Here is a 55721-nt window from a genome sequence, read left to right on the forward strand (position 1 = left end):
GTGTCGCCGCGGCGCTGGCCCCGGCCCTGGCTGCGGCGGGTGCCGCGGCCGTCGTCGCCGCCGAGGGTGCCGATGTCGCTGAGCGCCTCATCCTGCCGCAGGTCGACGCCCTGCAGACCCTCGCCGCCACCACCCCGGGCCCGATCGTCCTGCTCGCCGACGCCACCGGCAACGAGATCGCCGGTCGCCTCGCCGCCCGCCTGGCCTCCGGCGTGCTCTGCGATGTCGTGGGCATCAACGCCGACCGCACCGCGGCGCAGTCCGTCTTCGGCGACCAGCTGCAGGTCTCCGCCGCCGTCGGCGGGGCCTGCCCGATCTACACCGTGCGCCCCGGTGCGGTCGAGGCCGCCCCGGTCGCCGCCGCCGGCACCCTGAGCGCGTTGGCGCTGCCCGCCGCCACCGCCAAGGACGTCACCGTCACCGGCTTCACCCCGGCCGTGCGCGGCGACCGCCCGGAGCTGGCGGCGGCCTCGGTGGTCGTCGCCGCCGGGCGCGGGATCGGCTCCCGCGAGGGCATGGCCCTGGCCGAGGAGCTGGCGGACGCCCTCGGCGGGGCCGTCGGCGTCACCCGCGACATCGTCGACCTCGACTACTACGACGGCGCGTACCAGATCGGCCAGACCGGTGTCACCGTCTCCCCGGACCTCTACATCGGGCTCGGCGTCTCCGGCGCCATCCAGCACACCTCCGGCATGCAGACCGCGAAGAAGATCGTGGTGGTCAACAACGACGAGGACGCCCCCCTCTTCCAGATCGCCGACCTCGGTGTCGTAGGTGACCTCTTCGAGGTCGTCCCCGCGCTCATCGCCGAGATCAACGCCCGGAAGTAAGTGCGTCACTTCCTCGACCACGCGGCCACCTCGCCCATGCGGCAGGTGCCCGTCGACGCCTGGGTGGAGCACGCCGGGATGCTCAACCCGGGGGGTCAGTACGCCTCCGGCCGCGCGGCGCGCCGCGTGCTCGACGACGCCCGGGAGCTCATCGCGACGCTTCTCGACGCCGACCCGGTCGAGGTCATCTTCACCGCCTCCGGCACCGAGGCCGACAACCTCGCGGTGACCGGCCTGTACCGCGCCGCCGGGGGCGGGCGCGTCGTGGCCTCCCCGGTGGAGCACCCCGCGGTGCTCGAGCCACTCAAGGCCCTGAAGGCACTGGGGGCGGAGATCGAGTGGCTGCCGGTCACGGAGGGGCGCGTCACCGGCCTCGCGGCGCTGGACGCGCCGGCCGCCCTGGCCACGTGCATGTGGGCGAACAACGAGACCGGAATACTGCAGCCGGTGGAGGACATCGTGGCGCGGGCGGAAGCGGCGGGCACCCCGGTGCACATCGACGCCGTCCAGGTCGTCGGCCACCGGCCCGTCTCCTTCCGGGGATTGGGAGCCACCACCTTGGCAGCCAGCGCCCACAAGTTCGGCGGGCCGCGCAGCGGCGGGCTGCTGCTGGCGCGCCGTTCCCCGGCCCCCGCCCCGGTCCTGCACGGCGGGGGACAGGAGCGCGGGATCCGCCCGGGGACCCTGGACGTGGCCACCGCGGCCGCGACGGCGGCGGCGCTGCAGGAGGCCGTCGCCGAGATGGCCGCCGAGGAGACCCGTCTGGCCGGCCTGCGTGAGCGGCTCCGGGAGGGCATCCTCGCCCGGGTGGACGACGTCCTCGTGCACACCCGCGGCCCCGCGCTGGCGGGGCACCTCCACGTTTCCTTCCCGGGGGCGGAGGGCGACAGCCTCATCATGTTGCTCGACACCGCCGGCATCGAGGCCTCCACCGGTTCCGCCTGCGCGAGCGGGGTCAACCGGGCCAGCCACGTGCTGCTGGCCATGGGGGTGAGTGAGGCGGACACCCGCGGGGCCGTGCGTTTCACGCTGGGGCGGACGTCGACGGAGGAGGACGTCGACGCGGTGCTGGCGATCATCGAGGAGACGGTGGCGCGGGCGCGGCTCGCGGGCATGGCCGGCTGAGGCGCATGTTATTTGTGTGAATGATGTGACGGGTGGGGTCTGGTGGGTTATGTTGAGAGCCATGCGTGCCCTCACCCGCCTCAGCTCCCTGCTCACGGCCACCGCACTGGCCTGCACCCTCGTGGCCTCCCCGGCCGCCGCGTTCTCCTCGACCGCGCCCTCCGGCGTCGACGTCTCCGGGCACCAGCGCGACGCCGGGGCCATCCGCTGGCCCGAGGTCGCCGCCTCCGGGCAGAAGTTCGCCTTCGTCAAGGCCACCGAGGGGGAGGGCTGGGTGAACCAGCACTACCTCGAGGACGTGCAGGCCGCGCACCAGGCCGGCCTCCTCGTGGGTACCTACCACTACGCGCGCCCCGCCGGGGACGCCCGCCGCCAGGCGGCCCACTACGCAGCCACCCTGGCCACGGCCCCCCAGCATTCGCTGCCCCCGGTTCTCGACATCGAGGTCGCCGAGGACCGCGACCCGGCGCAGCTGCAGGCCTGGGTCCGTGACTTCCTCGACGAGACGCAGCGCCTCACCGGCCGGACCCCCATGGTGTACACCTACCGCTACTTCTGGCGCGAGCACCTCGCTGACACCCGGGAGTTCTCCCAGTTCCCGCTGTGGCTGGCGGCCTACCAGAACCAGCGCCCCGACCCCGTCGGCGGCTGGGACGCCCTGACCTTCTGGCAGCGCTCCGACACCGGGCGCGTCCCCGGTATCGAGGGACACGTGGACCTCAACCTCTTCAATGGCACGGAGGCCCAGCTCGGTGACTTCGTCGCCGGACGCGCCGTCGACCTCGGCACCACCGGCCCGCTGGTGGCGCCGGACCACGAGATCCTCGAAACCCTCGGCGGGGACAACGCCGCGCTGGCCGGTCTCATCCTCGCCGCCCAGAGCGGGATCCTCCCGCCGGGTGCCCTCGAGCAGGCCGCCGCGCAGCTGGGCATCGAACCCGTGCTGGTCAACGAGATCAGCGGCCGCGTCGGGGAGCTCATGGCCACCGGCCAGCTGCCCGTTGAGGACCTGCAGGTCATGGTGGACAACCCCGACTACAGCATCGGCGACCTGCTCATTCTCCTGGCGAACGCTGGCTGAGCGACCACACCCGCGCGGGGGGTGATCATGGGCGGGTCCCCGGACGGAGGGCGTCAGATTGGGTGAGTGCCACCCGGTACCCGAGGACATTGAGGACATCGAGGACCCGGAGCAGAGTGTCTAGCCGGAGGCTAGGATTGCCCCGTTTCGATGTCCCTGAAGAGCCGTTCGGACACCTCGCAGACAGCGAAGAGGTCGCGCTGTCGCAGGCCGGGTTCCTCTCGTCGCGTGCGCGCAGCTGTTCCGCTGTCCTCCGGTGTCATGCCCACTCCTCTTGGGTCCGGCACGATCGTGCCGCTGGTGCTCCGGCCGGCCCGCCCGCCGGGCTGACCTCAACGATCGGGAACAGCTGCGTCCTGGGGAAACGCGGAACCGACGTCAGCCCGGCGGGAGGTCGGGGCCGGGGGCGGGGTCGGAGAGGGTGCGGGGCGGGGTGGCGTCGATAAGCGCGCGGGTCCAGCGCTCGTCCTTGTACTGGGCGGGCACGGCCCCGCCGAGCAGCACCCGGGCCAGCTGGGCAGCCTCGCGGGACCCCTCGGCGGGCAGCTCGGTGTCGGAGCCGATGAGGATCATGTTGCCGTAACGACGCCCCTTGAGCATCGGGGGATCGGCGATGACCGCGACATGCCGGAACACCTGCGTCATGCCCGCCAACTCCGTCTTCGAACCCAGCAGGCTGGAGTAGTCGCCGCAGTTGGACACGTACAACCCGCCCGGGGTGAGGGCGGAGTGGACGGCGCGGAAGAACTCCGGGGTCGTCAGGTCGAGGGGGGTGCGGTTGCCGGAGAAGACATCGCGGATGATGATCTCCCGGCTGCAGGGGTAGAAACCCCGGGTGACCTCGCCAGCCTCGCCGACGCGGATCTTCACCGTCGGGGCGCGCGGGATGTCGAACCAGTCGCGGACGTAGCCGGCGAGCTTGGCGTCGAGTTCCACGACCGTGTGGCGGGACTGCGGCCACAGGTGGGCGAAGTAGCGGGCCAGGGAGCAGGCCGCGCCGCCGAGGTGCGTCACCCGGAGTGTGGCGGGATCGAAACGGGCCGCTGTCTGCTGCTCGACGATGGCGGCGATCCAGCGCATGTACTCGAATTCGAGGACGTCCGGGCGGCCGATCTGCACGTGGGAGCTGGGCACCCCGTTGATCATGAGGGTCCAGGCGTCCGGCAGAAACGTGTCGGGGACGAGTTCGGCGGTGCCGGTGGAGATCTCGTAGGTGCCGGGTGCGGCGGCGGTGGTGCTCTGGGGTGTCCTGCGTGATCGGGCCATGTCTGGACATGGTAGCCGCTGGGGTCAGAGGCGGACGATGACCGCCCCCAGCGCATCGAAGGCGTAGCAGGAGGAGGCGCGCAGCGGATCGAGGGTGGAGCAGTTGACGGCCTCGAGGGTCCCCACCGCCGCCTCCCGCGCGCGCAGGAACCCGACCCAGGCGGCGTGCTCCTCGGTCAGCTTGAAGCCGCTGGAACCGACATCGTCGCCGAAGACGCTGTGCGGCGTGTGCACGAAGTCCTGGGCGTGCGCGGTGGGGGCGACGGTGAGGGCGGCAACCAGGACGGCGGGCAGGAGGCGTCGAAAAGCGTTCATGGGGGCCAGCCTAGTTTCGGGAATAGCCGCGCGGGCGATTACGCTGCACCTCTGAGAGAGGGAGGACACATGCGCGTACTGGCAGCGATGAGTGGCGGCGTCGATTCGGCGGTCGCCGCCGCGCGGATGGTGGAGGCGGGCCATGACGTCGTCGGGGTCCACCTGGCGCTGTCGCGTGACCCGCAGACGGTGCGTGAGTCCTCCCGCGGCTGCTGCTCGCTGGAGGATTCGGCCGATGCGCGTCGGGTGTGCGACGCCTTGGGCATCCCCTTCTATGTGTGGGATTTCTCGGATCGCTTCCAGGCGGATGTCATCGATGATTTCGTCGATTCCTACGCGCGGGGCGAGACCCCCAACCCCTGCCTGCGCTGCAACGAGAAGATCAAGTTCGCCGCGCTGCTCGACCGCGCCGTGGCGCTCGGTTTCGACGCCGTGGCCACCGGCCATTACGCGCTCATCGACGATTCCGGTCACCTGCGCCGCAGTGTCGATCCCGCGAAGGACCAGTCCTATGTCCTCGGCGTGCTCACCCGCGCCGAGCTCGACCGCTGCCTGTTCCCGGTGGGGGACACGGAGAAGCCGGAGATCCGCGCGGAGGCCGCCCGCCACGGTTTCTCGGTGGCGAAGAAGCCCGACTCCTATGACATCTGCTTCATCCCGGACGGCAACACCCAGGCGTTCCTGGGCGCGCGGATCGGGTTGCGCCCCGGGATGGTGGTCGACACCTCTGGCCGGGAGTTGCGCGCGCACGACGGTGCCTGGAACTTCACCATCGGCCAGCGCAAGGGGCTGGACCTGCGCGACCCCGCCGCCGACGGCCGCCCCCGCTATGTCACGGACATCGACGCCGGTACCGGCACCGTCACCGTCGGACCCCGCGCGGCGCTGTCCGTCGGGGTCATCCACGCCGACCGCCTCAAGGTGCTGCACCCGGACATGACGGGGGAGTTCGACGCGCACGTGCAGGTCCGCGCCCACGGCGGGGTGGTGGCCTGCCGCGCGGTCGTCACGGGCGATGCCATGACGCTCACGCTGGCCGAGCCGTTGCAGGGTGTGGCCCGTGGGCAGGCCGCCGTGCTCTACCTGCCGGACCCGGACGGGCAGGGCGATGTCGTGCTCGGCTCGGGCACGATCTGCGGAACGGAGTCACTGTGACCGCCTACGGCCTCGGCCCCCTGCCGGGCACCTCGCTTCTCGACGCCGCCGACGTCGTCCTCTCCGAGACCGGCGACCTCCCGCACGTCCCCGACCTGCCCGCCCGCGGCCTCGGCGCCGACGGGGTGGGCCGCACCGCCGCGCTCCTGGAGGCCGTGAGCGTCGACCGCGGGCCGCGCTCGTGGATCATGACGGATCGCCCGCAGCTGCTCACCCGCCGCACCCGGGATCTGCTCGAGCGCGATCTCGACACCCTGGAGGAGGCGTGGGGCACCCGCGTGCCGGAACTGAAGGTGCAGGTCACCGGACCGTGGACCCTGGCGGCCTCGATTGAGCTGGCCAGCGGGCATCGCGTCATCACCGATTCCGGGGCGCTGCGCGATCTCAGCGAGGCCCTCGTCGCAGGCGTCAACGCCCACGCGGCGGAACTGGCGCGCCGCTTCGCCGCGGACGTCATCGTCCAGCTCGACGAACCCCTGCTGCCCGACATCGCCGCCGGCCTGCCGGGCGTCACCCGCTTCAACCCCATCCGTCCGGTCCACCCGAAGGACCTCGGCGACAGGCTCGCCGGAGTGGTCGCGGGTCTCGACGTCGAGCGGGTCCTGCTCAACCAGACCGGCTACGCGCCGCTGTGGGAGGTGGCCCGCAGCAGCGGAGCCGATACCGTGCTGGTGACCCTCGACCAGGTGCAGGGGACCGCCCACTTCGACGGTCTCGGCCACACCGTCAGCGCGGGCGTGCGCCTCGGCCTCGGGGTCACCGGGCCGGGGGATGTGGTCGATGAGCTGCGGCAACGCCCCCGCGAACGGGCGGTGGCCGTGGCGCGCTTCTGGGAGCAGCTCGGCCTCGATCCGCAGTGGCTCAGCGAGCGGGTCGACATCCATCCCCGCGCCGGGTTCCCCACCGGGCCGCTTCTCGACGCCGCCGGCGCCTACGCCATGGCCCGCGTCGTCGACCACATGCTGCGCACGGACGCCGGCGATCTCTAACCCAGGTCGCCGGTGAGGTGGTGCTGGAGTACCGGTCCCAGGATGCCCACCAGCTGCGCGCTCGCCACCGCGGACATCCGCGGGGCGGGGAGGAACTTGCGCATCGTCACCGCCCCGATGAGGCAGGACAGGGCCAGTTCGACGCGGAGCTCCGGCTCGTCCACCCCTTCGTCCGCCAGGCGGGCGCGGACGTGGCGCCAGATGGCGGAATCGATGAGCGGCAGCATCCGGTCGGGGGTGTCGTCGAGGACCGAGCGCAGCTGGGCGAGCATGCCCGCACCCTCCGGGGTGTCCCAGGCGTGGACGAAGGTCCGGGCGACGGCGGAGCCGAGACGCTCGAGGGGGGCGTCGCGAAGCGGGGCGAGCAGGGCCTCGGGAGGGAGGGGGAGGTCCGTCGCGGCGTCGAAAAGCCCCTGCTTGTTGCCGAAGTAGTGGGGGATGAGCGCCACATCGCAGCCGGCCTCCGCGGCCACGGCGCGCAGGGTCGTGCCGTTGAAGCCGTGGAGCGCGAAGAGGGTGCGGGCGGCGGTGAGGATCCGCTGGCGCGAGGCCGGGTTGTCGCTCATCGGGTTCTCCGGGGCATGGTGGTGGCGGCCACGGCGAGGAATCCGAGCGCGAAGGCGAGGCAGGTGGCGGCGTCGCGGGCGACGGCGGCCTCGACGCCCGAGCGGGCCGCCGCCGTGACGGCGTCGACGGCGTAGGACAGAGGCATGGCGTGGGAGATCCACCGCAGCACGTCGGGGAGTCCGTCGCGGGGGATGAGCAGCCCGCACAGGAGGATCTGCGGGATGATGAGCACCGGCATGAGCTGCACCGCCTGGAATTCCGAGCGGGCGAAGGCGGAGCCGAGCAGGCCCAGCGACAGCCCCGTCACCCCGGTGATCCCCGCGATGAGCGTGATCGCCCAGCCGGGGGCCTCGGTCTGCACGTCCATGAAGACGACCATGACCGTGACGAGGATGACCGACTGCACCACCGCCAGCAGCCCGAACGCCAGCGCGTAGCCGCCGATGAGGTCCCCGCGGTGCAGGCGCGTCGTCCACAGGCGCTCGAGGGTGCCGTTGGCGCGTTCGCGCTGCATGGTCACCGAGGAGACGATGAACATCAGCGACATCGGCAGGATGACCGTCATCACCACCGCGACGAAGGAGAACAGCCGCGGGTTGCCCTCGTAGATGAAGTAGAAGAGGGTGAGCAGCAGCGGGGGCACGACGAGCAGCATCGCCAGGGAGCGGGGATCGGCGCGCAGCTGCCGCAGGACGCGGGCGGTGGTGGACAACAGCAGGGAGGGGTTCATCGGGGGCTCCGCTCTTGGTGCTCAGGGTGCTCGGGGTGCTCATGCTGCTCGATGATGGCGAGGAAAGCGTCCTCGTAGCTGCGCGTGCCGGTGCCCGCGAGCAGATCGGCGGGGGCGCCCTCCCACAGGAGGCGGCCGGCGCGCAGGAGGATGAGGTGGTCGCAGTGCCCGGCCTCCTCCATGACGTGGCTGGAGACGAGCAGCGTGCGCCCGGCGGCGGCGAGGCCGCGGAAGGTCTCCCACAGTTGGGCGCGGATGACGGGGTCGAGGCCGACGGTGGGTTCGTCCATGATGAGCAGCTCGGGGTCGCCGACCAGGGCGGCGCCGAGGGAGGCCCGGCCGCGTTGGCCGCCGGAGAGGTCGGCGACCCGGTTCTCGTGGACCGCCGCCAGGCCGAGGGTGTCCAGGAGCCCGGGATCCACCCGTCCGCCGGCCAGCCGGGCGAAGTAGGCGAGGTTCTCATCGATGCTGAGCTCGGGGTAGAGGCTGGGGGACTGGGTGACGTAACCGAGCCGCCCGCGTAGCGCCGGGCTGCCGGCGGGGGAGTCGAGGACGCGCAGATCGCCGCTGTGGTGTTGGAGTCCGGCGATGCAGCGCATGAGGGTTGTCTTGCCGCAGCCGGAGGGGCCGAAGAGTCCGGTGATGGATCCGGTGGCAATGTGCAGGTCGAGCCCCTGCAGCACCTCGACGCGGCGGCGTCGGGAGCCGAGGCTCACCCGCAGGTCACGGGATTCAACAGCTGTTGAATGGGGCATGGCTCCAGTACACACCCACCCCGCCGCGCTGTCAACAGGGGGCGGGGATAGCATGGGGCGAAATGAGCACTCGACCACCCGCCGGCCCCGCCTGGGCCGGTTCCCTCATGGGCACCTCCATCGCGGCGACCCTCTCGCTCGCGCACGGGCTCGTCTGGCCCGGGCGTGCCCTCCTGGTCGTGGCCACCGCGCTGCTGCTCACCTTCCTCCTCGGCTGGCTGCGCCACCGCAACCCCGGCTTCGGACAGAAGTTCATGGCCCCCTGGGGCATGGTGTCGATGGGGATCATGGCGCTGGGCACCGCCTGGACCACCGCCACCGGCAACGTCGCCCCGCAGCTGCTCGCCTGGCTGGTCGGCATGCCGCTCGGGGTGGTCACGTGCCTGTGGCAGATGCGGCGTTTCACCGGCGCCCCCACCTTCCTCTGGGGGCTCGGACCCGTCGCCCCCATGGTCGCCGCCACCTCCGGCGGGCAACTCGCGTCACTGCTCCCGGAGCCCTGGGGGCCGCCTGTCGAGGCCGTGGCGCTGGGCTGCTTCCTCCTCAGCCTGCTCACCGGCGTGCCCGTGTTCATCCGCGTCTTCGCCGCCCGCCCCCGCCTCCCCGCCGCCTTCGCCGGCACCGCCTGGATTCCGTTGGGCATCATCGGCCAGGCCACCGCCGCGGCCCACCTGCTTCTCGACGCCCCCCTCGCCCGCACCTTCGGCCTCACCGCCTTCGCGGTGGGCATCCCCCTGCTGCTCTTTGCCGCGGGTCACTTCTGGGGTCGCGCCGTGCGCCGCTGGGCGGACTACGTCCCGGCCTGGTGGGGCTCGACCTTCCCGGCCGGCACCCTGTCGCTGGGTGCCGCCGCCCTCGGCTGGCCGCAGCTGAGCGCGGCTTTCCTCGGGCTGCTGCTCGTGCACTGGGTGTTGTGCGTGGCCCGCTTCGCCACCCGCTAGCCCTACCTCTTAGCCCTGCATCGGCCAGGCGGTGCTGACGTCGGAGGCGTCCTTGCCCTGCCCCTGCAGGTACTTCGCCAGCTCCACCTGCCGATCGTGGTGGCCCACGGCCTGGAACTCCATGAGCTCGCCCACGTCCATCCGCGTCAGCTCGGGCCACTGCCGGGCCTGCTTCCAGGCGATCCGCGCGGCGGCGAGCGCATCGGAGGTGGCCTCGTGGGCGTTGCTCAATTCGACCCCGTAATGCGCGGACATGGCGCCGAGGTTGCGCTTGCCGCGGCGGTAGGGGTCCTTCACCCGGTCGACCACGTAGGGGTCGAACACCGGCCCGGTGACCACGAAATCGCCGGTGAGCTGGCGCAACACGGTGAGGTCATAGCAGGCGTTGTACACCACGAGGGTGAGCCCGTCCGCCCAGGCCTGCTGGATGGCGGCCACGGTGTCGGCGAGCACCTCATCATGCGGGCGCCCCTCCGCGCGGGCCTTCTCCGTGGTGATGCCGTGGATGCGCGCGGCCTCCGCGGGAATCTCCACCCCCGGGTCCGCCAGGTGCTCGACGGCGTCGACCTGGCGGCCGTCGATCCGCACGAGCGCCGAGGTGACGATGCGTGCCTCCTGCGGGAAGCGGGAGGTGGTCTCGAGGTCGAAGGAGAGCATGCGGGCGGCATCAAATCCGGTCATGGCTAACACCCTAGACCGCCCACCTGACATGACTCACTCGCGCCGGGGAAACACCTGGTGGGCCCCGGTTCCGGCGCGGATCCGGACGCGCCCGCACAGCAGGGCTAGAATCGGCCCGGTGACTGAGCCTGTTTCTGAGCCTGTGATTGACCCGGATCTGCGTCGCCAGTGGAACGACCTGGCCGAGGAGGTCCGCCGCCACCGCGACCTCTACTACAACGAACAGCCGGAGATCCCCGACGCCGACTTCGACGCGCTCTTCCGGCAGCTCCAGCAGCTGGAGGAGGAGCACCCGGAGCTGGCCGTCCCGGACAGCCCCACCATGGAGGTCGGCGCCCCCGCGCTGGCCGGATCCACCTTCGACAACGTCGCGCACCTCGAGCGCATGATGAGCCTCGACAACGTCTTCGACGAAGACGAGCTGCGCGACTGGCTCGCCCGCACGCCGTCGGAGACCTACCTCACCGAGCTGAAGATCGACGGACTGTCGCTCTCCCTCGTTTACCGCGACGGCGTGCTGGAACGCGCCGCCACCCGCGGGGACGGGCGCGTCGGCGAGGACGTCACCGCGAATGCGCGGGTCATCGGGGACATCCCGCACGAGCTCAGCGGCACCGACATCCCCGCGCTCCTGGAGGTCCGCGGCGAGGTGTTCATCGCCCTCGAGGACTTCGCCGAGGTCAATGAGTTACGCCAGGCCGAGGGAGGCAAACCCTTCGCCAACCCCCGCAACGCCGCCGCCGGCTCCCTGCGGCAGAAGAACCCGGATGACGTGCGCAAGCGCCGCCTGCGGATGATCGCCCACGGCATCGGCGCGCGCGAGGGTTTCTCCCCCGCCACCCAGCACGAGGCCTATGCGGCTCTCGCGGCCTGGGGTCTGCCCGTCAGCCCTTATACCGCCCAGGTCCATTCGGCGGACGAGGTGGTGGCCAAGGTCCGCCACTGGGCCGAGCACCGCCACGACGCCGCCCACGAGATGGACGGTCTGGTGATCAAGGTCGACTCCTACGCGGAGCAGCGCGCCCTCGGCGCCACCTCCCGCGCGCCGCGCTGGGCGATCGCCTTCAAGTACCCGCCGGAGGAGGTCACCACCACGCTCGTCGACATCCAGGTCGGCGTCGGCCGCACCGGGCGCGTCACCCCCTTCGCCATCATGGAGCCCGTGTTCGTCGCCGGCTCGACCGTGTCCATGGCCACCCTGCACAACCAGACCGAGGTCAAGCGCAAGGGCGTGCTCATCGGTGACACCGTGGTCATCCGCAAGGCCGGGGAGATCATCCCGGAGGTGCTGGGCCCGGTCGTCGAGAAGCGCGACGGCAGCGAGCGCGAATTCCTCTTCCCCACGTTGTGCCCCTCCTGCGGCACGCGGCTGGCGCCGCAGAAGGAGGGCGACGCCGACTGGCGCTGCCCCAACACCCGCTCCTGCCCGGCGCAGCTCTCCTCCCGCCTCACCTACCTCGCCGGGCGCGGCGCCTTCGACATCGAGGCGCTGGGGGAGAAGGGGGCCCAGGACCTCATCCGGACCGGGATCCTGCAGGACGAATCCGGGCTTTTCGATCTCAGCGCCGCCGACCTCGCGGCATCCCAGGTCTACACCACCAAGGCCGGCAAGGTGAACGCCTCCGGCGAGAAACTGCTGGCCAACCTCGCCACTGCCCGGCACACCGACCTGTGGCGCGTTCTCGTCGCGCTGTCGATCCGGCACGTCGGCCCCACCGCCGCCCGCGCCCTGGCCGGCCGCTACCGCTCCCTGCCCGCGCTTATCGACGCCCCCGTCGAGCACATCGCCGAGACCGACGGCGTCGGCCTCATCATCGCCGAGTCCTTCAAGAACTGGTTCGAGGTGGACTGGCACCGGGAGCTCGTGGAGAAGTGGGCCGCCGCCGGGGTGACGATGGAGGAGTCCGGCGACGACCGGGCCGAGCAGACCCTCGAGGGCCTGACCATCGTGGTCACCGGCTCGCTGGAGGGCTTCACCCGCGACGGGGCGAAGGAGGCCATCCTCTCCCGCGGCGGGAAGGCCTCCGGCTCGGTGTCGAAGAAGACCTCCTATGTGGTCGTCGGCGAGAATGCCGGTTCCAAGGAGACGAAGGCCCGGGAGCTGGGGCTGCCCATCCTCGACGAGGCCGGGTTCGTGCGCCTGCTGGAGACCGGCGAGGTGTAGGTGGTCCCAGGTCACCGTCTCGTCGGCAGGAGGGCCGCCACCAGGTAGACCAGGCCCGCTATCGGCGGCAACAGGACGCCGATGATGTTGATGGCGCCGTCGCTGCGGCTCGGGTCCAGGGCCCACAGCACCAGCCAGGATCCCCAGCCGAGGAGGCCGATGAGGCCGGCCGCGGTGGCCACCCACACCGTTGCGATAGGCCCGTTGCGGACGAGGACCACACCGCCGACCGCGAGAGCCGCGAGCACCCCGAGAACCGCAAGCAGCATGACGTCGACGCGAGAGGTCAGCAGCAGGACGGCGAAGAGGGCGGCGTGAAAAGCAGCAGCCAGGAAGAGGAGGGTACGCACGGGGGAGTCCTTTCTTCGGCAACAATATCGAGGCTACCCCGCCCCGCGTGCTACCGCATTTATGTGATGTGCATTACATTGGGAGTATGAAACCCCTATTCCGCACCCGCGCCCGGGGGGTGACGGCCGCGCTGGGAGCTGCGGCACTCGTCCTCACCGCCTGCGCCGAGGACGCCCCCGAGACCACTTCCGAGACGCCGACCACTACGACCACCACAACCACCACCTCCGCCGCGCATGCCGCCAGCGAGGTCACCACCATCACCTCCAGCAACTGCGAATTCGACGCGGCCCCGGCGGGGGAGGCGACCGGGGAGACCTCCGGAGGCAGTGACCGCGACATCACCACCAACCCCGAGATCGCCACCGGTTACCGCGCCGGGATGCAGGCCGTGGAGACGCAGAACTTCGCCGTCGCCACGGCCAATCCCGTCGCCACGCAGGCGGCCTGCGATGTGCTGCTCGCGGGTGGCTCCGCGGCCGATGCCGTCGTCACCGCGCAGTTCGTCCTGGGCCTGACCGAACCGCAGTCCTCCGGCCTCGGCGGCGGCGGATACATCCTCTACTACGACGCCGCCACGGGTGAGACCATCGCCATCGACGGCCGCGAGGTCGCACCTCTGGCCGCCGACGAAAACTACCTGCGCCACATTTCCGCCGAGGACCAGAGCGCCCCGGTCCCGGATGCGCGCCGTTCCGGGCGCTCCATCGGCGTACCCGGCATGGTCGCCGCCCTGGGAACCGTCCACGAGCGCTACGGCACCCGCGCGTGGGCGGAGAACCTCACTCCGGCCCGCGACCTCGCCGCCGAGGGCTTCGAGATCTCCCCGCGCATGGCCGCCTCCGTGGCCTCCGCCGCCGAGGACCTCGCCCGTGATCCGCAGGCCCGCGCCCATTTCCTCGACGAGGACGGGGACGCCAAGGAGGCCGGGACGATGCTGCAGAACCCGGATTATGCGGGGGTCGTCGATAAGCTCGCGAGCGAGGGGCCCGACGCCTTCTACACCGGCGAGATCGCGCAGGGCATCGTCGAGAGCGCAGCCGCGGACGCCGAAGGCATGACGCCCTCGCTCATGACCACCGCTGACCTGGCCGGATACACCCCCGTCGTCCACGAGGCCCTGTGCGCGCCCTACCGCGACACCCTCGTGTGCGGCATGCCTCCGTCCTCCTCAGGCGGCGTCGCGGTGCTCGAGACACTGCGGCTTCTCGACGCCCACGACCTCGCCCGGTACGCCCCGCGCGACGCCGGCCCCGACGGCGCGCTGCCCGCCCCCGAGGCGGTGCACCTCGTGGCAGAGGCCCAGCGCCTCGCCTACGCCGACCGCGACGCCTACATCGCCGACCCCGCCTTCACCGACATCCCCGGCGGCGTCGAGGCGTTCCTCTCCGACGGCTACATCGCGGAACGGGGAGCGCTCATCGACCCCGCCACCTCGATGGGCACCGCCCAGCCGGGCGAACTCGTCCCCGCGATGGCCCGCGGCGCCGACCTGCCGGAGCAGGGCACCACGCACATCAGCGTCATCGACGCCGAGGGCAACGCCGCCTCCGCCACCACCAGCATCGAGGCCGGATTCGGCTCCTTCCACATGACGCAGGGATTCCTGCTCAACAACCAGCTCACCGACTTCTCCACGGAGCCCGTCGGCGAGGACGGGCAGCCCGTGGCCAACCGCGTCGAGGCCGCCAAACGCCCGCGTTCCTCCATGTCCCCGCTGCTCGTCTTCGAGCGCGGCGATGACGGGGCCCCCGGCGACCTACGGATGGTGCTGGGATCCCCGGGTGGCTCGCTCATCATCCAGTACGTGACCAAGACGCTCATCAACATCGTCGACTGGGACATGAATCCGCAGCAGGCGGTCTCCGCCCCGAACTTCGGGGCCCGCAACACCCCGGAGACCGGCCTCGGCGGGGAACACCCCCTCCTGTCGGACGCGGACGACCTGGTCACCGCGCTCCAGGACCTCGGCCACGAGGTCAACGAGGACGACCAGTCCAGCGGACTCTCCGCCCTGGTGGTCACCGAACGCGGCATCATCGGCGGCGCCGACCCCCGCCGGGAGGGGATTGTGCTGGGAGGCTAGGCAGCGGGCGCGCCTCAGCTGAGGATGGCCCCGACGATGCGCCCGAGCTGCCCCAGGTGCGCGACCTCACTGGCCAGGAAGTCGGGGCCGCCGGTGCGCCCCACGACCAGCACCATGCCCGTCGACCCCAGCGGGGTGGCGGCCAGGGAGGAATCGAGGAGCCCCCAGGACTCGGGGATCCAGTCCTCGGTGTCCGGGTTGAGGATGCGGGCGACGCTGATGTCGATGTCCGTCGGGTGGGAGCCGTCATCCTCGGGGGCGGCCATGGACGCGGCGACGCGGGAGATCTCCTCGTCGGAGGCCTTGTCGTCGAGGACGATGGCCCAGGAGGCTGTCATGGAGCGGGGGGTGACGGTGACCAGTTCCTCCATGGCGCGGGGGATGTTCCGGGAGTGGGCCGCCACCTCGGCGAGCATCTGGATCTGCCCGCGGCGGTCGACGCGCCCGGAGAAGGGGCGGATGGAGTCGACCTCGACTCCGGGGATGGTGTCGGCGGCGGTGATGAGGGAATCCGCCATCGCGCCCTTGGGCAGGGAGACGACGATGTCGTCCATGACCGTGCCGTCGGAGAAGGCCTCGACGACGTCGACGGACTCGATGTTGCCGTCGACAAGCCCGATCGCCTCCGCGAGTTGTCCGAGGCTACCCGGGGTGTCGGGGAGCAGGACGCGGATGAGATAAGACATGAGGGCTGAGCCGACCTTTCGGAAACATATTGCACGGGAGTGATTTCAAGCATAGATAACATCACGTCCCGGCTGTGCGGATACCTCGGATAAGTTTCCCATGGCGCCCTGCAGTAGCATGGACGACGTTCATTTAACGATGCGTAAAGGATGTTCTCCCCGTGTCCGACATTTCGCGTGATGAGGTCGCCCACCTCGCCATGTTGTCCCGTCTCGCCCTGAGTGAGGACGAGCTCCAGCAGTTCGCCCAGCAGATCGACGAGATCATCGGCGCCGTCTCCGCCGTCCAGCAGGTGGACACCGAGGGGGTGGAGCCGATGAGTCATCCGCACTCGATCGCCACCGCCATGCGGGACGACGTCCTCGTGCCCACCCTCACCGCCGAGCAGGCCCTCGATCAGGCGCCGGCAGCTGAGGACGGCCGTTTCATGGTTCCGCAGATTCTGGGCGAGGAGTGACCCACATGACCACCTACATCGTTCCCGAAGAGGGACTGACCTCGCTGTCCGCCGCCGAGCTGGCCGAGCTGATCCATTCCCGTCAGGTGACCTCGCGCGAGGTCGTCCAGGCGCACCTGGACCGCATCGCCGAGACCGACGGTGACATCAACGCCTTCCTGCACGTCGGTGCGGAGGCGGCGCTGGCGGCGGCCGACGACGTCGATAAGCGTCTCGACGCCGGGGAGGCCCCCGCCTCGCCGCTGGCCGGCGTGCCGCTGGCCCTCAAGGACGTCATCGTCACCACCGACGCCCCGACCACCGGCGCCTCGAAGATCCTCGAGGGCTGGATGAGCCCCTACGACGCCACCATCACCCGCAAGCTGCGGGAGGCCGGCATCCCGATCCTGGGCAAGACGAACCTCGACGAGATGGCCATGGGCTCCTCGACGGAGAACTCCGCCTTCGGCGCGACGAAGAACCCCTACGATCTCACCCGCACCCCGGGTGGTTCCGGCGGCGGTTCCGCGGCGGCCATCGCGGCCGGTCAGGCCCCGCTGGCGATCGGCACGGACACCGGCGGGTCTATCCGTCAGCCCGCCGCGCTGACCAACACCGTCGGCGTCAAGCCCACCTACGGCACGGTCTCCCGCTACGGCTTCCTCGCGGCGGCCTCCTCCCTGGAGCAGGCCGGCCCGACCGCGCGCACCGTGCTCGATGCGGCGCTGCTGCACGAGGTCATCGCCGGCCACGACCCCTTCGACGCCACCACCGTCGACCGCGAGCTGGCCAGCGTCGTCGAGGCGGCCCGCGCGGGCGCCGACGGTGACCTGAGCGGCGTCAAGGTCGGCGTGGTCAAGCAGCTCAACCGCGACGAGGGCTTCCAGCCCGGCGTGCTGGCCAACTACCGCGCATCGCTCGAGCAGCTCAAGGAGCAGGGCGCGGAGATCATCGAGGTCGACTGCCCCCACTTCGACGACGCCCTCGCCGCGTACTACCTGATCATGCCGTGTGAGGTCTCCTCGAACCTGGCGCGCCTCGACGGCATGCGTTACGGCCTGCGCGTCGGCGACGACGGCACCCGTTCCGCCGACGAGGTCATGGCCCTGACCCGCGCCGCCGGCTTCGGCCCGGAGGTCAAGCGCCGCATCATCCTGGGCACCTACGCCCTGTCCGTCGGCTACTTCGACGCCTACTACCTGCAGGCCCAGCGCGTGCGCACTCTCATCGCGCAGGACTTCGCCGCGGCCTTCGAGCAGGTCGACGTGCTGGTCACCCCGACGACCCCGACCACGGCTTTCCAGCTGGGGGAGAAGGTCGCCGATCCGGTCGAGATGTACAACTTCGACCTGTGCACCCTGCCGCTCAACCTGGCGGGCCTGTGCGGCATGTCCGTGCCGGCCGGTTTCGCCGAGGACACCGGGCTCCCGGTGGGGCTGCAGATCATGGCCCCGGCCTTCGCCGACGACCGTCTCTACCGCGTCGGCGCGGCCTTCGAGGCGCGTCGCCCCTAGGGAATTTCCGGTCCCTGACCACGGCGGATAACGATTTGTCCCGCCGTGTTCCCACACAGTAGCCGCTGATGATAGATTTTCTCAGCGGCTGCTGTGTTCTTCTTTTCTCGGTGGATATGGTCGGCCGTCACCCCGGGACGATCCACGGATCTCCGGGGTCCGTTGTTTCGTGACGAAAGGCCGCTATGCCATGACCCTCCTGACCCCTTCCTCGACCGCCGCCACGCCGGGTGACGCGGTCGGGAAACCCGCTATTCCGGTCGCCGAGATCGCGGTGTCCCGTGCGGAGGCCGCACGCGGTCCGCTGCGCCGTCTCCCCGTGCCGGAGCGGGTCCACACCTGCTACAGCACCCGCTTCGTCGGGGCTGCGCTGGAGGCGGACCGGGCGGCGTTCCACCTGTCCGCGGGCGAGCATGTGGCGCCGCAGGTGGGGGATGTCGTCGTCGCGAGGGTCACCCGGATCCGCAGCCACAAGCAGATCGAGACCGCCGTGTCCCGCAAGGCCACACTCTTCGAGGATTCCCTCGTGCTGCTGGCCTACGGGCACCGCTACGCCGCGGACTTCTTCCTCGCGCACGTCCCCGACAGCCTCGACCACTGCCATCTGGTGGCCGCCGGCGGCGTCGCCGGGGTGGTCACCGAGGTGCACGGGGCGGTCGACTCCCCGACGGAGATCGAGCCCCTCGGCCTGCTGGCCACCACCGACGGGGTGGTCAACGTGCGTAACTACGGCGCGTACCGCAACCCGCTCGATGCGACGCCGCGGGCGGAACGCCCCCGCGTCATCGCGGTGCTGGGGACGTCCATGAACGCCGGGAAGTCCACCGTCCTCGCCTGCCTGGTCAACGGGCTGAGCCGCGGCGGGCAGCGCGTGGGCGCCGGCAAGATCACCGGCACGGGCGCGGGCAACGACGGCATGCACTACCGCGACGCCGGGGCGCACGCCGTCCTCGACTTCACGGACTTCGGCTACGCCACCACCTTCCGCACCCCCTTCGAGGAGATCCGCGCCCTGACGCTCAACATGATCTCCGAGCTCAGCGACACCGGCGTGGACACCATCATCGTGGAGATCGCCGACGGCATCTACCAGCGCGAAACCGCCCAGCTCCTGCGGGACCCGGTGTTCCGGGAGAGCGTGGATGCGGTCGTGTTCGCCGCCTCCGACGCGCTCGGCGCCCGGGCCGGTGTCAGCGAACTTCTCGACGCCGGGCTCCCCGTAGCCGCCGCCTCCGGCATCATGACCCGTTCCCCGCTGGCCACCGCGGAGGCGCGGGCGGTGCTCGGCCAGTTCGGGGTGCCCGTGGTCGGGTCCTACGAGCTCACGGATCCGCGGCGGGCCGGGGCGGTCGCTCTCGCCCACTGAGGCCTGGTAGGTTAGGGTGGCCTAATCTACCGAGGAGTATCCGTGAGCGCACCCCGTCCCGTCCGCACCGCCACCGTCACCGGTGTCGAAAGACTCACCCCGGAGCTGGTCCGCATCAGCTTCCACAGCCCGGACCTCATCGGGGCGGAGCTGCCGCACACCGACCACTACATCAAGATCGAGTTCGGCGCGCTGGTCACCCGCACCTACACCTTCCGCCGCATCGACACGGCGACCGGGCTTTTCGACGTCGACTTCGTCACCCACGGAGACCAGGGCCTCGCCGGTCCGTGGGCGCAGCGGGCGCAGGTGGGGGAGACCATCACCTTCCGCGGCCCGGGCGGGGCCTGGCACCCGGAGGAGGGTTACGAGCACTTCGTGTTCGCCGGCGATGAATCGGCGGCCCCGGCGATCGCGGCGGGCGTCGAGAAGCTTCCGGCGGGCGCGACGGCGGATGTCTACCTCGAGATCGCCGACGCGGCGGCGACCTTCGACTTTCCGCAGCCCGACGGCGTCACCCTCCGCTGGGTGCCGCGCGACGGCGCCACCCACGGCACCGCCCTGTCGCAGGCGGTGCGCGCACGGGGCATCCCGCAGCAGCGCACCAGCTGGTTCATCCACGGCGTCGCCGAGATGATCAAGGAGCTGCGCCGCCACCTCTTCGCCGAGCACCAGGTCAACCGCGGTGACGTGTCCATCTCCGGCTACTGGCGGATCGGGATGACGGAGGACCAGTGGCAGGCCTCCAAGCGCGAGTTCAACGCCGAACTCGACGCCGCGGGGCTCTAACTAGCGCAGGTCGGAGAGCACGCACGCCGCGCCCCCGGCGACAGCGGTGACCCCGAGGACAGCAGGCCAGGAGCCGACCTTCTTGGCCAGCGGGTGCGAGGCCCCGAAGGCCCCGACGTAGAGCGCGGTGAGCCCGGCGGTGGTGAGGGGGTCCGTCTTGGCCAGCCAGGAGCGCACCGCCCAGCCGCCGGCGGCGGCGAGGACCGCCCCGCCGAGGGGACGGATGCCGGTCTCGCGCGCGGTGAGCCACCCGCCCAGCAGGCCGAGCGACACGACGGCCGCGGTGGAGACGTTCTCAGGATTCTTGATGTCGATCATTGCCATGGGCTCCAGCCTAGCGACCCGTAGGATGGGCCCGGTGACGGTGTGGATCTATCTGGCGTCGGCGGCGACGTCCATGCTCGGCAACGCGGTGGCGACCATCGTGTGGCCCTGGCTCGTGCTCGAACGCACCGGCAACCCCGCGGCCGCCGGCGTGGTGGCCGCGGCGATCGCCCTGCCCTCGCTCGCGGTTGCCTTCCTCGGCGGCTACCTCATCGACACGGTCGGGCGGAAGCGGATGTCGATCATCTCCGATGTCATCTCCGGGCTCTCCGTCGTCGGCGTCATCCTCGTGGACCAGGCTGTGGGCTTGACTCTGGCGTCGTTCATCATCCTCGGCATCATCGGCGCGGTCGGCGACATCCCCGGCATGGCCGCCCGCTCGGCCCTTGTCGGCGATGTCGCGCGCACCTCCGGCCGGACCGTCGACTTCATCGCCGGACTCAACCAGTCCATCGGCGGGATGGCGTGGCTCATCGGCCCGGCGCTCGCCGGATTCCTCATGGCGGCGCTGCCGATCGAACTGGTCCTGTGGGTCACCGCCGGCTGCTCCCTGCTCGCCGCCGGACTCACCGCCCTGCTGCGCCTGCGCCCCTCGATGGAGGAGATCCCCGTCGACGTGCCCGACCTCGGGGCCCTGCGCTCCTGGGCGGAGGTGGTGCGCCCCGCGCCGATCCGTCTGCTCGCCGCCATCTCCTTTGTCTCCGCCGCGCTGGTCAGCCCCTACCTGGCGATCCTCATGCCCGCCCACTTCCAGCGTATCGACGCCCCCGTCCAGCTCGGCCTCGCCATGTCCGCCTACGCCGTCGGCATGATGGCCTCCGGCTTCCTCATCGCCGCGGCCGGCACGACGCGGCGCCGCACGATCTGGGTGGCGTCGATGACCTTCTTCACCATCGGCTTCGCCGGCATGGCGGCGCTGCACTATTCCTGGCTGGTCATCGCCGGCATGGTCATCGCCGGCCTGGGCGGCGGGCTGCTCGGCCCCCTGCAGATGGTGCTGGTCACCGAGATCATTCCCGAGCGCCTGCGCGGCCGCGCCTTCTCCGTGTTCATGGCCATCGGCCAGTTCTCCGCCCCCATCGGCCTCATCGCCGCCACGGGACTGCTCACGCAGGTGTCCATCTACGTCACCGCGGCGGTGTTGGCCGTGGCGTGGGCGCTCATCTCCGTGTGGGCGATCTGGCGGGGTGTCGCGGTGCTGCGACCGGCTGACGGTGGGGCTGCAGGAGGAATGCGCGTTTCTGGCGAATTGTGACGGGCAATTCGCCAGAAACGCCGATTCCTTCCGGAGGTAGAGTCAACCCAATGAGCTCCACCGTCCTGCCCCCGGCCCAGGCCTGGCAGGCCCTCGCAGCCCTGTGCCTGGGCTTCTTCATGATCCTGCTCGACCAGACCATCGTGGCCGTCGCCACCCCGGGGATCATGGCGGCCTTCGACGCCCGCCTCGACCAGGTCGTCTGGGTCACCTCCATCTACCTGCTGTGCCTGCTCGTGCCGTTGCTGTTCACCGGCCGCCTCGGCGACCGCTTCGGACAGGGAACGCTTTTCCGCCTGGGCATCATCGTGTTCACCCTCGCGGCCCTGGCCGCCGCGCTGGCCCCGACCCTCGAGCTGCTCATCGCGGCCCGCGGCGTGCAGGGTGTCGGCGCCGCGATCCTCACCCCGCAGACCATGAGCGTGATCAACCGCGTCTTCCCGCGCGAGCGCCGCGGCTCCGCCCTCGGGGCGTGGGGCGCAGTCGGCTCCGTGGCCACGCTCGTCGGCCCGGTGCTGGGCGGGTTCATCGTCTCCGCCGTGGGCTGGCGCGGGATCTTCCTCATCCACCTGCCGGTCGGCCTGCTGGCGGTGGTGCTGGCCACCCTGTGGGTGCCCCGGCTGCCCACCTTCGCCCGGCGTATCGACGTCCCCTCCGTCGCCGTCTCCTTCCTCGGCATGACCGCCCTGGTCGTCGCCGTCCAGCAGGGCCCGGGCCTGGGCTGGCCGGCCTGGGCGCTGGCCCTCGGGGTCCTCGGCCTGCTCAGCGTGGCGCTGTTCATCCGGCTGCAGGCGACGGCGTCGAGAAGAAACAGCGAGGCCCTCGTGCCGCTGGGGATGTTCCGCAACCGCAACTACTCGCTCGGCGTGTTCTCCATCGCCACGATGGGTTTCACGGTGTCGTCGATGATGCTGCCCGTCATGCTGTGGCTGCAGAACGGGCAGGGGCTAAGCTCCCGCGACGCCGGGCTGCTGCTCGTCCCGATGGCGCTCATCGCGGCGGTCGCCTCCCCGCTCATCGGACCGGCCGCCGACCGCCTGGACCCGCGGCTGCTCTCGGTGGGCGGTTTCGCCACGATGATCATCGCCCTGCTGTTCACCTGCTGGCTCATGGTCAGCGACGCCCCGCTGGGGCTCTTCCTCCTCGCCTCCGGCCTGTTCGGCGTGGCCAACGCGCTGGTCTGGGCGCCCAATTCCGCAACCGCCATGCGCACCGTCGACATCGCCCACATGGGGGCCGCGTCCGGGGTGTACAACACCGGGCGGCAGGCCGGCGCGGTGCTCGGGGCGGCCGGGGTGGGGGCCGCCATGCAGGTGGGGGCCGAGGCCTACGGCTTCGTCCCCGGCCTGGCGGTGTCGCTGCTGCTGCCCGCCGCCGTCCTGGGCGCCGGACTGGTGGCGGTGGCCTTCTTCCGGCCAGATTCGCAGGTCGGACCACAGGGTGCCGAACCACAGGGCGCGGGCTAGAGTGGACCCCATGCGACTTGCCACCCTGACCTCCGGCGGCGACTGCCCCGGCCTCAACGCCGTCATCCGCGGCATCGTCCGTACCGCCAGCGCCGAGTTCGGCTCCACCGTCGTCGGCTACGAGGACGGCTGGCAGGGGCTGCTGGAGGACCGTCGCGTCGATCTCTACGACGACGAGCACATCGACCGCATCCTCCTGCGCGGCGGCACCATCCTGGGCACCGGTCGACTCCACCCCGACAAGTTCAAGGCCGGGCTGGAGCAGATCAAGGAGAACCTGGCCGACGCCGGGATCGACGCCCTCATCCCCATCGGCGGCGAAGGCACCCTCAAGGGCGCGAAGTGGCTCTCCGACAACGGAATCCCCGTCGTAGGAGTGCCCAAGACCATCGACAATGACGTCAACGGCACCGACTACACCTTCGGCTTCGACACCGCCGTGGCCGTGGCCACCGACGCCGTCGACCGCCTGCACACCACCGCCGAGTCCCACAACCGCATCCTCATCGTCGAGGTCATGGGCCGCCACGTCGGCTGGATCGCCCTCCACGCGGGCATGGCCGGTGGCGCCCACTACACGGTGATCCCCGAGGTGCCCTTCGACATCTCGGAGATCTGCAAGAAGATGGAGCGCCGCTTCCAGATGGGCGAGAAGTACGGCATCATCGTCGTCGCCGAGGGCGCGGCCCCCAAGGAGGGCACCATGGAGCTCAAGTCCGGCGGCGTCGACCAGTTCGGGCACGAAGTCTTCACCGGCATCGGCCAGCAGATCGCCGACGAGATCCACGCCCGCCTCGGCCACGACGTGCGCACCACCGTCCTCGGCCACATCCAGCGCGGCGGCACCCCGACCGCCTTCGACCGCGTCCTGGCCACCCGTTACGGCGTGCGCGCCACCCGCGCCGCCCACCGCGGAGAATTCGGCACCTGCGTGGCGCTCAAGGGCGAGCGGATCGAGAACATCCCGCTGCAGGAGGCCGTCGGCCAGCTCAAGACCGTGCCCATGGACCGCTGGGTGACCGCCCAAGCCATGTTCGGGTAGGAGCTGTGACCTCACCGGCCGGTGACATCGTCCTCTATGAGTCCGAGGACGGGGCACCGGCTTTGTCCGTCCGCCTGACGGATGACACGGTGTGGCTGACGCAGGCGCAGCTGGCGGAGCTGTTCCAGACGTCGCGGACCAACATCGTTGAACATATCGGCAACGTGTACGCGGACGGTGAACTTGAGAGGGCCGCAACCTGTCGGGATTTTCGACAGGTTCGAATCGAGGGAAAACGACAGGTCAACCGAGCGATCCCGCACTACAACCTCGATGTCATCATTTCCGTGGGATACAGAATCAAGTCCCAGGTAGCTACACGATTCCGGATCTGGGCCACCGATCGACTCCGGGAATACCTCGTGCAGGGATACTCCATCAATCGACAGCGTCTGGATGAATTGGGCGCGGTAGTTCGTATCCTCGGGCGTGCGGACGATGAATCGGTGGCGGGAATCGCCGATGTGATCGGCCACTACCTGCCAGGTCTCCACCTGTTGCGTGACTTCGACGAAGGAGAGATCGTATCGACCCCGGCCGCTCTGCCGGAATGGACCCTGACCGTGGATGAAGCCCGATCAGTCATCGCGGAGGTGGCAGCCAGCTTTCCCTTGGACAGTCTCTTCGGTAATGAGCCAGGGCAAGGCCTGGAAGGGATCACCAGAGGGATCTATCAGACCTTCGGAGGTGAGGACCTGTATCCGACGGTCGAGGAAAAGGCGGCGAACCTGCTCTATCTCGTCGTCAAGAACCATCCGCTGTCCGACGGCAACAAACGCAGTGCTGCCGCGTTGTTCGTCACTTTTCTGGCCAGGAACGGGGCACTTTTCGACGAACACGGGCGGCCCCGCTTGTCCAACAATGCCCTCGCGACCATCACGCTCATGACTGCGATGAGCGAGCCTGCGGAAAAGGATCTTATCGTGGCTCTCCTGATCCGCATGCTCACCGACGATTGACATGCGCGACCTCAACCTTGAGCACTGCCGACTGCTCGTGGTCGGCATCAATCCCGGCCTGCTCTCCGAGGCGGTCGACGCGCCCTTCGCCCGCCCGGGGAACCGTTTCTGGCCGGCGCTCCACGCCGCCGGCATCACTGAGACGCTTATCGACGCCCGCTCCGGCCTCACCTCCGCCCACCTGGCGGAAATTCACCGGGCTGGACTGGGTTTCACCAACATCGTGCCCCGGGCCACGGCCGTCGCCTCCGAGTTGAGTCATCAGGAGTACGTGGAGGGCGGCCGGGTGCTGGAGGAGAAGGTCGCCCGCCACGGACCGCAGATTGTCATGGTCGCCGGGATCGGGGCCTACCGGCTGGCGTATCGACGACCGCGTGCTCGCGTCGGTCTCCAGCCCGAGTCGATCGGCGGTGCCGAAACCTGGGTCGTGCCCAACCCCTCCGGACTCAACGCTCACGAGACCGTCGACTCCCTGGCGCGGGCCTACCGCGAGGTGTGGGAGCGCCTCTACAAGTAAGCCTGCCCGCTGAGCAGGATCCGCGCGGTACGCGGCAGTGCCACCCATTCAAGCTCTGCGCCGCGGGCCCGCGCGGAGACCTCGACGTCGCCCTTGAAGTGCTGCAGGGTCAGTGCGTCTCGACGCCCCGGGAGCACGTCGTCGATCACCGTGCCCCCGAGCGCCACCGCCCCCGCCAGCGCGAGGATGCCGGTGCCGGGCAGGGCGTGGTGGATGCGGCCGACAGATGTCATGACGACGCGCAGGTCCTTGCCTGGGGCGACCATCGCGACACGCGGGATGACCTTTGAGGGGGCCAGCCCCATGCGCTCACCTGCGGCGACGCGGAGGCGCTCCAGCCGCGCGAGCAGCGCGGTATCCGCGTTGAGTGCCGCCATCCCCAGTTCAGGATCGACGCCGACATCCGCCGCGCGGGTGATGACGATGGGGTTGGCGACGTCGATAAGCGAGACCTCGAGTCCATCGACCTTGCAGCGCCGGCCAGCGGGGAAGAGGGAGCCGCATTTTTCGCCGCCGGGGGAGAGGAAGCGCATGTCGACGCTGTCGTCGAGAAGCACGAGCTCGAAGAGCGCCTGCGAATTGAGGTTCCACACGCGCGCGCTGTCGCCGTCGAACAGGCCGGTGTGGCGGGCGTAGTGCAGGACGGCGGAGGAGATGTTGCCGCAGTTGCCCGTCCAGTCGACGACTTCCTCGGTGGGGGAGACCTGGGCGAAGAGCGTCTCCAGGTCGGCGCGCTCCGAGGGGCCGACGAACATCACCTTCGAGTTGGAGCTCACGCCGCCCCCGAGGCCGTCGACGGCCTGCGGATCCGGCGATCCGATGAGCCGCAGGCACAGCTCGTCGCGCTCGGTCTGCCTGGCGGGGAGGGCGGACATCGGCAGGAACACGGCGCGCGAGGTGCCGCCGCGGGCGATGGTGACGGGGACGGTGCTCATGACCTGGAAGCCTAGCGCTACACTGTCTGCCATGACTGCCGCGATTCACGACCTGATGGACTTCGACGAGGTCCTGGAGAAATTCGACCCCGTCATGGGCCTCGAGGTCCACGTCGAGCTGGCCACGGAGACCAAGATGTTCTCCACCAGCTCCGCCCACTTCGGTGCCGAGCCGAACTCCAACGTCGACCCCGTCTCCCTCGGACTGCCCGGTGCGCTGCCGGTGGTCAACGCCAAGGGCGTGGAGTGGGCCATCAAGATCGGCCTGGCGCTCAACTGCCAGATCGCCGAGTCCTCCCGTTTCGCGCGCAAGAACTACTTCTACCCGGATCAGCCCAAGGGCTACCAGATCTCCCAGTACGACGAGCCGATCGCCTACGACGGCTGGCTCGACGTCGTGCTCGACGACGGCACCGAGTGGCGCGTGGAGATCGAGCGCGCCCACATGGAGGAGGACACCGGCAAGCTCACCCACCTCGGTGGCGTGGCCGGCCGCATCCACGGCGCGACCGCCTCCCTGGTGGACTGCAACCGCGCGGGTGTGCCGCTCATCGAGATCGTCACCAAGCCCATCGAGGGCGCCGGGGCGCGTGCCCCCGAGATCGCCCGCGCCTACGTCACCGCCCTGCGTGAGCTGGTCAAGGCCATCGGCGTGTCCGATGCCCGCATGGACCAGGGTTCCATGCGCGTCGACTCCAACCTCTCGCTGCGCCCGATCGGCCAGCAGGAGTTCGGCACCCGCACCGAGACGAAGAACATCAACTCGCTCAAGTCCGTCGAGCAGGCGGTGCGCTACGAGATGATGCGCCAGGCGGCGGCCATCGTCAACGGCGAGGAGATCGTCCAGGAGACCCGCCACTACCAGGAGCTCGACGGCTCCACCCGCAAGGGTCGCCCGAAGGAGTCCGCCGAGGACTACCGCTACTTCAACGACCCCGACCTCCCGCCGGTGCTCGCGCCGAAGGAATGGGTCGAGGAGATCCGCGCCACGCTTCCGGAGCTGCCCTGGGTGCGCCGCGCCCGGCTGCAGGAGGAGTGGGGTATCTCCGACGCCGAGATGCGTGACCTGGTCAACGCCGGTGCGCTCGAGCCGATCCTGGCCACCGTCGCCGCCGGCACCACCGCCGACGAGGCCCGCGCCTGGTGGGTCAACTACCTCTCCGCCGCCGCCCGCGAGCAGAACATCGAGCTCGACGCCCTGGCCATCACCCCGGCGCAGGTCGCCGAGGTCGTGGGCCTGGTCAAGGACGGCAAGCTGACCACCAAGCTGGCCCGACAGGCCGTCGACGGCGTCATCGCCGGCGAGGGCTCCGTCTCCGAGGTCGTCGCCGCCCGTGGCCTCGAGGTCGTGCGTGACGACGGCGCCATCGAGGCCGCCGTCGACGAGGCCCTGGCCGCCAACCCGGACATCGTGGACAAGTACCGCGCCGGCAACACCAAGGTCGTGGGCGCCATCGTCGGTTCGGTCATGAAGGCCACCCGCGGCAAGGCCGACCCTGCGCAGGTGAACAAACTCATTGCTGAGAAGCTGCAGCAGTAACGTCTGAAATTTTGATGTGGTTCCGGATATGTCCGGAACTACCGCCCGGGCTGGTGCGACTGCTAGTTCATGACAACCGTTTCCGAACACAGTCCCCCCACCGTCACCCCGCCGACCCGCCGGACGGGGGCCCTCGGCCTGCTCCGCCGGCTGCACTTCTTCGCCGGGATCCTCATCGCCCCGCTGCTCATCGCCGCCTCGCTCACGGGGTTGCTCTACGCGTTCAGCCCCACCATCGAGAAGGTGTGGCACCGCGACGCCCTCACCGCCACCGCCACCGGGCCGCACCGGCCCGTCAGCGAGCAGGTGCGGGCGGCGCAGGAGGTCCACCCCGACCTCGAGATCCACAACGTCCGACTCCCCGAGCGGGAGGGGCGTACCACGAGCGTCCAGTTCGTCGATCCCTCCCAGCCGAGCCCCAGCTACCGGCCCACCGTCTTCGTCGACCCCGCTGACCTGCGGATCACCGGCGACATCGTCCAGTACGGCTCCTCCCGCGCCATGCCGATCCGCGCGTGGCTGTCGCAGGGGCACCGCTCCTTGTGGCTCGGGGAGCCCGGCCGCTACTACGTTGAGCTCGCGGCCTCCTGGATGGGGGCGATCGCCCTGTCCGGGGTGTACCTCTGGTGGTCCGCGCGGCGGCGCCGAGGGGCCTCCGAGCTGAACTCCCGGCAGGGCCGGGGGCGCAGCCTCCGACTCCACGAGTCCCTCGGTGTCCTGCTCCTGCCGGGCCTGCTCTTCCTCACCGTCACGGGCCTGACGTGGTCGGTGGTCGCCGGTTCCAACATCGGCCAGGTGCGCAGCGCACTGGACTGGCGGGCGCCCACCGGGGTGACCACCGTCGCCACCCCAGGCACGCCGGAGGCGGCGTCGGCCGTGGAACGCTCCGTCACCGCCGCCCGGGAATCGGGGCTGGAGGGCATGATCGACATCACCGCCCCCGCCGGCGAGGTCACCACCTGGATGGTCCGCGAATCCCGCCAGGCATGGCGCTTCACCCACGACACGGTCACTGTCGACGGCCGCACCGGCGAGGTCCTCAGCTTCGTGCCGTTCTCCGACTGGCCGCTGGCCGCGAAACTCACCGAGTGGCTCATCGAGCTGCACATCGGCAACCTCCTCGGACTGGCGAACCAGATCGCGCTGGCGCTACTGGGGGCGGGAATCATCGCCCTCGTCTACCTCGGCTTCCGCATGTGGTGGCAGCGCGGGCGCGAGGGCTTCGGCCGGGCCCCCGTCGCGCGCCGACCCCACCCCGCCGCGCTCGCCGGCGTCGGGGTGGCCGTCGTCGCCTACTCCGTCCTCGCCCCGCTGTTCGGCCTCAGCCTGCTCGCCTTCCTGCTTGTCGACTCCGCCGTCACCGCCTTCCGCGCCCGTCGCGGCGTCCGGGGGGATGCCGTCAGCTGAACAACTTCACCAGCTCGCTCACGCAGATGAACACGAAGGCCGCTGAGATAATGGCCATGAGGGTGTTCACCAGCCAGCCGTTGCGCCACTCGCGCGGCGTGCGGCTGGTATTGAGGAGCAGTAGCAGGGTGAGCCCCAGGAAGGGCATGAAGAAAGCGCCGAGCACGCCGTAGGCGATGACCAGGGCCGTGGGGCGGCCGAGGAAGAGCAGCAGCATCGGGGGGAAGGTCAGCCACAGGACGTACCAGCGGTAGTACTTCCCGCCCGCGCGGGTGTCGGGGTGGTCCTTGGGAAGCTTGCGCAGGTGGCCGACGAAGTCGGCGAACATCATGGACACGCCGTTCCACACTCCAAGCACCGAGGAGATGGCCGCCGCCCAGAACCCTACGAGGAATACCGAGGCCATGCCCTGCCCGTAGCGGTCGTTGAGCACGTCGGCTAGGTCGACCAGCCCCCGGTCACCCGAGGAGACGGCGATGTTCGCGCTGTAGAGCAGGTCGCCGCCGACGATGAGCATGGCGACGACGAAGATGCCGGTGACCACGTAGGCGACGGCGTTGTCCAGGCGCATGACCTTCATCCACGGCGGAGAGGCCCAGCCCTTCTCGTTGAGCCAGTAGCCGTAGGCGGCGAGGGTGATGGTGCCGCCGACGCCTCCCGCCAGGGAGAGGACGTAGACGAAGGAACCCTCCGGGAGGGTGGGGATGAGCCCGGTGAGGATCTCCGGCAGGTTGCGCAGGGACAGGGTGGCGATGCCCACCACCGTGAGGAACATTAGCGCCACCAGCACCGCGATGACCTTCTCGAAGAACTTGTACTGCCCGAGCCAGGTGAGCCCGAACCCGATGAGCCCCGAGAGCACGGCCCACAGGAGCAGCGGGGTGCCCGGGAAGAGGGCGGCCAGCGCCATGCCGGAGGCACTCATCGCGGCGGCCCCGTAGACGAAGCCCCAGATGACGATGTAGGGGGCGAAGTACCAGGTGGTCCACCTTCCCAGGCTGGTCCAGCCGTGGAAGATCGTGTTACCGGTGGCCAGGGTGTAGCGGCCGACGCCCTCCACGAGGATGATCTTCATGACCGTGCCGGCGATGCACGCCCACAACAGCGCGTACCCGTAGCGCTGGCCGGCGATGAGGGTGGCCACGAGGTCGCCGGAGCCGACGCCGGTGGCCGCGGCGACGAGGCCGGGGCCGACCACGCTCCATTTCCGGGTCTCTGGTGAGGGGGCGGTGGTGTGGGACATGGCGCTCTCCTTCTCGGTAGCCTGGTGGGGATGGTGTGACCAGGGTAACACTTCTGGGCTGTCGTGCGATAGTTATTGCGGCATGCGTGTGTCGTCATCACGAGCGTCGCCACGACGAGCCCCCTCCGACACGCCCCCGCGCGGGGCGAAGGGGCACAATGGACCCCATGAGCACCTACCTCCCCGCCCCCGACCGCTACGCAGAGATGCCCTACCGCCGTGTCGGTCGTTCCGGCCTCAAGCTGCCCGCCATCTCGCTCGGCCTGTGGCACAACTTCGGCGACGACAAGCCGCTGGAGACCCAGCGCGCCATTCTGCGCCGCGCCTTCGACCGGGGCGTCACCCACTTCGACCTGGCCAACAACTACGGCCCGCCCTTCGGCAGCGCGGAGTCCAACTTCGGTCGTCTGCTCGCCGCGGACTTCCGGGCGCACCGCGATGAGCTCATCATCTCCTCGAAGGCCGGCTGGGACATGTGGGAGGGCCCCTACGGCTTCGGTGGCTCGCGCAAGTACCTCATGGCCTCACTCGACCAGTCGCTGGAGCGTCTCGGGCTGGACTACGTGGACATCTTCTACCACCACCGCCCGGACCCGGACACCCCGCTGGAGGAGACCCTCTACGCCCTCCGCGATATTGTCGCTTCCGGGAAGGCGCTCTACGTCGGCATCTCCTCCTATGGCCCGGAGCTGACCAGTGAGGCCGCGGAGTTCATGGCGGAGGAGGGCTGTCCGCTCATCATCAATCAGCCCAGCTACAGCATCGTCAACCGGTGGGTGGAGGAGCCGGGCGAGGACGGCGATTCGCTGCTGGCCTCCGCCGCCGACGCGGGCCTGGGCATCATCGCGTTCTCGCCGCTGGCGCAGGGCCTGCTGACCAACCGCTACCTCAACGGCGTGCCGGAGGATTCCCGGGCGGCCGCGGCGAAGTCCCTGTCGGGTGACATGCTCAGCGCGGAGAACCTGGAGATGATCAACCGCCTCAACGACATCGCCCAGGAGCGCGAGCAGTCCCTGGCGCAGATGGCCATCGCATGGGTCCTGCGCCAGCAGGGCGAATACGGGGTGGAGACGGTCGCCTCGGCGCTCATCGGCGCCTCCTCCGTCGCGCAGCTCGACGAGAACCTCGACACCCTCCGCAACCTCGAGTTCTCCGCTGCCGAGCTCAAGGCCATCGACGATGTCGCCCGCGACGCGGGCATCAACATCTGGGCCGGCGCCACTGCTTCTCGACGCCACGCCGACTGACGCTCCTACATCAGCACCAGCTTGAGCGCCAGGCCGCACATGAGGGCCCCGATGGCGATGTTGAGCCAGCGCCACACGTGCGGCTGCGACAGCGGGCGGCGCAGCAGCGCGGCGCCGTAGCCGACGGTGGGGAACCACAGCAGGGCGGCGGCGAAGGCGCCGAGGGCGAAGAGCCAGCGCCCGTCGGGGCCGTACTGGTTGGCGATACCGCCGACCATGACTACCACGTCGACATAGGCCAGGGGGTTGAGCCAGGTCAGCGCCAGCGTGGTGCCCACCGCGCCGAGCCAGGTGGGGCGGCGGGTGGGGCGTCGTAAAGCGGTGCGGTGCCGGGTGAGTACGGTGCCGCCGCTGGCGCCGGACGGGGCGGCCGGCGGGGTCTCCACGACGGTGAGGGCCCCGGGGTGGGCGGCGTCGCGGAAGTTGGACCACGCGAACCACAGCAGGTAGGCGGCGCCGCCCCAGCGCAGGACCTCGAGCAGCAGGGGAGCGCGGTCGACGAGCACGCCCACGCCCGCCACCCCGGCCGAGATGAGGAAGATGTCGGAGATGATGCAGGTCAGCACGACGGCACCGACGTGCTCGCGCTTGATGCCGGATTTCAGCAGGAAGATGTTCTGCGGCCCGACGGCGATGATGAGGGAGAGCCCCAGCAGGAGACCTGCGAGAAAGATCGACATGGGCTCATCATGCGTCCGCCCCGAGATGAAGTCCAGTTAAGCAATCTGTCCGTGGTTAAGCTGTGCTTCATGAACCCGCTGCACCTGGAGTCCCTGCTGGTCATCGTCGACGAGGGCAGCTTCGAGGCCGCCGCCCACAGCCTCGGCGTCACGCCCTCGGCGGTGAGTCAGCGGATCAAGGCCCTGGAAAAAGACATCGGCCGGGTCCTGGTCCGGCGTTCGAGCCCGGCCACGGCCACGGAGGCGGGGGAGATCCTCGTGCAGGCCGCGCGTCGGATGCGGCTGCTCCAGGCGGAGACGGACGCCCGCTTGGAAGGGCGCCTCGGACGGGTCCCGCTCAGTATCGCCGTCAACGCCGACTCCCTGGCCACCTGGTTCACCCCGGTGATGTCGGATGTCGCGGCCTTCGAGGGTGCCACCCTGCGCGTCCGCGTCGAGGACGAGGCCCGCACTCTGGTCCTCCTGCGGCGCGGCGACGTGCTCGGTGCCGTCACGCGCGAGCCCCGGCCGGTCTCGGGGTGTGAGTCGCTCCCGCTCGGGGTGGTGCGGTACCGGGCCGTCGCGACGCCGGAGCTGGCCGCCCGCTACCCGGGCCCGGACTGGTCGCAGATGCCCACCCTGCGTTTCGGCCCCGGCGACTCCCTCCAGGCCGCGGACCTGGAGGAGCGCCTCGGGCCGAGGCAGCGCCCCCGGATGTCGGAGATCCCCTCCTCGGAGGCCCTCGCGCGCGCGACGCTGTGCGGGCTGGGGTGGGGGCTCATGTCGGAGCTGCAGGCCGACGCTCACCTCCGGCGGGGCGACCTGGTGACCCTCGACGAGCGCATCGTCGAGGTGCCGTTGCACTGGCAGCGCTGGCGACTGGAGTCCGAACTGCTGGAGAAGCTCACGGATTCGGTGCTCGCGGCGGCGCAGCAGCTGCCGGCGGTCTGAGTCAGGCCTGGAAGGCCTCGGGGTTCTTCACTTCCTCGCCCGCGGGCATCGCACCCGGCAGGGTGACGCCGTCGGCGAAGGGCTGCCCGCCGAGGGCCTCGCGCCCGTGCGGGGTGGCCAGTCCGGCCAGGTCGGGGCCCTGCGGCACGATCTGGGTGGGGTTGACCTCCTTGTGCACGATGAAATAGTGCTCCTTGATCTCCTGGAAGTCGGTCGTGTCGCCGAAGCCGGGGAGCTGGAAGAGCTCGCGGAGGTAGCCCCACAGGGCGGGCATCTCGGAGATCTTGTTGCGGGAGGTCTTGAAGTGGGAGTAGTACACGGCGTCGTGACGCACGAGGGTGACGAAGAGGAAGATGTCCGCGAACGTGACGTGCTCGCCGACGAGGTAGCGGCGGGTCGACAGGCGCTCCTCGAGCCAGTCCATGGAGGCCCAGAAGCGTTCGTAGGCCTCGTCGTAGGCCTCCTGGGTGCTGGCGAAACCACAACGGTAGACGCCGTTGTTCACCTCGGTGTAGACGCGGCGGGCGATCTCGTCGATCTCCGCGCGGTGCTCGACGGGGTAGAGGTCCGGCGCGCCGGCGCGGTGGAACTGGGTCCACTCGGTCTGGAAGTCGCGGACGATGGAGGGGTAGTCGTTGGTGACCACCTTCTTCGACTCCACCTCGACCAGCGCCGGCACGGTGATGCCGCGCGGGTAGTCGGGGAAGCGGTTGAAGTAGGCCTCCTGCAGGCGGCGCAGGCCGGTGGCCGGGTCGACGCCCTCGGGGTCGAGGTCGAAGACCCAGGAGCGGACGTCGTGGGTGGGTCCGGCCAGGCCGAGGGAGATGACGTCCTCGAGGCCGAGCAGGCGGCGGGTGATCACCGAGCGGTGCGCCCACGGGCAGGCGCGGGCGGCCATGAGCCGGTAGCGGCCGGCCTCGACCGGCCAGTGGACGGTGCCGTCGTCCTGCGGGGTGGGTTCGCTGACGTCCGCGGTCACGCGGTCGTCGATGTATGTCGCGTCGCGCACGAACTCGCCGTCGGTGGAGGCGTTCTGCGGGTCGCCGGCCCAGTCATCATTCGCTGTCATGTCAACAACGTTAGCGTTCGAACCCGCCGCCGTCAATGTCCGGGTCGCTTGCTAGGTTGAGATTCATCATGAAACGCCTTGTCGCTGTGCTCGTGGTCGGCATCCTCGCCGTCATCGGTACCGCCCTGCTTATCGACGCCCCCTCGGCCCCCACCGCCGAAAATCCTGCCCCCGAGGTGGTCACCGTCCACCCCGCCCGCGAGCTGCTGGCGACCCTGGACGTCCAGGGCCGGGCACCCATGACGGGCTACGACCGGGCGTTGTTCGGCCAAGCCTGGAGCGATGACGTCCGCGTCGAGGGTGGGCGCAACGGCTGCGACACCCGCAACGACATCCTGCGCCGCGACCTGCACGAGGTGGCCATCCGTCCCGGAACCTTCGGCTGCCTCGTCGAATCCGGGCAGCTGCACGACCCCTACACGGGGGAGATCCGTGACTTCGTGCGCGGGGAGCGCAGCGGGGAGATCCAGATCGACCACGTCGTCGCGCTGGCCGACGCCTGGCAGAAGGGCGCCCAGGCCTGGGACGAGGAGACCCGCCGCGACTTCGCCAATGACCCCCGCAACCTCCTCGCCGTGTCCGGGGAACTCAACCAGCAGAAGGGGGCCGGCGACGCCGCGACGTGGCTGCCGCCGAACAAGAGCGCCCGCTGCGACTACGCCTCCCGCATCATCGGGGTGAAGGCCACCTACGGGCTGGCGGTCACCGCGGCCGAGCAGGAGGCGCTCGCCCGCGAACTCATGCGCTGTCCGTGATCGGATTGTTGTCAATTCACCGCGGCTCGCCGTTGCAACGCCGCCTCTAGGCTGAATACTGCCTTAATCTGACTGCATGACCGACAAGAACCAGACCCCCGACCGCGCGGGCTCCTACGACGCCGACGGTTTCGACGTACCCACCTATCACCAGGACACCCCCGCCGCCGCGCCGGCGCCCCGCCCCACGGGGTCCGGTTCCACCCCGCTGGGCAAGGTGGAGGCGGCCAACGACGCCACCACCCAGTTCCCGCAGTCCGGCGGGGGACTGTTCGACCGCAGCGGCCGGGCCACCCCGCAGGAGATCCGCCCGCAGCCCACCTACGCGGACCAGGACTTCGCGCCGACCGGCTCCCACGAGACCGTGGCCTATGACCGGCCCGTCGAACAGCCGCTCCCGCCGGCCCCGGCGCCGGTGGCCTACGAGACCACCAGCACCGCCAGCACCGCCACAGTCGCGGAGGAGCCGGAGCTGCGCGATCACCGCCGCGGCACCATGGACTTCGGCCTGCTCATCATCCGCCTGCTGCTCGGCGGCTGGCTCATCCTCGAAGCGGTGGGCACCTTCTTCCGCCTCGGCGGCAACCCGGGCATCTCCGGCCTCGAGGCCGACTACGCCAGCTACCTCGCGCCGGGGGGCCTGGCCATCATCATCCCGTCGCTGCAGCTGGCGGCGGGTGTGTTCCTGGTGCTGGGCCTCATCACGCCGCTGTTCGCCACGGTGGCCACCATCGTCACCTCCTTCACGGCGCTGCACGAGCTGACCACGTCGGGGGCGGGTGCGAACCTCTTCGGCTGGCCGGAGTCGGTGTGGCTGTCCCTGGTCATGCTGGGCATCTCCCTGGCGCTGCAGTTCACCGGCCCGGGCCTGCTCTCGCTGGACTACGGGCGCAGCTGGGCCCGCCGCCCCCTGGTGAGCTCCTGGGTCTTCATCCTGCTGGCCATCGGCGGCGCCGTCGCGCTGTGGTGGTTCGGCGCGGGAGTCAACCCGCTCGCGTAGTTCACAACCTTATCGACGGCCCCGCCTGGTGCGGGGCCGTCGTCGTTTCTGGACACGGGTTGACGATGTCGTCGTACGCCCGCGCCCACTTAGGGCCGGGACTCTGGTCCTAGCAGGGTCCCGACCCCGCAGGCCGTCTGACGAAATCGCCAACCCGAGCGCAACCAGGCGGGGCTTGACGATTTCGTCGTACGCCCCCGCCCGCTTAGGGCCGGGACTCTGGTCCTAGCAGGGCTCCGACCCCGCAGGCCGTCTGACGAAATCGCCAACCCGCGTTAGCGCCGCGGCACCGACCGCAACGCGAACGCCCACGCCACCAGCAGCGCGATGCCCAGCCACACGAAGTCACTCACCAGCAGCTTCTGCCAGAAATTGAGGGCGTGGATGTCGATGCCGTCGCCGTACCACCACTTCGGCGGCTGCGTGAGCACCAGGGCGGTCCAGGCGAAGACCAGCGCGGAGAGCGCCACCGGCCCGCCGAGCACGGTGAGGCAGCGCCAGGCCACGAGCGGCAGCAGCAGGGTGAGCCAGATCCAGTGGTGGGACCAGGAGACGGGGGAGATGAGGAGCATGATGACGGCGTTGACGAGTGCGGCGTCGATAAGCATGGAGCGGCGCAGAAGCGCCACCATGAGCCAGCCGCCCAGCCCGATGCACAGCAGCGACAGCCCCAGCCACAGCCCGTTGACCAGGGTGGAGTGCGCGTCCAGCGCGGCCTCCGAGGTGAACCAGCGCATGATCATGCCCTTGAGGGAGCTGTTCGACTGGTAGACGGTGTTGACGCCGAACTCGGAGCTGGAGCCCATGTCGAGAAGGACAGAGGTGTAGAACTCCTTCGTCGCGTCCCAGCGGAAGAGCGCGGCCGCGCCGGTGGCCAGCAGGGCGGAGAGCCCGGCCACGAAGATCGCGCGGATATCGCGGCGCAGGAGGAAGTACAGCAGCATCGCCAGGGGCGTGAGCTTGATCGCGGCGGCCAGGCCGATGAGCCAGCCCTGCGGCAGGCGGCGCTGGCGCGGCACGATGTCGAGCACCACCAGCGCCATGAGCACGATGTTGAGCTGCGCGAACCCGGCGTTGAGCCACACCGGCTCGATGAGCAGCGTCACCGGCCACACGGCCGCGGTCAGGGCCAGCAGCTGCCACCCGGCCAGCCCCGTCGCGCGCAGCACGAACCACAGGCACACCAGCACCAGCCCGGCGGAGAGCATGATCATGAGGTCGCCGGCCAGGTCCGGTTCGAAACCGACGAAAGGCACCATGACCAGGGCCCCGAAGGGCGGGTAGATGAAGGGCAGGGCGAGGCTGCCGGCGTACATAGGCACGGAGTACATCTCGCCGCCGGCGAGGAAGGCGCGCACACCCTCGAGGTAGATGATCATGTCGACGGGGAAATCGGTCATCATCATCTGGCGCCCGATGACGCCGAAGCCCGCGACCAGCCCCAGCGCCGCCACTATCTTCAGCAGCGTGTCGAGGGGCAGGGTCGCGGGCTTCGAAACGTCAGTCACCCGGACGATGTTAGTCCACCCGGCGGACGGCCCCCTTATCGGCGGAGGTGGCCATCGCGGCGTAGGCGCGCAGGGCCTTGGACACGACACGCTCGCGGTTCGCGGTCCACGGCTTCTCGGAGGCCTCCATTGCTTCGCGACGCCGCGCGATCTCCTCGTCCGGCACGTCGAGGGAGAGGCGACGGGTGTGGACGTCGATGGTGATGGGGTCACCGTTCTCGATGAGGCCGATGAGCCCGCCGTGGGCGGCCTCGGGGGAGATGTGGCCGATGGACAGGCCGGAGGTGCCGCCGGAGAAGCGGCCGTCGGTGATGAGCGCGCACTTCTTGCCCAGGCCCGCGCCCTTGAGGAAGGACGTCGGATGCAGCATCTCCTGCATACCCGGACCGCCGGAGGGGCCCTCGTAACGGATGACCACGACCTCGCCGGCCTGGACCTCACGCTTGAGGATGATCGACACCGCCTCCTCCTGGCTGTCGACGACGCGCGCGGGGCCGGTGAAGGTCCACAGCTCCTCCTCGACGCCGGCGGTCTTGAGCACCGAGCCGTCCGGCGCCAGGTTGCCGCGCAGGACCACGAGGCCGCCGTCGGCGGAGTGGGCGTGCTCGACATCGTGGATGCAGCCGTTGACCTGGTCGGTGTCCAGGGAATCCCAGCGGTTGTCGGTGGAGAAGGGCTCGGTGGTGCGCACGCCACCCGGGGCGGCGTGGAAGAGCTCGGTGGCGGCCTCGGTGGCCTGGCCGCCGCGGATGTCCCAGTCACCCAGCCACTCGTCGAGCGAGTCGTAGACGATGGAGTGGACGTCGCTGTTGAGCAGGTCGGCGCGGCGCAGCTCGCCGAGGATGGCGGGGATGCCGCCGGCCCGGTGGACGTCCTCGATGTGGTAGATCCCGTTGGGGGCGACCTTGGAGATGCACGGCACGCGGTGCGAGATCTCCTCGATGTCCGCGAGGCTGAAGTCGACCTCGCCCTCCTGCGCGGCGGCCAGGGTGTGGAGGATGGTGTTGGTGGAGCCACCCATCGCCATGTCGAGGGCCATCGCATTGCGGAAGGCGTCCTTGGTGGCGATGTTGCGCGGCAGGACGGACTCGTCCTCCTCGCCGTAGTAGCGGCGGCACAGCTCCACGATGGTCTCGCCGGCCTGTTCAAAGAGGCGGCGGCGGGCGGAGTGGGTCGCCAGGGTGGTGCCGTTGCCGGGCAGGGAGAGGCCGAGGGCCTCGGTGAGGCAGTTCATCGAGTTGGCGGTGAACATGCCGGAGCAGGAACCACAGGTCGGGCAGGCCGACTCCTCGATCTGGGCCAGGCCCTCGTCGGAGACGTTCTCGTCCGCGGAGGCGGCGATGGCGGTGATGAGGTCGGTGGGGGTCTGTGCCACGCCGTCGACGACGACGGCCTTACCGGCCTCCATCGGACCGCCGGAGACGAACACGGCGGGGATGTTGAGGCGCAGGGCGGCGTTGAGCATGCCCGGGGTGATCTTGTCGCAGTTGGAGATGCACACCATGGCGTCGGCGGTGTGTGCGTTGACCATGTACTCGACGGAGTCGGCGATGATCTCGCGGGAGGGCAGGGAGTAGAGCATGCCTCCGTGTCCCATGGCGATGCCGTCGTCGACGGCGATGGTGTGGAACTCCTTGGGCACGCCCCCGGCGGCCCGGACGGCGTCCGCGACGATGTCGCCGACGTTCTTCAGGTGGACGTGGCCGGGGACGAACTGGGTGTAGGAGTTGACGATCGCCACGATCGGCTTGCCGAACTCATTTTCCTTGGTGCCGGTGGCACGCCACAGGGCGCGGGCTCCGGCGGCATTGCGTCCGACGGTGGTGACTTTGGATCGAAGCGGGAACACTTACTGCTCCTTCAGGTTCTCAGGGGTATCGGTGGGGTGCTGGTTCTGCCGGGCAGCCTCTCGTGCAGCGTACTCCTCCTTGCTCAGGAGGATCTGCCGCCCGTCGCGGTGCACGATGGTGACCTTGTCGTCGGCGGCCTCCTGCGCGGCGGTGAGGACATCGGGGATCCGCCCGCGGGAGGCCTCGGCCAGCTGCGGCAGGGAGTTGAAGGTGACGCCCGGCATCATGTGCTCGGCGCCGTCGCGCGTGGTCAGCAGGGCGCGGGTGCCCTTGAAGCCGAGGCCGGTCACGTCCTCCCAGGCGACGGAACGGCCGCCGCGGAAGGCGTAACGGAGGTCGACGCCGCGCTCGCTCACGACCGTGCGCGCCCGTACCACCCAGAAGATGAAGGCCGCCGGGATGAGCAGCAGCCAGCCCAGGTAGAGCGGGGCGGAGGGGATGACCAGCATCGCGACGGCGATGATGAGACCCGCCGCGAAGAGGTGGGCACGTTCCGGGGCGAACTCCACGGATTCGGCGTGGACAGCGTGAGAACTCATGGCGACCATGCTAGTTCAGACCGCGCAGGCCTCCCGCGTCCGGGGTGAGCGGGGCCGGTGTCGTCGGCGGGGCGGGCGTCTCGACGCCCGGTTCCGGCGCCGGGGAGGTCTCCGTCGGCGCCGGGGTCTCCGGCACGCGGGGCGGCGGGGTCGGCGTCGGGGTGGGGGTGGGCTGCGTCCACGTCGGCGCGGGAACAGGCTCGGGGGTGGGGGAGGGGGCCGGGCTCTCACTCGTCTCGACGACCGGGGTCCGCGGGGCGAGCACGCCGGAGGGCCCGTCGTTCCCGGCGTCGAGGGTGAGGGTCTTGAGCAGCAGCAGGGCGAAGAGCAGGGCGAAGAGGTAGGTGGTGGAGGCACGCACGCGCCCGCCGACCGAGGCCAGGCGCCGCCAGCCGGAGGTGGGGGTGTCGTGGCGGAACACCCCGCCGGCGGGGGTCTGGTGGGTCTCGGTGTCCTCGGGTTCATCCCCCTGCGGCCCGCGGTCGACGACGGCCGGGTCCCGGCCCTCCTCATCGGCGAAGCCGGTGGGGACGGTGATGTCCTGGTCGCCGGCGGAGTCGGGGGAGCCGGAGAGGGGGACGTCGATAAGCGGGGTGCGGGACAGGGCCGCGGTGGTGACGGTGTCGACGCGGTCCTTGACCTCGCCGGTGATGGTGGTGGCCGAGCCGTACTCGTTCCAGAATTCGTCGAGGATCTCGGTGCGGATCGCGCGCTCGACGAGCCACTGCATGCCGGCCTCGACCTGGACCATGAAGCGCATGTCCATGGTCCACGGCATGCCCACGGTCGCGGGCGGGGTGATGGCCACGGCCGGGTGGACGTCGAGCTCGCCGATGAGGACCTCCGCCACGTCGGGGCGGCGCAGGGCGCGGCGGGTCGCGGCCTCGGAGCGGTCGATGGCGTCCTGCGTGTCGGCGGAGCCCAGCAGCGGCACGGGCATGACCACCACGGCGCGGGACCAGTAGTTGGAGGCGTTGATGCTCACCCGGGCGGTGGAGTTGGGGATGATCACCGTCTCCTGCGCCAGGGTGCGGATGCGGGTGGAGCGCATGGTGATCTGGATGACGGTGCCCTCGACCTTGATGCCGTTGCCCTCGAAACGCACCCAGTCGCCGACGCCGAACTGCTTCTCCGTGAGGATGAAGAACCCGGCGAGGAAGTCCGCGATGATCGACTGCGCTCCGAAACCGATGGCCGCCGAGACCACGGTGGCGGGAATGGCGGCGCCCGCCAGGGAGAAGCCGAGGGTCTGGAGGAAGAAGATGAGGAGCAGGAAGAAGACGATGAGCTGGAAGATGTAGACAGACACGCCCGTCAGTGCCAGGCGGGTCTTCGACTCGTCCGGATCGGTCGTCTCCTCCACCCCGTGGGCCAGCCAGCGCTGCGCGAATCGGCCGACGCGGGGCACGAGGAGCGCGATGACGAAAAGGATGGCCAGGGTGAGTCCCTGGTCGGCCATCCACGCCCAGGCGCGGGTGAGCAGGTACATGGCGAAGTCGGGCATGGCGCCCACGATACGACTATCGCCGAACCTGTGTGTATGATGATCGGCATGATCACCATTCGACTTGAGGTAGCAGCAGCGCGGCGCCTGCCGTAAACGACTCCTACCCACGTCGTCTCGACAAGCGCCCTCGACAGCACCCACCATCAGTGCTGTGCGGGGGCTTTGTCATTAGATGGTCACAGGTCACAGCCAACTTGTGCCGACGCCAGCCGCCAGGCCGACCCTCCCGCACCACGGGCAGAGTCACCAGGTAGCGTTCCAACTGCATTGTCCTTGTGAAATTAGGAGCTTGATAACGTGGCAGCTTCGCACACGCCCACCCCGGCCACGGTCGCCAAGAAGTCCGCGGGAGCCGAGAACGCCCCCGAGCGGATGACCGGCGCCCAGGCGATCGTCCGTTCCCTCGAGGAGCTCGGGACCGACATCGTCTTCGGCCTGCCCGGCGGCGCCATCCTCCCGCTGTATGACCCCCTGTTCTCCTCGACCAAGCTGCGCCACGTCCTCGTGCGCCACGAGCAGGGTTCGGGCCACGCCGCCACCGGCTACGCCCAGGTGACCGGCAAGGTCGGCGTCTGTATCGCCACCTCCGGCCCCGGCGCCACCAACCTGGTCACCCCGCTGGCCGACGCCAACCTCGACTCGGTCCCGATGGTCGCCATCACCGGCCAGGTCGGCCGTTCCCTGCTGGGCACGGACGCCTTCCAGGAGGCCGATATCCGCGGTGTCACCATGCCGATCACGAAGCACAACTTCATGGTCACCGACCCCAACGACATCGCCCGCACCCTCATGGAGGCCTTCCACCTCGCGCTGACCGGTCGCCCCGGTCCGGTCCTGGTGGACATCCCCAAGGACATCCAGAACGCCGAGTTCGACTTCGTCTGGCCGCCCAAGATGGATCTGCCGGGTTACAAGCCGGTGACCACTCCGCACTCCCGCCAGATCACCCAGGCCGTGCAGATGATCGCCGAGTCCGAGCGCCCCTGCCTCTACATCGGCGGCGGTGTCATCAAGGCCGACGCCAACCGTGAGCTGCTGGAGTTCGCCGAGTACACCGGCATCCCGGTCGTGACCACCCTCATGGCCCTCGGTGCCTTCCCCGAGTCCCACCCGCTGCACATGGGCATGCCCGGCATGCACGGGGCCGTCCCGGCGGTCGGCGCCATGCAGCGCTCCGACCTGCTCATCGCCATCGGCGCGCGTTTCGACGACCGCGTCACCGGCAACCTCGAGGAGTTCGCCCCGGACGCCAAGGTCATCCACGCCGACATCGACCCGGCGGAGATCGGCAAGATCCGCGAGGCCGCCGTCCCCATCGTCGGTGACGCCCGCGAGGTCCTCTCCGCCCTGCTGCGCACCTACCGTTCGCAGAAGAACCTCAACCCGCCGCAGATCAGCGAGTGGGTCGAGTACCTCACGGACATCAAGGAGCGCTTCCCTCGCGGCTACGACAAGCAGTCCGACGGGATGATGAGCCCGCAGTTCGTCATCGAGACCCTGTCGCAGGAGGCCGGTCCGGACGCGATCTACGTCGCCGGCGTCGGCCAGCACCAGATGTGGGCCGCCCAGTTCGTCGATTTCGAGAAGCCGCGCACCTGGCTCAACTCGGGTGGCCTGGGCACGATGGGCTACTCCATCCCCGCCGCCATGGGTGCCAAGGCCGGCCTGCCCGACGCCGAGGTGTGGGCCATCGACGGTGACGGCTGCTTCCAGATGACCAACCAGGAGCTCACCACCGCCGCCGTTGAGGGCTTCCCCATCAAGGTCGCCCTGATCAACAACGGCAACCTGGGCATGGTCCGCCAGTGGCAGACCCTCTTCTACGGGGGCCGCTACTCCAACACCAAGCTGCGCGAGCAGGACGAGTACGTGCCGGACTTCGTCACCCTCTCCGAGGCGCTCGGCTGCGTCGCCTTCCGCGTGACGAAGGAGGAGGACGTCCTGCCGACGATCCAGAAGGCCCGCGAGATCAACGACCGCCCCGTGGTCATCGACTTCATCGTCGGCGAGGACGCCCAGGTGTGGCCGATGGTCGCCGCCGGTGCCTCCAACTCCGACATCGAGTACGCGCGCGGCCTGCGCCCCTTCTTCGAGGGGGACGAGTCCGCCGCCGAGGATCCCGCCGACATCCACGAGGTGCTGGAGGACGCTCAGGAGGAGACCATCGAGGAGGTCCTGGAGGACCGCGAGAGCAAGGAGAACTAGGGACATGGCGAACACCGACATCATCCGCAACACGCTCAGCGTCCTGGTCCAGGACGTCGACGGCATCATCTCCCGCGTCGCCGGCATGTTCACCCGCCGCGGCTACAACCTCGTGTCCATCGTCTCGGCACACACCGACACCCCGGGCATCTCGCGCATCACCATCGTCGTCGACGCCAACGAGGTGGTCATCGAGCAGGTGACCAAGCAGCTCAACAAGATCATCCCGGTGCTCAAGGTGGTCCGCCTCGAGGAGGACTCCACCATCGCCCGCGCCATCATGCTGGTGAAGGTCAACGCGGACAACACCAACCGCCCGCAGGTCGTCGACGCGGCGAACATCTTCCGAGCCCGCGTCGTCGACGTGGCGCAGGAGTCCGTGGTCATCGAGGCCACCGGCACCCCGGGCAAGCTCCGCGCCCTGCTGGAGGTGCTCGAGCCCTTCGGCATCCGCGAGCTCATCCAGTCCGGCCAGATCGCGCTCAACCGCGGTCCGAAGACGATGGCCCCCTCCAAGTAAGCAATTTCCCACCAGGTGAGACAGTTTCAGAGAAACTCCCACCTGGTGGGGTACCCCTGTCTCATGTTGTGGTACAAACAACATGAGTATCTGTATATGACGAAAGGCGAGATTTTCTCCCATGGCTATTGAACTGCTTTACGACGCCGACGCTGACCTCTCCCTCATCCAGGGCCGCAAGGTCGCCATCATCGGCTACGGCTCCCAGGGCCACGCCCACGCACAGAACCTGCGTGACTCCGGCGTCGAGGTCTGCATCGGCCTGCGCGAGGGCTCCAAGTCCGCCGAGAAGGCCGCCGAGGCCGGCTTCGAGGTCAAGACCAACGCCGACGCCGCCGCCTGGGCCGACGTCATCATGCTGCTCGCCCCGGACACCTCCCAGAAGTCCATCTACGAGAACGACATCGAGCCCAACCTCAAGGACGGCGACGCCCTCCTCTTCGGCCACGGCCTCAACGTCCACTTCGACCTCATCAAGCCCGCCGACAACATCGTCGTCGGCATGGTCGCCCCCAAGGGCCCGGGCCACCTCGTGCGTCGTCAGTTCGTCGACGGCAAGGGCGTTCCCTGCCTCATCGCCGTCGACCAGGACCCCAAGGGCAACGGCCGCGACCTCTGCCTGTCCTACGCCGCCGCCATCGGTGGCGCCCGCGCCGGTGTCATCCCCACCACCTTCGAGGCCGAGACCGTCACCGACCTCTTCGGCGAGCAGGCTGTCCTCTGCGGCGGCACCGAGGAACTGGTCAAGACCGGTTTCGAGGTCCTCGTCGAGGCCGGCTACGAGCCCGAGATGGCCTACTTCGAGTGCCTCCACGAGCTCAAGCTCATCGTTGACCTCATGTTCGAGGGCGGCATCGCCAACATGAACTACTCCGTCTCCGACACCGCCGAGTTCGGTGGCTACCTCTCCGGCCCGCGCGTCATCGACGCCGACACCAAGGCCCGCATGAAGGACATCCTCACCGACATCCAGGACGGCACCTTCACCAAGCGCCTCATCGACAACGTCGAGAACGGCAACACCGAGCTCGAGGGCCTGCGCGCCTCCTACGCCGAGCACCAGATCGAGGAGACCGGCTCCAAGCTGCGCGACCTCATGAGCTGGGTCAAGGTCGAACTCAACGAGACCGCCTAAAAACCCGCTTCTCGACGCCCCGCCAGGTCCGCCCGGCGGGGCTTCGCCCTTTCCACCACCACTCCCGCCCTCGTCGAAAGCACCCCGTTGAATTCACGCCTCCCCGGCCCGAAACTGACTGCTATCGACGCCGTGCTTTCGACGAGGCCTCAGGCAACCCGGGGCACTGACGCCGGAGCGGTGAAAGTCTTCAGTCCCCGCAATACCATGAGCACCATCTCGCAGTGCCCCTCCGGCGGTTCCTCCATGTGACTCTTGCCCGCGCGCAGCACGACGGGTCCCAGGTTTTGCAGTGCCTTCTCGCGCTCGCGTTCGTCGACGATCACTGTCTCCGGGTCCGTGCCGTAGGTCCCCAGGTACTTGGCGCGCCCGTCGATCTCGAGGATCAGCCACCCGTTGATGAGGATGTCGACGAAGTAGTACTTGTCGGTGATCTCGTCGTAGAACTGGACCTGCGTCTCCACGCTGATGATGGCCTCCTCGCCGCACTCCAGCAGAAGGAGCCGCGCCTTGGTCTCCCAGGGGCTACCGATTCCGGGGTGCGAGAGGGCGACGGCCTCCCGGAAAGCGCGGATCCCCGGGTACGCACCCATCAGTGCGAGCCCGGCGTGGAACCGCTCCTCGGTGAATGCCGGCCACCGCAGACGTACGGAGTCGAGGGCGGCCACCGCCTCTCGTTCACCCGCGTAGCGGCGGATGTCGGTGAGGGTGCGCAGCAGTCCGGTGACGCGGATGCCGCCCTGCTCCGTCATTTGCGCCTCCGGGAGGGTGGCTGAGCGGTAGGTGCTTCCGGAGATCCACGAGCTTCTTGACGCCGGGCGGTTGGCCCCGGGCAGCAGCAAGTCCACGGTGTTCTCGATTCCCAACAGAGCGATGCCCCACAGGCGGGCGGCGGCCATGCCGCACACGACCGCCTTGTCGGCGGTCAGTCCCACGGCGGCCGCCCGCGCCTCGGCCTTCTTCCAGGGTGGGAGCCCGCGGTAGTAGTCGGCGGGCACGGCGACTTCGGCGGTGAGACGGAGCAGGTGGCCCGCTGCCAGGTGCGCCCGGGTGTCGGTGTCGGTGAGGGGGATGCGGCGCAGTTCGATGAGGTGGTGGACATCCTTCCAGGGCTGCTTCATGGCCCTGAGGATGCCCTGGTTGCCCCTCGCGCGACGGGTGAGTTCGCGCGGGTGGCGGATATCTGTGGATAACTCCCCTTCATCCACAGGCGGGCGCAGTGCCCGGAGCGCGCGGCGGCGCGTTGTGGTAGGCACACCCTCGTCGAGAGCACGCCGTTGAAAGCAGGGTCTCCGGCCCCCGGAACGGGCTCCGTTCGACGGGGTGAATTCGACGGGGCGGGACGGGGCGGGCCGGGCGGGCCTCAGGAGTGCAGCAGCTCCAGCAGGTGGCGGCGGAGGGCGGGGTCGGGGTCGGCGTCGCGACGCGGGCGGGGGAGGTCGACGGTGATGTCCGCGATGACGGTGGCGTCGGGGGAGGGGGACATGACGAGGATGCGGTCGGAGAGCAGGATGGCCTCGTCGACGTCGTGGGTGACCATGACCACGGTGCGGCGGTCGGCCTCCCACAGGGAGAGCAGTTCCAGCTGGAGGTCGCGGCGGGTGAGGGCGTCGAGGGCGCCGAAGGGTTCGTCGAGAAGCAGGATTTCGGGCTCGACGGCGAAGGCGCGGGCGATGCCGACGCGCTGCTGCATGCCGCCGGAGAGGCGGGCGGGGCGGCGGTCGGCGGCGTGGGCGAGGCCGACAGCGGCGAGGTGGTGGTCGGCGATCTCGCGGCGCTCGGTGGCGGTGAGGGAGGGGCGGGCGGAGCGCAGGCCGAATTCGATGTTGCCGCGGGCGGTGAGCCAGGGGAGCAGGGCGTGGTCCTGGAAGACGACGGCGGGGCGGCCGTCGACACGCACGGTGCCGGTGGAGGCGTCGTCGAGGCCGGCGACCATGGACAGGATGGTGGATTTGCCGCAGCCGGAGGGTCCGAGGAGGGAGACGAACTGGCCGGACTCCACGTTGATCGACGTCGGCGCGATGATGCGGGTGGGGCCGTAGGAGCGGGTGATGTCGGTGAGGGTGATGGCGCTAGTCATAACGGACGGTCCTCTGCAGGGCGGCGATGAGGTGGTCGAGGATGAGGCCGGTGAGGCCGATGATGACGATGGCGACGACGATGGCGTCGATGTCCAGGCGGTTCCACATGTTCCACACGAAGAAGCCGATGCCCCGGCCGCCGACGAGCATCTCGGCGGCGATGATGACCAGCCAGGACGTCGACAGCGAGAGACGCAGGCCCGTGATGATGCCGGGCAGGGTCGCCGGCAGCCACACCTGGGTGACGGCCAGCCACAGCGGCGTGCCCAGCGTCGAGGTGAGTTTGAGGTAGGTGGGGTGGATGTGGCGGACGGCGTCGATGGTGTTGAGCAGGATCGGCCACAGGGCGGACAGGACGATGACGAAGACGGCGGTGCGCTCGGCGTCGTGCAGCAGGGCCAGGCCGATGGGCAGCCACGCGAGCGGGGACACCGGGCGGAGGATCTGCACGAGCGGATCCAGCGCCCAGCGCAGGATCTGCAGGCGGCCGAGGAGGAAGCCCAGGGGGATGGCGATCGCCGCGGCCAGCAGGAAGCCCGTGAGCACGCGCCGCAGGGAGGTCACCAGGTGCCAGAAGATGCCGACACTGCCGGGGCCGTCGCGGTAGAAGGGGTCGGAGAGGATCTCCACCCCGCGCTGCCACACCCCGGCCGGGGTGGGGGCGAGTTCGCCGGCGGGCACGAAGGACCAGGCGAGGATGAACAAGGCGAAGAGGACCAGCCCGAGGGCGGTCGCGCGCAGCCGGGCACTCACACGAGCTCCCAACGGCGCAGCTGGGTGCGCATCCATTCGAGGGCGGCCGGGTCGGTGGCGTCGCCGAAGTGCAGACGCTCCTTGTCCACGACCTCCTCGCCGGCCCAGTTGAGGTAGCGGCCCTCGAAGACGGGCTCGAGCAGGGGGGCAGGCTGGTTGAGGTACTTCTCGGCGGAGAGCAGCTGGGAGGCCTCGGCGTGGTGACCGGGGGAGTTGAGCCAGGCGGAGGCCTCGGCGAGGGCCTCGTTGATGGCGCGGGCCTGCTCGGGGTGGGCGGCGACCCAGTCCTCGCCCATGGCGACGGCGCAGCAGGGGTGGCGGTCCCAGAACTCCTTGGTCATGTGGAGCACGCGGCCGGAGCCGGTGGCCAGGGCGCGCTGGTTGAAGGGCTCGGGGCCGATGAAGCCGTCGATGCCGCCGACCTCCAACTGGGCGACCATGTCGGCGGGGCGCAGCAGGCGGAGTTCGAGGTCGGCGGTGGGGTCGACGCCGGCGTCGGCCAGCGCGCTGCGCAGCAGGAGGGAGTGGATGGAGTACTCGAAGGGGATGCCGATGACGCGCCCCCGCAGGTCACCCAGCCCGGAGACCGATCCGTGCAGGTCGGAGGCGATGGTGAGCGCCTGTCCGTTGGTGTTGAGGGTGTAGGCCAGCGAGGTGGGGCGCGAGGTCGGGGTGACGGCCATGGGGGAGAGCATGTGGGTGACGTGCAGCTGACCGGTGAGGTAGGCGGACCACAGGTCGGCCCAGCCGGCGAAGCGGCGGAGGGAGACGTTGAGGCCGCGGCGTCGGAAAGCGCCGAGGGCGTCGGCGACGGCGAGGGGCGCGGAGCAGGCGATGGGGACGTAGCCGATGGTGAGGGCGTCGCCCGCCGGGGCGGGGCCGGGGAGCGCCGAGACGGCGCGGCCGCCGAGGAGGCCGAGTGCGCCCAGCGCCGTGGCGCCGAGGAAGGTGCGGCGGGTCAACGCCATGTGAAACCTCCGGTACGTGCTGACTAGACAGAACAGTCTTTCAAGGAACGTGCCAACTGTACAGGTCGGTATGGTTGCGGCGGCGACTTACATTCACCCCATCCGTCGGCGCCCCCACCCCGGCGGGGATAGACTCATCGCCATGGGTTTCACCACGCCGAGCTACGACCTGCCTGATCTGTTCGCCCGCATCGACCGGGGAGACCTCCAGCTCCCAGATTTCCAGCGCTCCTACTCCTGGGACGTCGACCGGATCCGATCGCTCATCGTCACCGTGCTCCGTGGCTATCCGGTCGGCTCGCTGCTCGCGCTCGACACCCGCAACGCCCCCATGCGTTTCCGCCCGCGCCCCATCACCGGTGCGCCGACGCCGGCCACCGCCCCCGGACTGCTGCTTCTCGACGGACAACAGCGCCTGACCACCCTCTACCACTGCCTGCAGGGCGACGGCGTGGTGGACACGGTGGACTTCCGCTCCAAGCGCATCCGCCGCACCTTCTACGTCGACGTGGCCCGCGCCGTCAGCTCCCCGGTCATGCCCGATGAGGCCGTCTTCTCCGTCGACGACGACGGCCAGGTGAAGTCCCACTTCGGCCCCGAACTGCCCGGCGGCCTGCCCGACCGGGCCGCGGCCATCGCCCACGGCTGCCTGCCCGTCGCCGACCTGCTGTGGGAATCCGCCACCGACCTCCTCTTCGACATGGCGGCCTCCCGCCCGGAGACCCGCGAGGTCGTCAAGCGCTTCTACGACACCCTGGTCAAGCCGCTGGCCGCCTACGACATCCCCATGATCCGCCTGGCGCGCGAGACCGCCCAGACCGGCGTGGGCTCGATCTTCGCCCAGGCCAACTCGGCCGGCCTGCAGATGGACGTCTTCGAGCTGCTCACCGCCGTGTTCGCCACCGAGGACCCGGACTTCTCCCTGGCCGAGGACTGGGCCGAGACGCGCCGGATCCTCGGCCGCTACCCGGCGCTCGACCACATCGACCGCACCGATTTCCTCACCGCCGTGTCCCTGCTGGTCACCTCACGCCACGGCCACGCCGCGGGGCAGCGCGAGGACATCCTCAACCTCACCCTCGCCGACTACCTCCACGCCCGCCGCGAACTGCGCGTCACCTTCCTCGAGACCGCGGAGTTCCTCTCCCAGCGCTGCATGCTCACCATCGACCAGGTGCCCTACACCGCGCAGCTCGTCCCCCTGGCCGTCATCTTCGCCCGCCTGGCGGACACCCCCCGGGCGCTCGCCTCGACGAAGGCCTGGGACAAGCTCAACCAGTGGTTCTGGTGCGGCATCTTCGGCGAGCTCTACGGCTCCGCGGCCGTGATCAACCGCTCGGCCCGGGACGTCGACCAGGTCACCGCCTGGATCGAGGGCCACACCGACGAGGTGCCCAAGACCATCCGGGACGCCTCCTTCTCCGAGTCCCGCTTCTTCTCCGTCCGCGAGAACTCCGGCGTCTACCAGGGCATCTACGCGCTGCTCATGGCGCGCGGTGCCCGCGACTGGCGCACCGCGCAGCCCTTCGACCGCTGGACCTTCGCCGAGCTGCAGCCCGGCTTCCACCGCGTCTTCCCCCAGGAGTGGTGCCGCGAGAACGGCGTCGAGGACGTCGTCGCCGACAGCGTGCTCAACCGCACCCCCATGGGCAAGCGCACCGAGGTGGTCATCGACGGCTCCGCCCCCACCCGCTACCTCACGCGGGTGCAGACGAAGTCGCTGCTGGAGGACTCCGAGTTCGACACCGTCCTGGGCACCCACGAGATCAACACCGCCCTGCTCCACCAGTCGGACTTCGCCAACTTCCTCCGCGACCGGCGCTCCCGGTTCGTCGGCATGGTCGAGTACGCCATGGGCAAACCGGTGGTCAGGGACGTCGATGACCGCGATTACAGCGGCGGGGACGAGGGGCCGAACGCGTTCAGTGCGTGAACGGGGGTGCCCCGGGGAGTGGTCTGGCTCATAAACGGACAGGTCATGCGACAACGACCTGTGGTTGCGACTAATGTGTTATCCGTTCCAGGCCCTGAGGTTTCCGGGGCCGTATTTTTCACAGCTGGGAGAGAACACGTGAGCAAGCCCGTCGTCCTTATCGCCGACAAACTGGCCCCGTCCACCGTAGATGCGCTCGGAGACGCTGTGGAGGTGCGTTGGGTCGACGGCCCGAACACCCCGGAGCTGCTTGCCGCCGTCCCGGAGGCTGACGCACTGCTGGTCCGTTCCGCGACCACCGTCACCCGAGAGGTCCTTGAGGCCGCCCCGAACCTCAAGATCGTGGGCCGCGCCGGCGTCGGTCTGGACAACGTCGACATCGACGCCGCCACCGAGCGCGGTGTCATGGTCGTCAACGCTCCGACCTCCAACATCCACTCCGCCTGCGAGCACGCTATCGCCCTGCTCATGGCCACCGTGCGCCAGATCCCGGCCGCCGACGCCACCCTCCGCGAGGGTGAGTGGAAGCGCTCCGCCTTCAAGGGTGTGGAGATCTTCGGCAAGACCATCGGCATCGTCGGCTTCGGCCACATCGGCCAGCTCTTCGCCCAGCGCCTCTCCGCCTTCGAGACCGAGATCATCGCCTACGACCCCTACGCCAACCCGACCCGCGCCGCCCAGCTGGGTGTGGAGCTCGTCGAGCTGGAGGAGCTGGTCTCCCGCGCGGACATCATCACCATCCACCTGCCCAAGACCAAGGAGACGGCCGGCATGTTCAACGCCGAGCTGCTCGCCAAGTCCAAGAAGGGCCAGATCATCATCAACGCGGCCCGCGGTGGCCTCGTCGATGAGCAGGCCCTGGCCGACGCCATCACCTCCGGCCACATCTGGGGCGCCGGCTTCGACGTCTTCTCCACCGAGCCGTGCACCGACTCCCCGTTGTTCGGCCTCCCCGAGGTCGTCGTCACCCCGCACCTGGGCGCCTCCACCGAAGAGGCCCAGGACCGCGCCGGCACCGACGTCGCCGCCTCTGTGCTCAAGGCCCTGGCCGGCGAGTTCGTCCCGGACGCCGTCAACGTCTCCGGCGGTCGCGTCGGCGAAGAGGTCTCCCTGTGGCTGGATCTCGCCCGCAAGCTCGGCCTGCTGGCCGGCCAGCTTCTCGACGCCGCACCGGTCGCCGTCGAGGTCGAGGCCCGCGGCGAGCTCTCCACCGAGGATGACCTCTCCGTGCTCGGCCTCTCCGCCGTCCGCGGCCTGTTCTCCGCCACCACGGATGAGCCGGTCACCTTCGTCAACGCCCCGCAGATCGCGGAGTCCCGCGGCCTGGACTACAAGGTGGAGACCGCCACCGAGTCCACCACCCACCGCTCCTCCGTCGAGGTCAAGGTCATCGGCTCGGACGGCTCCTCCCGTTCCGTCGTCGGCGCCCTCACCGGCCTCGAGCGCGTCGAGAAGATCGTGCGTATCGACGACCGCGGGCTGGACATGCGCGCCGAGGGCCGCAACCTCTTCCTCGAGTACACCGACGCCCCGGGTGCCCTGGGCAAGGTCGGCTCCCAGCTCGGTGAGGCCGGCATCAACATCGAGGCCGCCGCTCTGACCCAGGCCGCCAAGGGCGACGGCGCCATCCTGGTCCTGCGCGTCGACGCCGAGGTCCCCGAGACCCTCGTCAAGCAGATCGGTGACTCCCTGGGTGCCACCAACGCCATCCTGCTCGACCTGGAGTAGTCAACCCTCGCAACGGCGTGTCACCCGCTTCGGGTGGCACGCCGTCGGCGATTCCACGGGTCTCAGTCGGGCGCCACGGTGGGATCGACGACCCCCCTGGCCACGGCCAGGTCCTCCCAGCTCATGCCGACGCACTTGAACACCCGGGGGCGCGTCAGGTCCACCTCGACCCGGCCGGAGACCAGATCCGCGAGCTCATGCAGCTCCGATTCCTGGAGCACTCCCTCGGCGATGGGCTGGATGACGTCGCCGGCCTCGCGCAGGGCGGTGGCGCGGTCCTCGACGAAGACCTGCGCCCGCGCCATGAGCGGCGAATCCAGCTCGCGGAACTCCGGCTCGTGAGAGCCCATGGCGACGATGACGGCGTGGTCGGGGACGAGGAGGGCGTCGAAAAGCGGGGTGGCGGCGGAGGTGCAGCAGACGATGAGGTCGGCCGCGGCGACGTCCGCGGGACCACCCGCGCGGGCGGACAGGCCGAGCTCGCGGGCGTGCGCCACGGTCGCCGCGGTGCGCGCGGCGTCGCGGCCGCTGACGATGACCTCGTCGATCTCGCGGACCTCCGCCATCGCGGTGATGTGGCTGTGCGCCTGCGGCCCGGTGCCGAAGACGAGCATGCGCCCGATGCGCTCCGGCGCGAGGTGGTCGACGGCGACGGCGCTCACGGCGGGGGTGCGCAGCGCGGTGAGCGAGTTGCCCTCCATGAGGGCGCGCGGGGTGAGGGTCTCGGTGTCGAGGAGGAGGTAGAGCGCCTGGATGCGGGGCAGATCGCGGGCGGGATTGTCGGGGGAGACGGTGGCCAGCTTCGTGCCGGTCCATCCGCCGAGGACCGAGGGCATGAGGAGCATGTGGCCGGTGCCGGCGGGGATGTTGATGCGCGCGGGGTCGGTGTCGGGCTTGAAGCCCTCCCGGAGGGCGTGCTCGAGCAGGCGGCGGGCGCGCCCGACGGAGACGGCGGCGGCGATGTCGGAGGAGGTGATGAAGCGGGGGGTCATGCGTTCCTTTCGAGGGGGTCGCGGGCTGCTTCCCGACGCGCGATCGCCGGGGCGAAGATGACCGCGAGCAGCGAGATGGAGGCGGTGATGATGATGTAGATGGCGATGGGGTGCCACTGGTCGTGGAACTCGTGGAGCAGCCAGGTGGCGATGAGCGGGGCGGTGCCGCCGGCCAGGGCCGCGCCGATCTGGTAGCCGAGGGTGACGCCGGTGTAGCGGATGCGGGCGGAGAAGATCTCCGAGCTCATCGTGCCGAGGGTGCCGGTGACCGGCGGCCACACCACGCCCAGGCCGATGACCACGGCGGCGAACACCGCCCAGTTGGCACCCGTGTCGAGCAGGAGGAAGAAGGGGAAGGCGAAGGCGGCGATGGCCACCGCGCCGGTGACGTAGACGCGGGTGCGGCCCACGCGGTCGGAGAGGGCGCCCATGACGGGGATCATGAGGGTGGACACGAGAGCGCCGAGGCTCACCGCGTTGAGCACGGTGGAGCGCTCGAAGTCGAGGGTGCCGGTGGCGTAGGAGGCGACGAAGGTGGCGAAGATGTAGAAGGGTGCGGTCTCCACGACCTTGATGCCCACGGAGACGAGGACGGCGGGGAAGTGGTGTCGCAGGGTCTCCAGGATGGGCAGCTTCGCCACGTCGCCCTTCTTCTGCGCCGCCTGGAAGTGCGGCGTCTCGCCCAGGCCGGAGCGGATCCACAGGCCGACGAGGACGAGGACGAGGGAGGCGATGAACGGGATGCGCCAGCCCCAGGAGAGCAGGAACTCGTCGCCGAAGGCGGAGACGGCGGCGAAGGCGAGGGAGGACAGCAGCATGCCGATGGTGATGCCCATCTGCGGGACGGAGCCGAAGAAGCCGCGGCGCTTCTTCGGTGCGTTCTCGAAGGCGAGGAGCATCGCGCCGCCCCATTCGCCGCCGATGGCCAGGCCCTGGATGATGCGGAAGAACACCAGCAGCGCGGGGGCGGCCATGCCGATCTGGTCATAGGTGGGGATGAGGCCGATGGCGACGGTGGCCACGCCCATCATGACAAGCGTGACCACGAGGGTGACCTTGCGCCCGACGCGGTCGCCGAAGTGGGAGAAGATGATGCCGCCGAAGGGGCGGACGAAGAAGGTGAGCGCCAGCGTCAGATAGGAGAGCATCTGCGAGACGAAGGGGTCCTCGGTGGGGAAGAACTGGTGGTTGAAGATGAGCGCGGAGGCAGTCGCGTAGAGGAAGAAGTCGTACCACTCGATGGAGCTGCCGGCCAGGGAACCGGCGAGGACGCGACGGTCCCGTCGCTTGTCGGGCGGGGGAGTGGTGGGGGCGACGGTCATGGGTGGGCCTTCCGGTCACGGGACAGGGATGTGATAGCAGACACAGTACAATGTTACTGGGGTGCGGGTCCACGCCCCTGCCCGCGCGCGTCCTAGTTTCCGGCCCACACCCCGGTGATGTGCCCCAGGTGGGCGGCCATGAGGGTGTGCATCCGCGCGGGGTCCCGGTCGGCGATGGCCGCGACGATCTCGAGGTGCTCCCGGGCGGTGTTTTCCAGCTCGCCTTCCTCGGCCAGGGTCCGCAGCCCGCTGAGGCGCGCCAGGGAGCGCAGGGAGCGGACGTGGCGCACGGCGACGTCGTTCCCCGCGGCGGCGAGCAGGCCCAGGTGGAGGGAGGTGTCCAGGCGGATGAACTCGATGAGGTCGGTGCTGTCCGCCGCGCGCAGGGAGTCCTCGGCCAGGCGGCGGGCGGCGGCGAGGGTGTCCGCGGGAAGGCCCTGCTCGGCCACGCGGCGCATGAGGGGGATCTCGATGAACGCGCGC

The 55721-nt window shown here is 69.9% G+C and carries 52 protein-coding genes (2 of these 52 running past the window's edge); 28 read left to right on the forward strand and 24 right to left on the reverse strand.

Annotated features, from left to right (window positions below; genetic code table 11):
• The 3 genes from ACFPUZ_RS06675 to ACFPUZ_RS06685 form a co-directional block, all read left to right on the forward strand.
• On the forward strand, positions 1–830 hold the 3' portion of the coding sequence (locus ACFPUZ_RS06675; protein ID WP_377001006.1) for an electron transfer flavoprotein subunit alpha/FixB family protein. The gene continues 121 nt to the left of window position 1, outside the view; the window shows 830 of its 951 coding nt (coding positions 122–951); the start codon falls outside the window, past its left edge; it ends in the stop codon at positions 828–830.
• The gene (locus ACFPUZ_RS06680) at positions 831–1955 is read left to right on the forward strand and encodes a cysteine desulfurase family protein (protein WP_377001007.1); all 1125 of its coding nucleotides are present in this window, start codon (positions 831–833) and stop codon (positions 1953–1955) included.
• A gap of 61 nt (positions 1956–2016) precedes the next feature.
• Entirely contained in the window at positions 2017–3036 is a 1020-nt protein-coding gene (locus ACFPUZ_RS06685) for a glycoside hydrolase family 25 protein (protein ID WP_377001008.1), read from the forward strand.
• Positions 3037–3414: 378 nt separating this feature from the next.
• On the opposite strand, the gene ACFPUZ_RS06690 is transcribed toward ACFPUZ_RS06685, so the two are convergent.
• Together ACFPUZ_RS06690 and ACFPUZ_RS06695 are read right to left on the reverse strand one after the other, a co-directional pair.
• Complete coding sequence (locus tag ACFPUZ_RS06690; protein WP_377001009.1) at positions 3415–4302, reverse strand: spermidine synthase; 888 nt, start codon at positions 4300–4302, stop codon at positions 3415–3417.
• Between the two features lie 24 nt (positions 4303–4326).
• Positions 4327–4617, reverse strand: coding sequence for a hypothetical protein (locus ACFPUZ_RS06695; RefSeq protein ID WP_377001010.1), 291 nt, complete (start codon positions 4615–4617; stop codon positions 4327–4329).
• A gap of 69 nt (positions 4618–4686) precedes the next feature.
• On the opposite strand from ACFPUZ_RS06695, the gene mnmA reads away from it, so the two are divergent.
• Together mnmA and ACFPUZ_RS06705 are read left to right on the forward strand one after the other, a co-directional pair.
• Positions 4687–5772, forward strand: coding sequence for a tRNA 2-thiouridine(34) synthase MnmA (mnmA, locus tag ACFPUZ_RS06700; protein ID WP_377001011.1), 1086 nt, complete (start codon positions 4687–4689; stop codon positions 5770–5772).
• A complete protein-coding gene (locus ACFPUZ_RS06705; protein ID WP_377001012.1) occupies positions 5769–6761 on the forward strand; it encodes a uroporphyrinogen decarboxylase/cobalamine-independent methonine synthase family protein in 993 nt (330 codons plus the stop codon). Before mnmA ends, ACFPUZ_RS06705 begins: the two co-directional genes overlap by 4 nt.
• Here ACFPUZ_RS06705 and ACFPUZ_RS06710 read toward each other — a convergent pair.
• Genes ACFPUZ_RS06710 through ACFPUZ_RS06720 form a run of 3 tightly spaced genes read right to left on the reverse strand, consistent with a single transcriptional unit; the run spans position 6758 to position 8813 of the window.
• Positions 6758–7327: a TetR/AcrR family transcriptional regulator gene (locus ACFPUZ_RS06710; protein WP_377001013.1), complete on the reverse strand. Its 570-nt coding sequence runs from the start codon at positions 7325–7327 to the stop codon at positions 6758–6760. The genes ACFPUZ_RS06705 and ACFPUZ_RS06710 overlap by 4 nt on opposite strands.
• The gene (locus tag ACFPUZ_RS06715) at positions 7324–8058 is read right to left on the reverse strand and encodes an ABC transporter permease (protein WP_377001014.1); all 735 of its coding nucleotides are present in this window, start codon (positions 8056–8058) and stop codon (positions 7324–7326) included. The genes ACFPUZ_RS06710 and ACFPUZ_RS06715 overlap by 4 nt, the downstream gene beginning before the upstream one ends.
• Positions 8055–8813 (reverse strand): ABC transporter ATP-binding protein, encoded by a 759-nt coding sequence (locus ACFPUZ_RS06720; RefSeq protein WP_377001015.1) that lies wholly within the window; start codon positions 8811–8813, stop codon positions 8055–8057. The genes ACFPUZ_RS06715 and ACFPUZ_RS06720 overlap by 4 nt, the downstream gene beginning before the upstream one ends.
• A gap of 62 nt (positions 8814–8875) precedes the next feature.
• Here ACFPUZ_RS06720 and ACFPUZ_RS06725 point away from each other — a divergent pair, with 62 nt between their 5' ends.
• Positions 8876–9754, forward strand: coding sequence for an SLAC1 family transporter (locus tag ACFPUZ_RS06725; protein ID WP_377001016.1), 879 nt, complete (start codon positions 8876–8878; stop codon positions 9752–9754).
• A 9-nt stretch (positions 9755–9763) separates the two neighbouring features.
• Here ACFPUZ_RS06725 and ACFPUZ_RS06730 read toward each other — a convergent pair whose 3' ends face one another.
• Entirely contained in the window at positions 9764–10435 is a 672-nt protein-coding gene (locus tag ACFPUZ_RS06730) for a 3'-5' exonuclease (protein WP_377001017.1), read from the reverse strand.
• A 142-nt stretch (positions 10436–10577) separates the two neighbouring features.
• Between ACFPUZ_RS06730 and ligA the strand changes: the two genes are divergently transcribed.
• The gene (ligA, locus tag ACFPUZ_RS06735) at positions 10578–12599 is read left to right on the forward strand and encodes an NAD-dependent DNA ligase LigA (protein ID WP_377001214.1); all 2022 of its coding nucleotides are present in this window, start codon (positions 10578–10580) and stop codon (positions 12597–12599) included.
• A gap of 11 nt (positions 12600–12610) precedes the next feature.
• Here the strand turns inward: ligA and ACFPUZ_RS06740 are convergent, their stop codons facing one another.
• Positions 12611–12949: a hypothetical protein gene (locus ACFPUZ_RS06740; RefSeq protein ID WP_377001018.1), complete on the reverse strand. Its 339-nt coding sequence runs from the start codon at positions 12947–12949 to the stop codon at positions 12611–12613.
• Between the two features lie 86 nt (positions 12950–13035).
• On the opposite strand from ACFPUZ_RS06740, the gene ggt reads away from it, so the two are divergent.
• Positions 13036–15036 carry a gamma-glutamyltransferase gene (gene ggt, locus ACFPUZ_RS06745; RefSeq protein ID WP_377001019.1) on the forward strand — a complete coding sequence of 667 codons (2001 nt, stop codon included), beginning with the start codon at positions 13036–13038 and terminating at the stop codon, positions 15034–15036.
• 14 nt (positions 15037–15050) lie between these two features.
• On the opposite strand, the gene ACFPUZ_RS06750 is transcribed toward ggt, so the two are convergent.
• The gene (locus ACFPUZ_RS06750) at positions 15051–15722 is read right to left on the reverse strand and encodes an ACT domain-containing protein (protein WP_377001020.1); all 672 of its coding nucleotides are present in this window, start codon (positions 15720–15722) and stop codon (positions 15051–15053) included.
• Between the two features lie 161 nt (positions 15723–15883).
• Between ACFPUZ_RS06750 and gatC the strand changes: the two genes are divergently transcribed.
• From gatC to ACFPUZ_RS06770, 4 genes are all read left to right on the forward strand, one after another.
• Positions 15884–16180: an Asp-tRNA(Asn)/Glu-tRNA(Gln) amidotransferase subunit GatC gene (gene gatC / locus ACFPUZ_RS06755; RefSeq protein ID WP_377001021.1), complete on the forward strand. Its 297-nt coding sequence runs from the start codon at positions 15884–15886 to the stop codon at positions 16178–16180.
• Between the two features lie 5 nt (positions 16181–16185).
• Positions 16186–17673, forward strand: a complete 1488-nt coding sequence (gatA, locus tag ACFPUZ_RS06760) for an Asp-tRNA(Asn)/Glu-tRNA(Gln) amidotransferase subunit GatA (RefSeq protein ID WP_377001022.1) — start codon at positions 16186–16188, stop codon at positions 17671–17673.
• 190 nt (positions 17674–17863) lie between these two features.
• Positions 17864–19039, forward strand: a complete 1176-nt coding sequence (locus ACFPUZ_RS06765) for a DUF1611 domain-containing protein (protein ID WP_377001023.1) — start codon at positions 17864–17866, stop codon at positions 19037–19039.
• 42 nt (positions 19040–19081) lie between these two features.
• Positions 19082–19828, forward strand: a complete 747-nt coding sequence (locus tag ACFPUZ_RS06770; RefSeq protein ID WP_377001024.1) for a siderophore-interacting protein — start codon at positions 19082–19084, stop codon at positions 19826–19828.
• Here ACFPUZ_RS06770 and ACFPUZ_RS06775 read toward each other — a convergent pair whose 3' ends face one another.
• Positions 19829–20152, reverse strand: coding sequence for a hypothetical protein (locus tag ACFPUZ_RS06775; RefSeq protein WP_377001025.1), 324 nt, complete (start codon positions 20150–20152; stop codon positions 19829–19831). It abuts the gene before it with no gap.
• A gap of 34 nt (positions 20153–20186) precedes the next feature.
• On the opposite strand from ACFPUZ_RS06775, the gene ACFPUZ_RS06780 reads away from it, so the two are divergent.
• The 5 genes from ACFPUZ_RS06780 to ACFPUZ_RS06800 are packed head-to-tail and all read left to right on the forward strand — an operon-like array spanning position 20187 to position 25391.
• The gene (locus ACFPUZ_RS06780) at positions 20187–21407 is read left to right on the forward strand and encodes an MFS transporter (RefSeq protein ID WP_377001026.1); all 1221 of its coding nucleotides are present in this window, start codon (positions 20187–20189) and stop codon (positions 21405–21407) included.
• Between the two features lie 50 nt (positions 21408–21457).
• Positions 21458–22873 (forward strand): MFS transporter, encoded by a 1416-nt coding sequence (locus ACFPUZ_RS06785; RefSeq protein WP_377001027.1) that lies wholly within the window; start codon positions 21458–21460, stop codon positions 22871–22873.
• A gap of 10 nt (positions 22874–22883) precedes the next feature.
• Complete coding sequence (locus ACFPUZ_RS06790; RefSeq protein ID WP_377001028.1) at positions 22884–23915, forward strand: 6-phosphofructokinase; 1032 nt, start codon at positions 22884–22886, stop codon at positions 23913–23915.
• Positions 23916–23920: 5 nt separating this feature from the next.
• Complete coding sequence (gene rhuM, locus ACFPUZ_RS06795) at positions 23921–24874, forward strand: RhuM family protein (protein WP_377001029.1); 954 nt, start codon at positions 23921–23923, stop codon at positions 24872–24874.
• Between the two features lies 1 nt (position 24875).
• Positions 24876–25391 carry a mismatch-specific DNA-glycosylase gene (locus ACFPUZ_RS06800; protein ID WP_377001030.1) on the forward strand — a complete coding sequence of 172 codons (516 nt, stop codon included), beginning with the start codon at positions 24876–24878 and terminating at the stop codon, positions 25389–25391.
• Here the strand turns inward: ACFPUZ_RS06800 and ACFPUZ_RS06805 are convergent.
• A complete protein-coding gene (locus ACFPUZ_RS06805) occupies positions 25382–26326 on the reverse strand; it encodes a PrpF domain-containing protein (protein ID WP_377001031.1) in 945 nt (314 codons plus the stop codon). The two genes, ACFPUZ_RS06800 and ACFPUZ_RS06805, sit on opposite strands and share 10 nt — an antisense overlap.
• A gap of 31 nt (positions 26327–26357) precedes the next feature.
• Here ACFPUZ_RS06805 and gatB point away from each other — a divergent pair, with 31 nt between their 5' ends.
• Together gatB and ACFPUZ_RS06815 are read left to right on the forward strand one after the other, a co-directional pair.
• Positions 26358–27866 (forward strand): Asp-tRNA(Asn)/Glu-tRNA(Gln) amidotransferase subunit GatB, encoded by a 1509-nt coding sequence (gene gatB, locus ACFPUZ_RS06810; RefSeq protein WP_377001032.1) that lies wholly within the window; start codon positions 26358–26360, stop codon positions 27864–27866.
• 69 nt (positions 27867–27935) lie between these two features.
• Positions 27936–29273 carry a PepSY-associated TM helix domain-containing protein gene (locus ACFPUZ_RS06815; RefSeq protein WP_377001033.1) on the forward strand — a complete coding sequence of 446 codons (1338 nt, stop codon included), beginning with the start codon at positions 27936–27938 and terminating at the stop codon, positions 29271–29273.
• On the opposite strand, the gene ACFPUZ_RS06820 is transcribed toward ACFPUZ_RS06815, so the two are convergent.
• Positions 29266–30516: an Nramp family divalent metal transporter gene (locus ACFPUZ_RS06820; protein ID WP_377001034.1), complete on the reverse strand. Its 1251-nt coding sequence runs from the start codon at positions 30514–30516 to the stop codon at positions 29266–29268. The genes ACFPUZ_RS06815 and ACFPUZ_RS06820 overlap by 8 nt on opposite strands.
• A 167-nt stretch (positions 30517–30683) precedes the next feature.
• On the opposite strand from ACFPUZ_RS06820, the gene mgrA reads away from it, so the two are divergent.
• Positions 30684–31763 (forward strand): L-glyceraldehyde 3-phosphate reductase, encoded by a 1080-nt coding sequence (mgrA, locus tag ACFPUZ_RS06825; protein WP_377001035.1) that lies wholly within the window; start codon positions 30684–30686, stop codon positions 31761–31763.
• A 5-nt stretch (positions 31764–31768) separates the two neighbouring features.
• On the opposite strand, the gene ACFPUZ_RS06830 is transcribed toward mgrA, so the two are convergent.
• Positions 31769–32443 (reverse strand): LysE/ArgO family amino acid transporter, encoded by a 675-nt coding sequence (locus ACFPUZ_RS06830; protein ID WP_377001036.1) that lies wholly within the window; start codon positions 32441–32443, stop codon positions 31769–31771.
• Positions 32444–32512: 69 nt separating this feature from the next.
• Between ACFPUZ_RS06830 and ACFPUZ_RS06835 the strand changes: the two genes are divergently transcribed.
• A complete protein-coding gene (locus tag ACFPUZ_RS06835; RefSeq protein WP_377001037.1) occupies positions 32513–33373 on the forward strand; it encodes a LysR family transcriptional regulator ArgP in 861 nt (286 codons plus the stop codon).
• A gap of 1 nt (position 33374) precedes the next feature.
• On the opposite strand, the gene ACFPUZ_RS06840 is transcribed toward ACFPUZ_RS06835, so the two are convergent.
• Entirely contained in the window at positions 33375–34442 is a 1068-nt protein-coding gene (locus ACFPUZ_RS06840; RefSeq protein WP_377001038.1) for a glutathione S-transferase family protein, read from the reverse strand.
• Between the two features lie 68 nt (positions 34443–34510).
• Here ACFPUZ_RS06840 and ACFPUZ_RS06845 point away from each other — a divergent pair, with 68 nt between their 5' ends.
• A complete protein-coding gene (locus tag ACFPUZ_RS06845) occupies positions 34511–35197 on the forward strand; it encodes an HNH endonuclease family protein (protein ID WP_377001039.1) in 687 nt (228 codons plus the stop codon).
• 76 nt (positions 35198–35273) lie between these two features.
• Positions 35274–36197, forward strand: coding sequence for a DoxX family protein (locus ACFPUZ_RS06850; RefSeq protein ID WP_377001040.1), 924 nt, complete (start codon positions 35274–35276; stop codon positions 36195–36197).
• Between the two features lie 275 nt (positions 36198–36472).
• Here the strand turns inward: ACFPUZ_RS06850 and ACFPUZ_RS06855 are convergent, their stop codons facing one another.
• Genes ACFPUZ_RS06855 through ACFPUZ_RS06870 form a run of 4 tightly spaced genes read right to left on the reverse strand, consistent with a single transcriptional unit; the run spans position 36473 to position 41598 of the window.
• On the reverse strand, positions 36473–37705 hold the full coding sequence (locus ACFPUZ_RS06855) for a glycosyltransferase family 87 protein (protein ID WP_377001041.1): 1233 nt from the start codon (positions 37703–37705) through the stop codon (positions 36473–36475).
• A 10-nt stretch (positions 37706–37715) separates the two neighbouring features.
• Positions 37716–39554 carry a dihydroxy-acid dehydratase gene (gene ilvD / locus ACFPUZ_RS06860; protein ID WP_377001042.1) on the reverse strand — a complete coding sequence of 613 codons (1839 nt, stop codon included), beginning with the start codon at positions 39552–39554 and terminating at the stop codon, positions 37716–37718.
• Entirely contained in the window at positions 39555–40094 is a 540-nt protein-coding gene (locus tag ACFPUZ_RS06865) for a PH domain-containing protein (protein WP_377001043.1), read from the reverse strand.
• A gap of 10 nt (positions 40095–40104) precedes the next feature.
• Complete coding sequence (locus tag ACFPUZ_RS06870) at positions 40105–41598, reverse strand: mechanosensitive ion channel family protein (protein ID WP_377001044.1); 1494 nt, start codon at positions 41596–41598, stop codon at positions 40105–40107.
• Between the two features lie 300 nt (positions 41599–41898).
• Here ACFPUZ_RS06870 and ACFPUZ_RS06875 point away from each other — a divergent pair, with 300 nt between their 5' ends.
• From ACFPUZ_RS06875 to ilvC, 3 genes are all read left to right on the forward strand, one after another.
• Positions 41899–43806, forward strand: a complete 1908-nt coding sequence (locus ACFPUZ_RS06875; protein ID WP_377001045.1) for an acetolactate synthase large subunit — start codon at positions 41899–41901, stop codon at positions 43804–43806.
• A 4-nt stretch (positions 43807–43810) separates the two neighbouring features.
• Positions 43811–44326 carry an acetolactate synthase small subunit gene (ilvN, locus tag ACFPUZ_RS06880; protein WP_377001046.1) on the forward strand — a complete coding sequence of 172 codons (516 nt, stop codon included), beginning with the start codon at positions 43811–43813 and terminating at the stop codon, positions 44324–44326.
• A gap of 121 nt (positions 44327–44447) precedes the next feature.
• Entirely contained in the window at positions 44448–45461 is a 1014-nt protein-coding gene (gene ilvC, locus ACFPUZ_RS06885; protein ID WP_377001047.1) for a ketol-acid reductoisomerase, read from the forward strand.
• A 149-nt stretch (positions 45462–45610) separates the two neighbouring features.
• On the opposite strand, the gene ACFPUZ_RS06890 is transcribed toward ilvC, so the two are convergent.
• The 4 genes from ACFPUZ_RS06890 to ACFPUZ_RS06905 form a co-directional block, all read right to left on the reverse strand.
• Positions 45611–46582: a hypothetical protein gene (locus ACFPUZ_RS06890; RefSeq protein ID WP_377001048.1), complete on the reverse strand. Its 972-nt coding sequence runs from the start codon at positions 46580–46582 to the stop codon at positions 45611–45613.
• 242 nt (positions 46583–46824) lie between these two features.
• Complete coding sequence (locus ACFPUZ_RS06895; protein WP_377001049.1) at positions 46825–47541, reverse strand: ABC transporter ATP-binding protein; 717 nt, start codon at positions 47539–47541, stop codon at positions 46825–46827.
• Entirely contained in the window at positions 47534–48262 is a 729-nt protein-coding gene (locus tag ACFPUZ_RS06900; protein ID WP_377001216.1) for an ABC transporter permease, read from the reverse strand. The genes ACFPUZ_RS06895 and ACFPUZ_RS06900 overlap by 8 nt, the downstream gene beginning before the upstream one ends.
• Positions 48263–48291: 29 nt before the next feature.
• Positions 48292–49263, reverse strand: a complete 972-nt coding sequence (locus ACFPUZ_RS06905) for an ABC transporter substrate-binding protein (RefSeq protein ID WP_377001050.1) — start codon at positions 49261–49263, stop codon at positions 48292–48294.
• Between the two features lie 142 nt (positions 49264–49405).
• Here ACFPUZ_RS06905 and ACFPUZ_RS06910 point away from each other — a divergent pair, with 142 nt between their 5' ends.
• Together ACFPUZ_RS06910 and serA are read left to right on the forward strand one after the other, a co-directional pair.
• Positions 49406–51196, forward strand: coding sequence for a GmrSD restriction endonuclease domain-containing protein (locus ACFPUZ_RS06910; protein WP_377001051.1), 1791 nt, complete (start codon positions 49406–49408; stop codon positions 51194–51196).
• Positions 51197–51334: 138 nt separating this feature from the next.
• Entirely contained in the window at positions 51335–52924 is a 1590-nt protein-coding gene (gene serA, locus ACFPUZ_RS06915; protein ID WP_377001052.1) for a phosphoglycerate dehydrogenase, read from the forward strand.
• Positions 52925–52986: 62 nt separating this feature from the next.
• Here the strand turns inward: serA and ACFPUZ_RS06920 are convergent, their stop codons facing one another.
• From ACFPUZ_RS06920 to ACFPUZ_RS06930, 3 genes are all read right to left on the reverse strand, one after another.
• On the reverse strand, positions 52987–53916 hold the full coding sequence (locus ACFPUZ_RS06920) for an ornithine cyclodeaminase family protein (protein WP_377001053.1): 930 nt from the start codon (positions 53914–53916) through the stop codon (positions 52987–52989).
• A complete protein-coding gene (locus ACFPUZ_RS06925; protein ID WP_377001054.1) occupies positions 53913–55238 on the reverse strand; it encodes an MFS transporter in 1326 nt (441 codons plus the stop codon). The genes ACFPUZ_RS06920 and ACFPUZ_RS06925 overlap by 4 nt, the downstream gene beginning before the upstream one ends.
• Before the next feature lie 92 nt (positions 55239–55330).
• Positions 55331–55721 carry the 3' portion of a GntR family transcriptional regulator gene (locus ACFPUZ_RS06930; protein ID WP_377001055.1) on the reverse strand. The gene runs 299 nt beyond the window's last position, so the window shows 391 of its 690 coding nt (coding positions 300–690); its start codon lies beyond the right edge, outside the window; the stop codon is at positions 55331–55333.

The organism is Corynebacterium nasicanis, assembly GCF_042658165.1.
Taxonomy (GTDB): Bacteria; Actinomycetota; Actinomycetes; order Mycobacteriales; family Mycobacteriaceae; genus Corynebacterium; species Corynebacterium nasicanis.

Excerpts from the sequence above, each read along its gene's own strand:
- ACFPUZ_RS06685 (WP_377001008.1), top strand. The coding sequence starts at position 2,017 with ATGCGTGCCCTCACCCGCCTCAGCTCCCTGCTCACGGCCACCGCACTG.
- ACFPUZ_RS06690 (WP_377001009.1), bottom strand. The coding sequence starts at position 4,302 with ATGGCCCGATCACGCAGGACACCCCAGAGCACCACCGCCGCCGCACCC.
- ACFPUZ_RS06695 (WP_377001010.1), bottom strand. The coding sequence starts at position 4,617 with ATGAACGCTTTTCGACGCCTCCTGCCCGCCGTCCTGGTTGCCGCCCTC.
- mnmA (WP_377001011.1), top strand. The coding sequence starts at position 4,687 with ATGCGCGTACTGGCAGCGATGAGTGGCGGCGTCGATTCGGCGGTCGCC.
- ACFPUZ_RS06710 (WP_377001013.1), bottom strand. The coding sequence starts at position 7,327 with ATGAGCGACAACCCGGCCTCGCGCCAGCGGATCCTCACCGCCGCCCGC.
- ACFPUZ_RS06715 (WP_377001014.1), bottom strand. The coding sequence starts at position 8,058 with ATGAACCCCTCCCTGCTGTTGTCCACCACCGCCCGCGTCCTGCGGCAG.
- ACFPUZ_RS06720 (WP_377001015.1), bottom strand. The coding sequence starts at position 8,813 with ATGCCCCATTCAACAGCTGTTGAATCCCGTGACCTGCGGGTGAGCCTC.
- ACFPUZ_RS06725 (WP_377001016.1), top strand. The coding sequence starts at position 8,876 with ATGAGCACTCGACCACCCGCCGGCCCCGCCTGGGCCGGTTCCCTCATG.
- ACFPUZ_RS06730 (WP_377001017.1), bottom strand. The coding sequence starts at position 10,435 with ATGACCGGATTTGATGCCGCCCGCATGCTCTCCTTCGACCTCGAGACC.
- ggt (WP_377001019.1), top strand. The coding sequence starts at position 13,036 with ATGAAACCCCTATTCCGCACCCGCGCCCGGGGGGTGACGGCCGCGCTG.
- ACFPUZ_RS06750 (WP_377001020.1), bottom strand. The coding sequence starts at position 15,722 with ATGTCTTATCTCATCCGCGTCCTGCTCCCCGACACCCCGGGTAGCCTC.
- gatA (WP_377001022.1), top strand. The coding sequence starts at position 16,186 with ATGACCACCTACATCGTTCCCGAAGAGGGACTGACCTCGCTGTCCGCC.
- ACFPUZ_RS06765 (WP_377001023.1), top strand. The coding sequence starts at position 17,864 with ATGACCCTCCTGACCCCTTCCTCGACCGCCGCCACGCCGGGTGACGCG.
- ACFPUZ_RS06775 (WP_377001025.1), bottom strand. The coding sequence starts at position 20,152 with ATGGCAATGATCGACATCAAGAATCCTGAGAACGTCTCCACCGCGGCC.
- ACFPUZ_RS06785 (WP_377001027.1), top strand. The coding sequence starts at position 21,458 with ATGAGCTCCACCGTCCTGCCCCCGGCCCAGGCCTGGCAGGCCCTCGCA.
- ACFPUZ_RS06790 (WP_377001028.1), top strand. The coding sequence starts at position 22,884 with ATGCGACTTGCCACCCTGACCTCCGGCGGCGACTGCCCCGGCCTCAAC.
- ACFPUZ_RS06800 (WP_377001030.1), top strand. The coding sequence starts at position 24,876 with ATGCGCGACCTCAACCTTGAGCACTGCCGACTGCTCGTGGTCGGCATC.
- ACFPUZ_RS06805 (WP_377001031.1), bottom strand. The coding sequence starts at position 26,326 with ATGAGCACCGTCCCCGTCACCATCGCCCGCGGCGGCACCTCGCGCGCC.
- gatB (WP_377001032.1), top strand. The coding sequence starts at position 26,358 with ATGACTGCCGCGATTCACGACCTGATGGACTTCGACGAGGTCCTGGAG.
- ACFPUZ_RS06815 (WP_377001033.1), top strand. The coding sequence starts at position 27,936 with ATGACAACCGTTTCCGAACACAGTCCCCCCACCGTCACCCCGCCGACC.
- ACFPUZ_RS06820 (WP_377001034.1), bottom strand. The coding sequence starts at position 30,516 with ATGTCCCACACCACCGCCCCCTCACCAGAGACCCGGAAATGGAGCGTG.
- mgrA (WP_377001035.1), top strand. The coding sequence starts at position 30,684 with ATGAGCACCTACCTCCCCGCCCCCGACCGCTACGCAGAGATGCCCTAC.
- ACFPUZ_RS06830 (WP_377001036.1), bottom strand. The coding sequence starts at position 32,443 with ATGTCGATCTTTCTCGCAGGTCTCCTGCTGGGGCTCTCCCTCATCATC.
- ACFPUZ_RS06835 (WP_377001037.1), top strand. The coding sequence starts at position 32,513 with ATGAACCCGCTGCACCTGGAGTCCCTGCTGGTCATCGTCGACGAGGGC.
- ACFPUZ_RS06840 (WP_377001038.1), bottom strand. The coding sequence starts at position 34,442 with ATGACAGCGAATGATGACTGGGCCGGCGACCCGCAGAACGCCTCCACC.
- ACFPUZ_RS06845 (WP_377001039.1), top strand. The coding sequence starts at position 34,511 with ATGAAACGCCTTGTCGCTGTGCTCGTGGTCGGCATCCTCGCCGTCATC.
- ACFPUZ_RS06850 (WP_377001040.1), top strand. The coding sequence starts at position 35,274 with ATGACCGACAAGAACCAGACCCCCGACCGCGCGGGCTCCTACGACGCC.
- ACFPUZ_RS06865 (WP_377001043.1), bottom strand. The coding sequence starts at position 40,094 with ATGAGTTCTCACGCTGTCCACGCCGAATCCGTGGAGTTCGCCCCGGAA.
- ACFPUZ_RS06870 (WP_377001044.1), bottom strand. The coding sequence starts at position 41,598 with ATGCCCGACTTCGCCATGTACCTGCTCACCCGCGCCTGGGCGTGGATG.
- ilvN (WP_377001046.1), top strand. The coding sequence starts at position 43,811 with ATGGCGAACACCGACATCATCCGCAACACGCTCAGCGTCCTGGTCCAG.
- ilvC (WP_377001047.1), top strand. The coding sequence starts at position 44,448 with ATGGCTATTGAACTGCTTTACGACGCCGACGCTGACCTCTCCCTCATC.
- ACFPUZ_RS06890 (WP_377001048.1), bottom strand. The coding sequence starts at position 46,582 with ATGAAGCAGCCCTGGAAGGATGTCCACCACCTCATCGAACTGCGCCGC.
- ACFPUZ_RS06895 (WP_377001049.1), bottom strand. The coding sequence starts at position 47,541 with ATGACTAGCGCCATCACCCTCACCGACATCACCCGCTCCTACGGCCCC.
- ACFPUZ_RS06905 (WP_377001050.1), bottom strand. The coding sequence starts at position 49,263 with ATGGCGTTGACCCGCCGCACCTTCCTCGGCGCCACGGCGCTGGGCGCA.
- ACFPUZ_RS06910 (WP_377001051.1), top strand. The coding sequence starts at position 49,406 with ATGGGTTTCACCACGCCGAGCTACGACCTGCCTGATCTGTTCGCCCGC.
- ACFPUZ_RS06920 (WP_377001053.1), bottom strand. The coding sequence starts at position 53,916 with ATGACCCCCCGCTTCATCACCTCCTCCGACATCGCCGCCGCCGTCTCC.
- ACFPUZ_RS06925 (WP_377001054.1), bottom strand. The coding sequence starts at position 55,238 with ATGACCGTCGCCCCCACCACTCCCCCGCCCGACAAGCGACGGGACCGT.